Origin of the sequence: Afifella sp. H1R (genome assembly GCF_021462425.1) — a bacterium.
GTDB classification, from domain to species: Bacteria; Pseudomonadota; Alphaproteobacteria; order Rhizobiales; family Afifellaceae; genus Afifella; species Afifella aestuarii.
On the sequence record NZ_JAKEDY010000001.1, the window covers coordinates 1,019,314 to 1,075,692 of the forward strand.

The 56,379-nt window shown below is 63.3% G+C and carries 54 protein-coding genes, 3 tRNA genes and 1 riboswitch (2 of these 58 cut by a window edge); of the genes, 10 read left to right on the forward strand and 47 right to left on the reverse strand.

The features are described from left to right. The 5 genes from L0F51_RS04815 to L0F51_RS04835 form a co-directional block, all read right to left on the reverse strand. Positions 1-1,049, reverse strand: partial view of an AI-2E family transporter gene (locus L0F51_RS04815; RefSeq protein ID WP_234628178.1) — the 5' portion only. The gene continues 142 nt to the left of window position 1, outside the view; the window shows 1,049 of its 1,191 coding nt (coding positions 1-1,049); it begins with the start codon at positions 1,047-1,049; its stop codon lies off the left edge, out of view. 243 nt (positions 1,050-1,292) lie between these two features. Then, on the reverse strand, positions 1,293-2,042 hold the full coding sequence (locus tag L0F51_RS04820; protein ID WP_274605725.1) for an amino acid ABC transporter ATP-binding protein: 750 nt from the start codon (positions 2,040-2,042) through the stop codon (positions 1,293-1,295). Between the two features lie 69 nt (positions 2,043-2,111). Next, entirely contained in the window at positions 2,112-3,497 is a 1,386-nt protein-coding gene (locus tag L0F51_RS04825; protein WP_234628179.1) for an amino acid ABC transporter permease, read from the reverse strand. Positions 3,498-3,500: 3 nt separating this feature from the next. Then, on the reverse strand, positions 3,501-4,712 hold the full coding sequence (locus L0F51_RS04830; protein WP_234628180.1) for an amino acid ABC transporter permease: 1,212 nt from the start codon (positions 4,710-4,712) through the stop codon (positions 3,501-3,503). 99 nt (positions 4,713-4,811) lie between these two features. After that, positions 4,812-5,828 (reverse strand): amino acid ABC transporter substrate-binding protein, encoded by a 1,017-nt coding sequence (locus tag L0F51_RS04835; RefSeq protein WP_234628181.1) that lies wholly within the window; start codon positions 5,826-5,828, stop codon positions 4,812-4,814. Between the two features lie 255 nt (positions 5,829-6,083). Here L0F51_RS04835 and metC point away from each other — a divergent pair, with 255 nt between their 5' ends. Then, complete coding sequence (metC, locus tag L0F51_RS04840; protein WP_234628182.1) at positions 6,084-7,244, forward strand: cystathionine beta-lyase; 1,161 nt, start codon at positions 6,084-6,086, stop codon at positions 7,242-7,244. A gap of 49 nt (positions 7,245-7,293) precedes the next feature. On the opposite strand, the gene L0F51_RS04845 is transcribed toward metC, so the two are convergent. Genes L0F51_RS04845 through L0F51_RS04860 form a run of 4 tightly spaced genes read right to left on the reverse strand, consistent with a single transcriptional unit; the run spans position 7,294 to position 10,889 of the window. Further along, complete coding sequence (locus tag L0F51_RS04845) at positions 7,294-7,614, reverse strand: lipid-A-disaccharide synthase N-terminal domain-containing protein (protein ID WP_234628183.1); 321 nt, start codon at positions 7,612-7,614, stop codon at positions 7,294-7,296. Then, positions 7,607-8,350 (reverse strand): glycosyltransferase family 2 protein, encoded by a 744-nt coding sequence (locus L0F51_RS04850; RefSeq protein WP_234628184.1) that lies wholly within the window; start codon positions 8,348-8,350, stop codon positions 7,607-7,609. Before L0F51_RS04850 ends, L0F51_RS04845 begins: the two co-directional genes overlap by 8 nt. Further along, positions 8,347-9,168 (reverse strand): phosphatase PAP2 family protein, encoded by an 822-nt coding sequence (locus tag L0F51_RS04855; protein ID WP_234628185.1) that lies wholly within the window; start codon positions 9,166-9,168, stop codon positions 8,347-8,349. The genes L0F51_RS04850 and L0F51_RS04855 overlap by 4 nt, the downstream gene beginning before the upstream one ends. Further along, positions 9,165-10,889: a glycosyltransferase family 39 protein gene (locus L0F51_RS04860; RefSeq protein WP_234628186.1), complete on the reverse strand. Its 1,725-nt coding sequence runs from the start codon at positions 10,887-10,889 to the stop codon at positions 9,165-9,167. Before L0F51_RS04860 ends, L0F51_RS04855 begins: the two co-directional genes overlap by 4 nt. 156 nt (positions 10,890-11,045) lie before the next feature. Here L0F51_RS04860 and L0F51_RS04865 point away from each other — a divergent pair, with 156 nt between their 5' ends. Then, on the forward strand, positions 11,046-12,275 hold the full coding sequence (locus L0F51_RS04865; protein WP_234628187.1) for a glycerate kinase: 1,230 nt from the start codon (positions 11,046-11,048) through the stop codon (positions 12,273-12,275). A 71-nt stretch (positions 12,276-12,346) separates the two neighbouring features. Here L0F51_RS04865 and L0F51_RS04870 read toward each other — a convergent pair. Next, positions 12,347-12,422: transfer RNA gene (locus L0F51_RS04870), tRNA-Arg, on the reverse strand. 19 nt (positions 12,423-12,441) lie between these two features. After that, complete coding sequence (locus tag L0F51_RS04875; RefSeq protein WP_234628188.1) at positions 12,442-12,747, reverse strand: ETC complex I subunit; 306 nt, start codon at positions 12,745-12,747, stop codon at positions 12,442-12,444. A gap of 377 nt (positions 12,748-13,124) precedes the next feature. Here L0F51_RS04875 and L0F51_RS04880 point away from each other — a divergent pair, with 377 nt between their 5' ends. After that, the gene (locus L0F51_RS04880; protein WP_234628189.1) at positions 13,125-14,666 is read left to right on the forward strand and encodes a gamma-glutamyltransferase family protein; all 1,542 of its coding nucleotides are present in this window, start codon (positions 13,125-13,127) and stop codon (positions 14,664-14,666) included. Positions 14,667-14,721: 55 nt separating this feature from the next. Here the strand turns inward: L0F51_RS04880 and L0F51_RS04885 are convergent, their stop codons facing one another. The 22 genes from L0F51_RS04885 to L0F51_RS04990 all read right to left on the reverse strand — a co-directional run bounded on the left by L0F51_RS04885 (position 14,722) and on the right by L0F51_RS04990 (position 38,527). Continuing rightward, positions 14,722-15,153 (reverse strand): OsmC family protein, encoded by a 432-nt coding sequence (locus L0F51_RS04885; protein WP_234628190.1) that lies wholly within the window; start codon positions 15,151-15,153, stop codon positions 14,722-14,724. Between the two features lie 144 nt (positions 15,154-15,297). Continuing rightward, positions 15,298-16,047 carry a hypothetical protein gene (locus tag L0F51_RS04890; RefSeq protein WP_234628191.1) on the reverse strand — a complete coding sequence of 250 codons (750 nt, stop codon included), beginning with the start codon at positions 16,045-16,047 and terminating at the stop codon, positions 15,298-15,300. Between the two features lie 145 nt (positions 16,048-16,192). Beyond that, the gene (locus L0F51_RS04895) at positions 16,193-16,621 is read right to left on the reverse strand and encodes a pseudoazurin (RefSeq protein ID WP_234628192.1); all 429 of its coding nucleotides are present in this window, start codon (positions 16,619-16,621) and stop codon (positions 16,193-16,195) included. A 2-nt stretch (positions 16,622-16,623) separates the two neighbouring features. Beyond that, positions 16,624-17,409, reverse strand: coding sequence for an ABC transporter ATP-binding protein (locus L0F51_RS04900; RefSeq protein WP_234628193.1), 786 nt, complete (start codon positions 17,407-17,409; stop codon positions 16,624-16,626). Then, complete coding sequence (locus L0F51_RS04905) at positions 17,406-18,455, reverse strand: iron ABC transporter permease (protein WP_234628194.1); 1,050 nt, start codon at positions 18,453-18,455, stop codon at positions 17,406-17,408. Before L0F51_RS04905 ends, L0F51_RS04900 begins: the two co-directional genes overlap by 4 nt. A 12-nt stretch (positions 18,456-18,467) precedes the next feature. After that, a complete protein-coding gene (locus L0F51_RS04910) occupies positions 18,468-19,475 on the reverse strand; it encodes an ABC transporter substrate-binding protein (RefSeq protein ID WP_234628195.1) in 1,008 nt (335 codons plus the stop codon). Between the two features lie 129 nt (positions 19,476-19,604). Continuing rightward, positions 19,605-19,838: riboswitch (cobalamin riboswitch) on the reverse strand. Positions 19,839-20,002: 164 nt separating this feature from the next. After that, on the reverse strand, positions 20,003-21,520 hold the full coding sequence (locus L0F51_RS04915; protein ID WP_234628196.1) for a class I adenylate-forming enzyme family protein: 1,518 nt from the start codon (positions 21,518-21,520) through the stop codon (positions 20,003-20,005). A gap of 3 nt (positions 21,521-21,523) precedes the next feature. After that, entirely contained in the window at positions 21,524-22,684 is a 1,161-nt protein-coding gene (locus L0F51_RS04920) for a thiolase domain-containing protein (RefSeq protein ID WP_234629335.1), read from the reverse strand. A 46-nt stretch (positions 22,685-22,730) separates the two neighbouring features. Beyond that, on the reverse strand, positions 22,731-23,483 hold the full coding sequence (locus tag L0F51_RS04925) for an HpcH/HpaI aldolase/citrate lyase family protein (RefSeq protein WP_234628197.1): 753 nt from the start codon (positions 23,481-23,483) through the stop codon (positions 22,731-22,733). 8 nt (positions 23,484-23,491) lie between these two features. Next, the gene (locus L0F51_RS04930) at positions 23,492-25,036 is read right to left on the reverse strand and encodes a hydantoinase B/oxoprolinase family protein (protein ID WP_234628198.1); all 1,545 of its coding nucleotides are present in this window, start codon (positions 25,034-25,036) and stop codon (positions 23,492-23,494) included. Beyond that, entirely contained in the window at positions 25,036-27,114 is a 2,079-nt protein-coding gene (locus L0F51_RS04935) for a hydantoinase/oxoprolinase family protein (protein ID WP_234628199.1), read from the reverse strand. Before L0F51_RS04935 ends, L0F51_RS04930 begins: the two co-directional genes overlap by 1 nt. After that, the gene (locus tag L0F51_RS04940; RefSeq protein ID WP_234628200.1) at positions 27,111-27,893 is read right to left on the reverse strand and encodes an IclR family transcriptional regulator; all 783 of its coding nucleotides are present in this window, start codon (positions 27,891-27,893) and stop codon (positions 27,111-27,113) included. The genes L0F51_RS04935 and L0F51_RS04940 overlap by 4 nt, the downstream gene beginning before the upstream one ends. 3 nt (positions 27,894-27,896) lie before the next feature. Continuing rightward, complete coding sequence (locus tag L0F51_RS04945; RefSeq protein ID WP_128294216.1) at positions 27,897-29,174, reverse strand: TRAP transporter large permease; 1,278 nt, start codon at positions 29,172-29,174, stop codon at positions 27,897-27,899. After that, positions 29,171-29,740, reverse strand: a complete 570-nt coding sequence (locus L0F51_RS04950; protein WP_234628201.1) for a TRAP transporter small permease — start codon at positions 29,738-29,740, stop codon at positions 29,171-29,173. Before L0F51_RS04950 ends, L0F51_RS04945 begins: the two co-directional genes overlap by 4 nt. A 98-nt stretch (positions 29,741-29,838) precedes the next feature. Continuing rightward, complete coding sequence (locus L0F51_RS04955) at positions 29,839-30,216, reverse strand: cupin domain-containing protein (RefSeq protein WP_234628202.1); 378 nt, start codon at positions 30,214-30,216, stop codon at positions 29,839-29,841. Position 30,217: 1 nt separating this feature from the next. Further along, on the reverse strand, positions 30,218-31,198 hold the full coding sequence (locus L0F51_RS04960) for a TRAP transporter substrate-binding protein (protein ID WP_234628203.1): 981 nt from the start codon (positions 31,196-31,198) through the stop codon (positions 30,218-30,220). 498 nt (positions 31,199-31,696) lie between these two features. Further along, positions 31,697-33,121, reverse strand: coding sequence for a gamma-aminobutyraldehyde dehydrogenase (locus tag L0F51_RS04965; protein WP_234629336.1), 1,425 nt, complete (start codon positions 33,119-33,121; stop codon positions 31,697-31,699). Positions 33,122-33,167: 46 nt separating this feature from the next. Beyond that, positions 33,168-33,995: an ABC transporter permease gene (locus L0F51_RS04970; RefSeq protein WP_304504493.1), complete on the reverse strand. Its 828-nt coding sequence runs from the start codon at positions 33,993-33,995 to the stop codon at positions 33,168-33,170. After that, complete coding sequence (locus L0F51_RS04975) at positions 33,985-34,965, reverse strand: ABC transporter permease (RefSeq protein ID WP_234628204.1); 981 nt, start codon at positions 34,963-34,965, stop codon at positions 33,985-33,987. The genes L0F51_RS04970 and L0F51_RS04975 overlap by 11 nt, the downstream gene beginning before the upstream one ends. Further along, positions 34,962-35,963: an ABC transporter ATP-binding protein gene (locus L0F51_RS04980; protein WP_234628205.1), complete on the reverse strand. Its 1,002-nt coding sequence runs from the start codon at positions 35,961-35,963 to the stop codon at positions 34,962-34,964. The genes L0F51_RS04975 and L0F51_RS04980 overlap by 4 nt, the downstream gene beginning before the upstream one ends. Positions 35,964-36,046: 83 nt before the next feature. After that, positions 36,047-37,195 (reverse strand): ABC transporter substrate-binding protein, encoded by a 1,149-nt coding sequence (locus L0F51_RS04985; RefSeq protein ID WP_234629338.1) that lies wholly within the window; start codon positions 37,193-37,195, stop codon positions 36,047-36,049. A 180-nt stretch (positions 37,196-37,375) separates the two neighbouring features. After that, on the reverse strand, positions 37,376-38,527 hold the full coding sequence (locus tag L0F51_RS04990) for a LysR family transcriptional regulator (RefSeq protein ID WP_370642312.1): 1,152 nt from the start codon (positions 38,525-38,527) through the stop codon (positions 37,376-37,378). A 12-nt stretch (positions 38,528-38,539) separates the two neighbouring features. On the opposite strand from L0F51_RS04990, the gene L0F51_RS04995 reads away from it, so the two are divergent. Next, complete coding sequence (locus L0F51_RS04995; protein ID WP_234628206.1) at positions 38,540-39,847, forward strand: glycosyl hydrolase family 28-related protein; 1,308 nt, start codon at positions 38,540-38,542, stop codon at positions 39,845-39,847. Positions 39,848-39,871: 24 nt separating this feature from the next. On the opposite strand, the gene L0F51_RS05000 is transcribed toward L0F51_RS04995, so the two are convergent. The 8 genes from L0F51_RS05000 to L0F51_RS05035 are packed head-to-tail and all read right to left on the reverse strand — an operon-like array spanning position 39,872 to position 46,629. After that, positions 39,872-40,942, reverse strand: a complete 1,071-nt coding sequence (locus tag L0F51_RS05000; RefSeq protein WP_234628207.1) for a LacI family DNA-binding transcriptional regulator — start codon at positions 40,940-40,942, stop codon at positions 39,872-39,874. Between the two features lie 30 nt (positions 40,943-40,972). Then, on the reverse strand, positions 40,973-41,980 hold the full coding sequence (locus tag L0F51_RS05005; protein WP_234628208.1) for a succinylglutamate desuccinylase/aspartoacylase family protein: 1,008 nt from the start codon (positions 41,978-41,980) through the stop codon (positions 40,973-40,975). A gap of 60 nt (positions 41,981-42,040) precedes the next feature. Next, positions 42,041-42,388, reverse strand: coding sequence for a RidA family protein (locus L0F51_RS05010; RefSeq protein ID WP_234628209.1), 348 nt, complete (start codon positions 42,386-42,388; stop codon positions 42,041-42,043). 27 nt (positions 42,389-42,415) lie between these two features. Then, positions 42,416-43,201, reverse strand: a complete 786-nt coding sequence (locus L0F51_RS05015) for a transporter substrate-binding domain-containing protein (RefSeq protein WP_234628210.1) — start codon at positions 43,199-43,201, stop codon at positions 42,416-42,418. Between the two features lie 12 nt (positions 43,202-43,213). Then, positions 43,214-43,945, reverse strand: coding sequence for an amino acid ABC transporter ATP-binding protein (locus tag L0F51_RS05020; RefSeq protein WP_234628211.1), 732 nt, complete (start codon positions 43,943-43,945; stop codon positions 43,214-43,216). Beyond that, positions 43,932-44,582: an amino acid ABC transporter permease gene (locus tag L0F51_RS05025; RefSeq protein ID WP_234628212.1), complete on the reverse strand. Its 651-nt coding sequence runs from the start codon at positions 44,580-44,582 to the stop codon at positions 43,932-43,934. Before L0F51_RS05025 ends, L0F51_RS05020 begins: the two co-directional genes overlap by 14 nt. A 22-nt stretch (positions 44,583-44,604) precedes the next feature. Then, the gene (locus L0F51_RS05030; RefSeq protein ID WP_128294233.1) at positions 44,605-45,273 is read right to left on the reverse strand and encodes an amino acid ABC transporter permease; all 669 of its coding nucleotides are present in this window, start codon (positions 45,271-45,273) and stop codon (positions 44,605-44,607) included. Positions 45,274-45,279: 6 nt separating this feature from the next. Further along, entirely contained in the window at positions 45,280-46,629 is a 1,350-nt protein-coding gene (locus L0F51_RS05035) for an alanine racemase (protein ID WP_234628213.1), read from the reverse strand. Between the two features lie 134 nt (positions 46,630-46,763). Between L0F51_RS05035 and L0F51_RS05040 the strand changes: the two genes are divergently transcribed. Beyond that, a complete protein-coding gene (locus L0F51_RS05040) occupies positions 46,764-47,798 on the forward strand; it encodes a succinylglutamate desuccinylase/aspartoacylase family protein (RefSeq protein WP_234628214.1) in 1,035 nt (344 codons plus the stop codon). Continuing rightward, positions 47,795-48,730 carry a threonine/serine dehydratase gene (locus L0F51_RS05045; RefSeq protein ID WP_234628215.1) on the forward strand — a complete coding sequence of 312 codons (936 nt, stop codon included), beginning with the start codon at positions 47,795-47,797 and terminating at the stop codon, positions 48,728-48,730. Before L0F51_RS05040 ends, L0F51_RS05045 begins: the two co-directional genes overlap by 4 nt. A gap of 392 nt (positions 48,731-49,122) precedes the next feature. Here the strand turns inward: L0F51_RS05045 and L0F51_RS05050 are convergent. Next, positions 49,123-49,199: transfer RNA gene (locus tag L0F51_RS05050), tRNA-Pro, on the reverse strand. 253 nt (positions 49,200-49,452) lie between these two features. Between L0F51_RS05050 and L0F51_RS05055 the strand changes: the two genes are divergently transcribed. Continuing rightward, positions 49,453-49,785 (forward strand): hypothetical protein, encoded by a 333-nt coding sequence (locus L0F51_RS05055; protein WP_234628216.1) that lies wholly within the window; start codon positions 49,453-49,455, stop codon positions 49,783-49,785. A gap of 73 nt (positions 49,786-49,858) precedes the next feature. On the opposite strand, the gene L0F51_RS05060 is transcribed toward L0F51_RS05055, so the two are convergent. The 3 genes from L0F51_RS05060 to L0F51_RS05070 form a co-directional block, all read right to left on the reverse strand. Next, positions 49,859-50,308 (reverse strand): DUF192 domain-containing protein, encoded by a 450-nt coding sequence (locus tag L0F51_RS05060; RefSeq protein ID WP_234628217.1) that lies wholly within the window; start codon positions 50,306-50,308, stop codon positions 49,859-49,861. 97 nt (positions 50,309-50,405) lie between these two features. Beyond that, positions 50,406-50,981 (reverse strand): cold-shock protein, encoded by a 576-nt coding sequence (locus L0F51_RS05065; protein ID WP_128294349.1) that lies wholly within the window; start codon positions 50,979-50,981, stop codon positions 50,406-50,408. Positions 50,982-51,118: 137 nt separating this feature from the next. Then, entirely contained in the window at positions 51,119-51,910 is a 792-nt protein-coding gene (locus L0F51_RS05070) for a Sir2 family NAD-dependent protein deacetylase (protein ID WP_234628218.1), read from the reverse strand. A 35-nt stretch (positions 51,911-51,945) separates the two neighbouring features. Here L0F51_RS05070 and gloA point away from each other — a divergent pair, with 35 nt between their 5' ends. Both gloA and L0F51_RS05080 read left to right on the forward strand, forming a co-directional pair. Continuing rightward, positions 51,946-52,386 (forward strand): lactoylglutathione lyase, encoded by a 441-nt coding sequence (gene gloA / locus L0F51_RS05075; protein WP_234628219.1) that lies wholly within the window; start codon positions 51,946-51,948, stop codon positions 52,384-52,386. 137 nt (positions 52,387-52,523) lie between these two features. Then, positions 52,524-52,599, forward strand: a tRNA-Glu gene (locus L0F51_RS05080). A 190-nt stretch (positions 52,600-52,789) separates the two neighbouring features. On the opposite strand, the gene L0F51_RS05085 is transcribed toward L0F51_RS05080, so the two are convergent. Continuing rightward, positions 52,790-54,328: an acetolactate synthase large subunit gene (locus L0F51_RS05085; RefSeq protein WP_234628220.1), complete on the reverse strand. Its 1,539-nt coding sequence runs from the start codon at positions 54,326-54,328 to the stop codon at positions 52,790-52,792. A gap of 326 nt (positions 54,329-54,654) precedes the next feature. Beyond that, positions 54,655-55,926, reverse strand: coding sequence for a beta-ketoacyl-ACP synthase II (fabF, locus tag L0F51_RS05090; protein WP_234628221.1), 1,272 nt, complete (start codon positions 55,924-55,926; stop codon positions 54,655-54,657). Positions 55,927-56,351: 425 nt separating this feature from the next. On the opposite strand from fabF, the gene L0F51_RS05095 reads away from it, so the two are divergent. After that, positions 56,352-56,379, forward strand: partial view of an ABC transporter permease gene (locus L0F51_RS05095; protein WP_234628222.1) — the 5' end (the start) only. Its footprint extends 1,055 nt past the window's final position; only the first 28 of its 1,083 coding nucleotides appear in the window; it begins with the start codon at positions 56,352-56,354; its stop codon lies off the right edge, out of view.

Consider the following 56,379-nt stretch of genomic DNA (forward strand, 5'->3'; position numbering starts at 1 on the left):
ACGGCCATGAACATGCCGACGAAACCCCACAGCCAGCCCCAGAAGGCGATCGACAGAAAGACCGCCACCGGGTTCATTTCAAGCCGTCGGCCGACCACCATCGGAGTGATGAAATTGCCCTCCATGGCGGTGAAGAAGAGATAGATGAGCGGCGGGTAGAAAGCTTCGCCGAGTGTCGGAAACGTCACGATGCCGACCACGGCTGAAAGGCCGATGCCCATCATCGACCCGACATAGGGAATGAAATTCAGCAATGTCGCCAGGATGCCCCAAAGCACCGGGTTGGGCATGCCGATGACCCACATGCCGGAACCGATCGCGATCCCGAGCATCGTGTTGATGAAGGTGACGGTGAAGAGGTAGCGCGACAGCTCGCGCTCGATGTCGTGCGCAATCCGCAAGGCCCGCTTTTTATCACTGAGCGAGGGCATCGAACGAACGAGCTTGACGTAGAAGAGCTCCGAATACGCCAGCAGGAAGAAGAGCAGGACGAGACAGAGGAGAACGCGGGCCAGGATATCGGGCGTGCTGGTCGCGACATCCGACAAGAGCCCAGGCTCGCGCAGCACCACCTCCTGGGCGGCATCGGGCGCCGAACCGCCCTTTCCCGTCGTGATCTTGTCGACTTCCTTGGAAGCACGCTCGAGCTGGGCCACCGAACCGCGCAGATGCCCGACCTTGCGCTCCAGCTCTCGCGCAATGCTCGGCGCACGGTCGACCCACTCGCCGATCGGATCGCTCAGGATGTAGGAGCCGCCGACGAGCATGATGAAGGTGGATGAGACAAGAAGTGCCCCCGTCACCCACTCCGCGATCCCCCGCCGCGAAAAGAATCGCACCACGGGGCTCAGGACGAGCGCAAACAGGAACGCCAGCACGACCGGCAGGAAGAACCCCTTCGCCAGATAGAGCGAGCCGATAAGAGCGATCAGAAACAGGCCCGTCAGGGGCCAGGACGCGCGTTGGCGCTGAGGCTCAGGAGGCGCGTCGGCTTGCTGAGGCGTCGCGTCCGAGGGACGTGCAGTGGCGTCGGAATCGGTTGAAGTCATGGGCCTGGCGGGTGTCTGCTACCCGCTTCAAACGCCCTGCGAAGTCCGCAGTTCCGCCATAATCGCAAGCAGTTTGAATAGCTTCCTACCGGTCTCAGCGCCTGACGAAGCAACTCCCCGCCTTCTGCGCTTCCAACCCGCACAAGCGGCAGGCTGAAGACAACCGACAGCGGCTCAAGCGCCGAAGGCTTCGACGTGCTCGAGCCGCTGCCGGCCTGTCTGAAAACCCAGCCTGCCCGGCGATCAATGCAGAATCTGCGAGAGGAAGAGCTTGGTGCGGTCGTGCTGCGGGTTCGTGAAGAACTGCTCGGGTTCGTTCTGCTCCACGATCTGACCGGCATCCATGAAGATGACCCGGTTCGCCACCTGCCGCGCAAAGCCCATCTCGTGCGTGACGACGAGCATGGTCATGCCGGATTTGGCGAGATCCACCATCACGTCGAGCACCTCCTTGATCATCTCCGGATCGAGCGCGGAGGTCGGCTCGTCGAAGAGCATGATGCGCGGGTTCATGCACAAAGCGCGGGCGATCGCCACACGCTGCTGCTGGCCGCCAGAAAGCTGTCCCGGATATTTGTTGGCCTGCTCGGGGATTTTCACCCGCTCCAGATAATGCATAGCCGCCTCTTCGGCCTCGCGCTTGGGCATCTTGCGCACCCAAATCGGCGCCAGCGTGCAATTCTCCAGGATCGTGAGATGCGGGAAGAGATTGAAGTGCTGGAACACCATGCCGACTTCGCGACGAATCTCGTCGATCTTCTTCAGGTCGTTGGTGAGCTCGATCCCGTCGACGATGATGTCGCCCTTCTGATGCTCTTCGAGCCGATTGATGCAGCGGATCATCGTCGACTTGCCCGAGCCCGACGGTCCGCACACCACGATACGCTCGCCACGACGCACATTCAGATTGATGTCGCGCAAGACATGGAACTCGCCGAACCATTTGTTGACGCCGCGCATCTCCACGGCAGGACCGGCGTTCGGGTCCATCATGTCGGCCGCACCATTCTCGTCGGAAGAGATGTGGGCGCTTGTCTCGGTATCACTCATCAAAGGGGGCTCCTAACGCGCATGGCCGGTGCGAAGGCGGTTTTCGGTGAAGATCGAATACCGCGACATGGAAAAACAGAAAATCCAGTAGACGCAGGCTGCAAAGAAATAGGCGGTCGTCGCCTGAACCGGCGTCGACCAGCTGGGGTCGGTAAAGCTCGACTGGATCTGGCCGAGAAAATCGAACAGGCCGATGATCAAAACGAGCGTCGTGTCCTTGAAAAGGCCGATGAAGGTGTTGACGATGCCCGGGATCACGAGCGTCAGCGCCTGCGGCAGAATGATGAGCCGCATTTTTTGCCAATAGGCAAGGCCGACCGCGTCCGCGCCCTCGTATTGCCCCTTCGGGATCGCCTGCAGCCCGCCCCGGATGACCTCGGCCATATAGGCGGCGGAGAATAGGGCGACGCCGATCAGCGCGCGCAGGAGTTTGTCGAAGGAAACGCCTTCCGGCAAAAACAGCGGCAGCATCACCGAGGACATGAACAGGACGGTGATCAAGGGGACGCCGCGCCAGAATTCGATAAAGACGACGCAGACGAAGCGCACGATCGGCATGTCGGAGCGACGCCCGAGAGCAAGCACGACGCCAAGCGGCAAAGACGCGGCAATGCCGGTGATCGCAATGACCAGCGTCACAAGCAGTCCGCCCCAGATCGACGTCGGAACGAACTCAAGCCCGAGATCGAGGCTGAGCACGAAGATGACCGCTGCCAACGCAAGCATCATCGTCAGGACGAGCTTTAGCAGCCCACCCGCTGGAGCTCCTGTCCCCCGTGCCCACGCAAAAGCGATCCCGAGCACGACCAGGGTCAAAAGCGCATATTCGATCCAGAAATCGAGGCCGCTTCCGAGCGGTGCGAGCTCCCGCCCGATCCCGATCATGCTGTCGAACTCCATATGCCCGCCCGTCAAAAGCAGGAGCGCGGCCACAGGAAAGACCAAGGCCATGTAGATCAGATTGATGCCCTTGAAGGGTGCCGACGGGACGAGGAGCGGCACGACGCCGATGATGAAGAGAGCGAAGACGATGTTCACCCGCCAACGCTCCTCGACCGGATAGCGCCCATAGATGAACTGGGCAAAATAGTCCTTCACGTAGGGCCAGCACGCCCCGAACCAGCCGTTCGGCTGGATGCCGCCCTGGTTGATCGTGGTGCAGACGTCGCGGCTTTCGCCGGACCACACCGCCTGAACCAACGCAAAATCGACAAGCGGCGGCACGACGATCCAGATCACGTAAAGCGCGATCAGCGTCAGAAGCGCGTTCGACCAGCTCGAAAAGAGATTCTTGCGCAGCCAGCCCAGGGGTCCGCTCTCGCGGTGCGGCGGCGGAGACTGAGACAGCATCTCGTCGCGGACATAAACGAGATCGGTTTCGGATTGGATATCGGACATGGCTCAGCGCTCCACCAGCGCGACGCTGCGGTTGTACCAGTTCATGAAGAGCGAGGTGACAAGCGAGATCGTCAGATAGGTGGCCATGGTGATGAGGATGAACTCCACCGCGCGTCCCGTCTGGTTGAGCGCGGTCCCCGCGAAAACCGAAACGAGGTCGGGATAGGCGATCGCGACCGCAAGCGAGGAGTTCTTCGTCAGATTGAGATACTGGCTCGTCAGCGGTGGTATGATCACGCGCATGGCTTGCGGGATGACCACCAGCCGCAAAGTGTGACCGGGCCGCAATCCGAGGGAGTAAGATGCCTCTGTCTGGCCATTCGGCACCGCGAGAATCCCCGCCCGCACGATCTCCGCGATAAAGGAGGCCGTGTAGAAGCTGAGCGCCATCAAAAGCCCGATGAATTCAGGGAAGACACGCAAGCCACCGCGCGGGCCGAAATTGCCCGGCGTCGGATACTCCAAAGAGAACGGAGGATTGGCGAACGCAAAGCCGGCGACGAAATAGGCAACGAGCGGCAGCCCGATGATGAGCGCGAGCGCCACGCGGAAGAGCGGAAAGATCTGACCGGTCGCCATCTGCCGCCGTCTCGCCCAGGCGCGAAGAACAAAAGTTGCGACGATGCCTATTATGAAAGCAACCACCACGAGCGCGAAGCCCCGCCCGAGGACCGGATTGGGCGCGTACCAGCCCGCAATGTTCAGAAGCCCGAACGGTCCGAGGTCGATCGCATCGCGCTTGGCCGGCAGGAGCCGCAGAACCGCAAAATACCAGATGAAGATCTGCAAGAGCAGCGGGATGTTCCGCAGAACCTCGATGTAGACATAGGCCGCCTTCGCGACGACCCAGTTCCTGGAAAGCCTGGAGATCCCGACGATGAAGCCGATGATCGTGGCGAGGAGCACGCCAATGAAGGACACAAGCAGCGTGTTGAGCAGCCCGACGAAGTAGACGCGGACGTAGGACGAGGTTTCCTGGTAGTCGATCAATGTCTGATTGATCTGGAAACCGGCCGAATCCCGCAGAATGCCGAAGCCGAAACCGATGCCTTGTGCCCGCAAATTGGCGGCGGTGTTGTGAATGATCCACCAGGCGAAACTGACAATGGCGACGATCAGGAGAACCTGAAAGATCACGCCACGTACGCGCTGGTCGTTGAGTGCAGAAAATCCACTCGAGCCTTTTCGGCTCGGCAATACGTCCTGAACAGCCATGTCCCCTCGGCTAGCAGGTTCCATGCCATCCCGGATCGTGAGCGCCCGGTTTGATGGCAAGGGGCCCGGCCGATCGCTCGGCCGGGCCCATGTTTATTCTTAGCGAACCGGCGGCGCGTATTGCAGACCGCCGTCGCTCCACAGCTTGTTCAGCCCTCGGTCGATGCCGAGCTCCGTATCGGGGCCGACATTGCGGTTGAACATCTCGCCGTAATTGCCGACGGCCTTGATCGCGTTCACCGCCCACTCTTTGTCGAGACCAATCGACTCGCCGAACGAGCCTTCAGTCCCGAGAAGGCGCTTGATCGAGGGATTGTCGGAGTTCTTCATCTCGTCGACGTTGTCCTGCGTGACGCCGAGCTCTTCGGCGTTGATGAGCGCAAACAGCGTCCACTTGACGACGTTGAACCACTGATCGTCACCCTGGCGAACGGCCGGGCCGAGCGGCTCTTTGGAGATGATCTCCGGCAGGATGACATGGTCGTCGGGATTGGTGAGCTTCAGCTTCTGGGCGTAAAGGCCCGACTGATCGGTCGTGTAGACATCGCAGCGGCCGGCATCGTAGGCGGCCACGACCTCGTCGGCCTTCTCAAAGGCGACCACTTCGTAATCCATGTCGTGGCTGCGGAAATAATCCGCGACATTGAGCTCGGTCGTGGTGCCGGTGTTCGTGCAAACGCTGGCGCCCGAAAGCTCCAGAGCCGATGAGACGCCGAGATCCTTCGGCACCATGAAGCCCTGGCCGTCGTAATAGTTCACGCCCGTGAAGTTCAGCCCGAGATCGGTATCGCGCGACATCGTCCAGGTGGTGTTGCGCGTGAGAACGTCGACTTCGCCCGATTGCAGCGCGGTAAAGCGCTCCTTCGCCGAAAGAGGTGTGAACTTTGCGGCATCACCATTGCCGAAAATGGCGGCGGCGATCGCCTTGCACGTGTCCACGTCGAGGCCGGACCAATTGCCTTGCGCATCGGGGTTCGAGAAGCCTGGAAGACCCTGGCTCACGCCGCATTGCACGGAGCCTTTGGCCTTCACGTCGTCAAGCGTCGCCGCAGACGCGGAGACGGCCGTCACAGCGAGGGCCGCTCCGGCTACGAGCGGTACGATGGATTTCTTCATATGACGATTCCTGTTCACCGGTTTGGTTCTTAGAACGATGATTTGCAGTCATGCGTCCAAAGCGAAGCAGCCCCGCCTCGCTCTTCCCTGCCAGACGCCGCTTGACGCAACCCCGTCCATGCGGCCATCGAAAGCTATCTACTGGCCCCGGTCAAGCCTGCGGCCCTGAGGTCGTCTGAGGCAAACAGAGGCAATTTCGAGAGGCGATCAAATGACGCGGAGATCCGCATGAGTAAAAACAAGGACGAAACAAGCATGTCCAGCACCCCCCGCAAAGCGGCAACTCTCGTCACCCACGGCGGGCGCCACCCGAAGGAATTTCACGGCTTCATCAATCCGCCTCTGGTCCGGGCATCGACCGTTCTCTTCAACGATGTGGACGAGATGAAAGGGCGACGCGAGAGCCGCTACGCCTATGGTCTCATGAACACGCCGACAATCGAGGCGTTCAACGAGGTCTGGACCGAGCTCGAAGAAGCCTCTGGAACGGTCCTCGTTCCTTCGGGCCTTGCCGCGGTCACGGTCGCGATCTTGTCGGCGCTCTCGGCCGGTGAAGAAATTCTCGTGCCCGACAACGTCTATGGGCCGACGCGGCGCTTCTGCAACCAGACATTGAAGCGCTGGGGAATGAGGACGAGCTATTACGATCCAATGGATCTCGAGGCTCTGAAGTCAGCCCTCAATGGCGGTGCAAGCGCGGTCTTCGTCGAAGCCCCCGGCTCGCTGACCTTCGAAGTCCCCGATATCGGAGCGACACTCGAACTCGCCAAGGCCGCCGGTGCGATCACGATGATCGACAACACATGGGCGACGCCGCTTCTCTACAAGCCGATCGTCGAAGGTTTCGACCTCTCCATTCAGGCGGGCACCAAATATGTCGGCGGTCATGCCGACGTGCTCATCGGCTCGATCAGCGCCAATGAGCGGATGTGGCCAAAACTCTCCGCCACACACGCCAATCTTGGCATCCAGGCGGGCCCCGACGAGATCTATCTCGCCATGCGCGGCCTGCGCACCATGAAGCTGCGTATGGATCAGCACGAAGGTCAGGCCCTTGAGGTGGCGAAATGGCTTAGAGACCAGCCGAAGGTCGCCCGACTTCTTCATCCGGCGATGGAAAGCTGCCCAGGGCATGACAATTGGAAGCGCTATTTCGGTCGCTCGAGCGGGCTCTTCGCCTTTGAGCTGGCCGGCACCGAAGACGAAGCCGCGACCTTCCTGAACGCCCTGCGTCTTTTCGGCCTCGGCTTTTCCTGGGGCGGCTTTGAGAGCCTGGCCACTCTGGCGGAGCTGCGGGAAACGCGAAGCGTCACGACATGGCAGGCGGGCCCGGTGATCCGTCTTCAGATCGGCCTGGAGGCCGTCGAAGACCAGATCGCAGACCTTGAGCAGGCTCTTGCAGCGATCGCAGCCTGATCGACATCAGGCCGCCGAATGAATGCATGGCAGGCCGGCTGAGAGCCTCTCAGCCGGCGCTTTTCATGGGCGATTTGTCCTCACGGAAAATCAGCCACAAGTTGCGGAAATAAATGAAAAGGCCGAGACCCTGGCCGAGGATGAAGACGGGGTCTTGCCGATGCAGTGCATAGATAAAAAGCAGGAACCCGCCAAAGACCGAGAAGAACCAGAAGGCCACAGGAACGACGGACCTCCCTGCCCTCTCGCTCGCCAGCCATTGGATGACGAAGCGCATCATGAACATGAACTGGGCGACGAAGCCGAGCGCAATCCACAGACTGAACTGCTCGACAAAGACCTCGTGGATCCAGTTCCACACGTCACTCATCCAGATTCTCCTCGCTCAGCTGCGGACGTACCTTGCGCCGGCTGGCCAACCACCACACCCCGAAAAGATCGGCAATGCCAACCCAAAGGCGATCGAAGATGCCATACTTCGAGGTGCCGTGCCGCCGTTCCCGGTCCGCCACGTCGACGAGTGCGATCTCGTAGCCTTCCCGCCGCACCAGCGCGGGCAGAAAGCGGTGCCAACCATCAAAATAAGGCAGGCGCAAGAACAACGTGCGGCGGACGGCCTTGAGGCCGCAACCGGTGTCTCGCACCTGGTCATCGAGGAGTGCCCGCCGCACCCGGTTGGCGATACGCGACCCGTAGCGCTTGGCAAAGCTCGCCTTGCGCCCGATCCGCTGCCCGGCTGCCAGGCCGACCTGATCGCCACCCGCGGAGAGTGCATCGAGAAGTGCTGGAATATAGGCCGGGTCGTTCTGCCCGTCTCCGTCGATGGTGACGACGGCATCGCCCTTGGCCGCTTCGAGAGCACTGCGAATCGCAGCGCTTTGGCCGGCGCTCGTCTCATGCCGCAACAGCCGCACCTGCGGGTGCTGGCGCGCGCTGGCGCGGACGGTTTCACCGGTCCCGTCACGGGATCCATCATCGACGACGAGGATTTCGAAGGACCGCCCGGAAAGCGCCGTTGCGATTTCGTCGATCAGGAACCCGATATTGCCGGCCTCGTCCTTGCACGGGACGATGACGGAGACTTCCGGCGAGAGGGGCGAAGTCATGACGTGCCTTTCTGGTGCACATGGCGCCTTTCAATGCGGCCAGCCGCGTCCAGGCGGAAGACGAGACGGCGTTCTGCGAATATGCGTGCGGTGAGCCAGGCCACGGCCCCACCGAGAAGAAAACCGGCAACAACGTCGGTCGGATAATGCGAGCGCGTCGCAAGACGGCTGACGGCGATCCAGAAGGCCCCGGTCAGGATGACGATTCGCGCCCGCGGAAACAGCAGCGCCAGTGCCACGCCGAGCGCGGCGACATTCGTCGCATGGCCCGAGGGAAAACTCGCCCAGCTCGGATCGAACGAAAACGGATGGAAGGCGGCCAGACCTTCCGTGTCGAAAAGCTTCGGGCGCGCCCGCCCGATCACGTATTTCAGGACGACGACGATGAGACCGGCCGCCAGCACGGAGACGAACAGGTAGGTCGCCGTCGCGGAGGCCCGCACGACAGCGGCGCGCCGCCTGATGCCGTGCACCGAGATATCCCGAAAAATCTGGTAGATCAGAAAACCGCCGGTGGCGATCAGCATCCAGTCGGACTTGCCGATATCGGTGACGAATTCGAGGAAGTCGCGCACCTCCGGCTGCATCGTCGCCTGAAACAGCGTCAGATAGGGATCCGCCAGAATGAAAAGAACGACGAGCAGGCTCCCGACGAGAACAAAGCCGTTGAGAACGCCGATCGGGGTGGGGCGATACGGCGGATGACGGCGATCGCGCTGCCTCTCGTTCAGAAGACGCGAAAAAGCGAGCGCCCGCTCGCGTCCCCGCACGAGATGCTGCCGCGCGGTCAGGCTCCAGCGGTCCTTAAAATCACTCATTGGGCAGCCGGAGCCGTTTCGTAGATGCCGACCGTGACCGGCCGCCCGCGCGAATAATTGTATCCAGAGACCTCGCCCCGACGCACGACCGTCAGCCCGTCGGCAGCGACCGATGCGTGGAACTCAGCGTCACGCCGCGCCTCGACCAGACCGACGCGGCATCCGGGCTCTTCCAGGAATTTCGCGACGTCCTCGGAGGATCCGAGAACCACATCCGTGCCGCCGAAGAAGACGAGGCTCGGCTCGGTGTAGCCGGTCGCCGCCAGCTCCGGATTGGGGCACGACGACACCGTCTCAGCTTCAGCGACCGCGCGTTCCGAGACGCGAATCGCATCGAGCCCCGGGAAGGCCAGCTGGAAGGCACCGACATAAAGGAGTGCCGCGGAAAGGACCGAGGCGGCGACGGCCCGCTCGTCGCGTCCCCTCATCAACGCTCGGGCGGCGAGAAGTCCCATGACTGCGGCGGCCACCGCCGCCACATCCGCACCGGCGGGAAGACGCTTCTCCAGATAGAGCGGCAGGACCACGATGCCGATGGCGACGAAGACGGGAACGGCCGCGGCCAAGAGCCCGATGATGATCCGCAGCGAGGCCCGGGTGACCACCGCCCCGCGAACCATGGCTGCGCCGGCGAGGAGCGCGAAAGCGGGATAAAGCGGCAAGACGTAATGGGGAAGCTTGGTCGGCACCGCCTCGAAGACGAGCCAGGCGGGCACGATCCAGACCAGACAGAAGAAAATGTCAGGATGGCGCCATTGCCGGATCATCATCGGCAGAGCAAGGAGCGCGAAGGGGGTGAGCGGCCAGGCCGTCGCGAAGAAAAGTCCAAGATAGGTGCCCGGAGGCGCGCCGTGGCTCTCCTGCCCGCTCGCCACCTTGGCCATCAAATCATGCCCGACCGAATCCCCGAAAAAGGCCCCGTCGGAGAGAAGCGTAATCGCCACGAACCAGGGCAGCGTCACGATGAGCATCGCGACGAGCCCGGGCAATGGCCGGAGACGCAAGAGCGGGACGAACGAGCGCGAGCCGATCATCAGGGAAATCAGCGTCAGGCCGCAGACCATGACGATGACCGGGCCCTTGACCAGGATCCCGGCGCCAAGCGCAATCCAGAACGCGAGTGCGAGCGGCCAGGAAAGTGGCTCGCGCGACGGCGGCGCTGTCAGTCCGGCGCTCTCTTCTGCCTCGCCCCGCCCGCTCATCCAGGCGCGCGCCATGATCGCCTGCGCAAAAACAGTGAGCGCCAGCAGCACCGCATCGGTCTTGGCAAGCCGCGCTTCGACCCCGAGAAGGATCGTGGCGGACATGAGCAGCGAGCCGATGAAGGCCGCGCGCCGGCCGAAAAGCGACAGCCCGGCGAGATAGGTGGCAAGGACCGCGAGCACGGCGCCAACCGCCGACGGGATCCTGTAGGCCCAGATCGGAGCCTCGGCTCCACCGAAAGGCGCGGTCGCAGCCGCCTGCAGCCAGTAGATGCCGACGGGCTTCTTGTAGCGCGTTTCGGATTGGAAATGGATGTCGACGAAATCGCCGCTCTCATGCATCTGCTTCGTCGCCTGGACGAAACGCGCCTCGTCCCGATCGATCGGTGGCAGCGCCGTCAGACCGGGCAGAAACAGGATGATCGCGACGAGGATCGTGATCAGTCCCGCAAGGGGCGCAAAGCGGCTTGGCCAGCCGATAAGCCGCGAGCGTCGCGCATCCAACGGAGCCTCAGACATCGAAGTCTCGCCTTTTGAACATTCGCGGCTGGTGCTAAGCCGGCAAGGGCCGGCACGCAAGCGCCGCGCGCGGCGGTGCTAACGACAAGGGCCAGCGACGATGCGATCTCAATGTTGAGCGCTCCCAATCTTTCCCAGCCAAAGGCTTTCCTGCGAATGCTTTTTGCCGCGGCAGTTCGGGCTGCCGACCCGGCGACCTGCCTGCCGCCCCACCTGCCCTCGCCGCCGGCCGGCCGCACCATCGTCATCGGGGCAGGCAAGGCTTCGGCGGCCATGGCCAAAACCCTGGAAGACAATTGGAAGGGACCTCTCGAAGGCCTGGTCGTGACACGTTACGGCCACGCGGTGCCGTGCCGATCGATCGAGATCGTGGAAGCCGCCCATCCGGTCCCTGACGCGGCAGGTGAAAAGGCGGCGCGGCGCATGCTCGATCTTCTCCGGGATCTCACCGAGGACGATCTCGTCATCGCGCTGATCTCGGGTGGCGGTTCGGCGCTTTTGAGTGCTCCGGCCGATGGCCTGACCCTTGCCGACAAGCAGGAGATCAATCGGGCACTCCTCACCTCCGGAGCCCCGATCGGCGCCATGAACTGCGTGCGCAAGCATCTCTCCGCCGTCAAAGGCGGTCGCCTGGCGGCCGCGGCCTGGCCAGCTCCGGTTTTGACCCTCGCCATCTCGGATGTTCCAGGCGACGATCCCGCGGCGATCGCTTCTGGACCGACGGTCGCCGATCCGACATCGCTCGCCGACGCACGCAATGTCCTTGCGCGTTTCCGCATTGAGCTCCCCGCCGCGGCCGAGGCATGGCTTGCGAGCCCTGAAGCCGAAACGCCGAAGCCGGGTGCCTTGCGCCTTTCCCGCAGCACCTTCCGTCTCATCGCGGCCCCGCACCGTTCTTTGGAAGAGGCGGCCAAGATCGCCCGCGATTGTGGCGTTGCTCCGCTCATTCTCGGTGACGACCTCGAAGGCGAAGCACGGCAGCTGGGGGCAGAGCATGGTCGTCTGGCCCGCACCAAGCTTGCCCGGGGCGAACTGGCGCGGCCCTTCGTGCTTCTGTCCGGCGGAGAAACCACCGTCACCTTGCGCGGTAACGGGCGCGGCGGCCGCAACGCGGAGTATCTTCTGGCACTCGCGATCGCGCTCGATTCCGCCGAGGGGATTTATGCGCTCTCCTGCGACACGGATGGGATCGACGGCTCCGAGGACAATGCCGGCGCGCTTTGTGCACCCGACACGCTCGCACGCGCCAAAGACCTAGGTCTCGACGCGCACGACGCTCTGGCGCGCAACGACGCCTACAGCTTCTTCGAAGCGCTCGGCGATCTCGTCATCAGCGGTCCGACGCTGACGAACGTCAACGACTTTCGCGCGATCCTGGCTCTTTGAGGGGCACACTGACGCGCCCCAAACAAGGCCAGATCAGGAAGTTAGAGCCACTTTTCGATTCAAAAAATCAATGGCGACCCCGGCAGGATTCGAACCTGCGACCATCGGCTTAGAAGGCCGGTGCTCTATCCACTGAGCTACGGGGCCGGAAGGCGCAAAGGTGCGCCTAATGGGTCCACGGCACCTGCCGATTGAATTTGAAATTGTCGGAGTAAGAGATCGTCGCCCGCTTCTTTTCCTTCGGCTCATAGACGCGATAGGCGATCTTGTTGCGCTGGGCGTAGGCCACGGCCTCCTCCTTCGAGGGGAAGCGCAGACGCACCTGCGAGCGCATGTCGCTTGAAGCTGTATAGCCCATCAAAGGCTCGATCGAGCGCGGTGTTTCCGGCTCGAATTCCAAAATCCATTCATGCGTCTTGGCCTGGCCCGAGCTCATCGCCGTGCGAGCCGGTTTGTAGATGCGCGCCTGCATACGTCTCTGCCGTCCTTTGCCTTGCCGAAACCTTTCGCAGCGATTCCAGCCTTGCTTCAACAGAAGACTAGCAGGAATGCCGACGAATTCCATGCCATCGCGGCCGGCTCGGTCGTCGTCTCTATAGGATCTGGTCGGGGCCACGAAAAGTCCCGTCGGCGAGCAAACGCTTTCTGCGCACGCGGAGTTTCGTCTCCGCCATCTCAGACATCGACAGGGAAGCGAGAATCTCAGGCGCCGGCTTGCCGATGCGTGGCCGCTGTAACAAGCTCACGAGACTGCCTGTCCCGCAAGCGCCCGCCGCTTCCCCGCCATGGAGAACGACCATCTCGGCCCTTTCTTACGACAATCCCTATGTCAGCGTGCGCACCCCGATCATGGCACGCAACATGGTCTCGACCTCGCAGCCTCTGGCGGCGCAAGCGGGTCTCCGCATGCTGCTTGCCGACGGAAACGCGATCGATGCAGCACTTGCGGCGGCAATCACTTTGACGGTGGTCGAACCGACCGGCAACGGGCTTGGCTCCGACGCTTTTGCCATCGTCTGGGACGGGAACGAGCTCCATGGCCTCAACGCGTCCGGGCGTTCGCCACGCGCCTGGTCGTCGGAACGCTTCCGCGGTCTTTCCGAAATGCCGCAGCAAGGATGGGAGAGCGTCACCGTCCCGGGGGCCGTCTCGGGCTGGGTCGCTCTGTCGGAACGTTTCGGCGCCCTTCCCTTCGCGACCTTATTCGAGCCCGCGATCGCCTATGCCGAAGAGGGATTTGCGGTTTCACCTTCGATTGCGCTGCAATGGTCACGAGGCGCCGACAGATTGCGCCACGAACCTGGCTTCGCGCCCCACTTTCTCATCGAAGGCCGCGTTCCCCGGCCCGGCGAGACCTTTCGCAATCCGCACCTTGCCCGATCCCTCAAAAAGATCGCCGACAGTCGTGGCGAGGATTTCTATCGCGGCGAGCTCGCCCGCAAAATCGCGGATTTCGCCCGGCAACATGATGCTGTTCTCGACGAAGAGGATCTCGCGGCCCATGCCTGCGATTGGTGCGGGACAATCAGCCAGCGGTTTCGCGGGACCGAACTCCACGAGATTCCGCCGAACGGACAAGGCATCGCCGCACTGATCGCGCTCGGCATTCTGGACAGGCTCGATCTTGAAAGCCTCGATCCCGACGGCGCCGAGGCCCTTCATCTTGAAATCGAGGCAATGAAGCTGGCGCTCGCCGACGCGCATCGTTTCGTCGCGGACCCGGCCAACATGGAGATCTCGCCCGACGCTCTTCTCGACGATGATTACCTTGCTTCACGCGCCGCGCTGGTCGACCGCAATCACGCGTCAGACGCCACCGCCGGCGCACCGAGGCGCGGCGGAACGGTCTATGTCACGGCCGCAGATGCCGCCGGCCGCATGGTTTCCTTCATTCAGTCGAATTATGCGGGTTTCGGTTCCGGCATAGTGGTGCCCGAAACCGGCATCCACCTGCAGAACCGGGGCTCCGGTTTCGTGCTCGCGCAAGGCCACCCAAACGAGGTCGCAGGCGGCAAGCGCCCCTTCCATACGATCATTCCGGGCTTTCTCATGGGGGACGGCATCCCCCTAATGAGCTTCGGCGTCATGGGCGGCGCGATGCAGGCGCAGGGTCACGTGCAGATGGTCCTGCGGACGCAGCTTTGGCGGCAGAACCCGCAAGCGGCGAGCGACGCGCCGCGCTGGCGCTTTATCGCCGGGCGCCGCGTTGCCCTCGAAACGGGCATCGACGCTGATGTCGCGGCAGAGTTGGCACGGATGGGCCATCAGATCGAGCGCGTCGCACCAGACATGGATTTCAGCTTCGGCGGCGCGCAGATCATTCATCGCCTCGCCGACGGCTATATTGCCGGCAGCGACCACCGCAAGGACGGTCAGGCGGTGGGCTTTTAGGCACGCGCCGCAGCCATCGCCTCGGGGAGAAGGCTGCGGCGCCAGGTCTGCCGGGTCAGCCCACGAGGCTTGCCTCGAGTGTCACCTCGGCATTCAAGAGCTTGGAGACCGGGCAGCCTTCTTTGGCCTTGCCGGCGATCTCCTGGAATTTCGCTTCGTCGATGCCGGGCACTTTGGCTTTCAGCGTCAGGCGGCTGGAGGTGATGGTGAACCCCTCACCCTGCTGCTCGATGGTCACGGCCGCGGAGGTGTCGAGCTCTTCCGGCGCCATCCCTTCCTGGGTCAACATCAGCGAAAGTGCCATCGAAAAGCAGGCGGCATGTGCGGCTGCGATGAGCTCCTCGGGGTTGCTGCCCTTGCCGCTCTCAAAACGGCTCGCAAAGCCGTACGGATGCGCGTCGAGCGCTCCGGTCTCCGTGGAGATCGTGCCGCTTCCGTCCTTGATACCGCCCTTCCAGACAGCTGATCCGTGTTTGGTGATCGCCATTGTCGGTTGCTCCTTTGCCTGGGCTCCGCCGCCTTATCGAGCACCGCGGAGCCGGTTGCTTCGACACGATAGATGGGCCAGCGTGACCACTTGCAAAGGCGTGGATGGCGGCATGGCCTGCGCGACGCCTGTCGGAGGCGATGCCTAGGACGCGATAGAGAGCGCTTGCGGCTGTCGAAGACGATCTGAAGCGACAAGCATCGCAAGCCCCGGATATCGATCGACGTCGCCCTCGATCGCCTCGATCTCGAAGCGGGCGAAAAGCGATTCCGGCAGCCAGTCTTCGCCCCGCGCTTTCCGGATCGCCGTCGGATGCTGCCCGTCACGATAGGCGAAGGCACCCATCGCATCCATGTTTTCCCAGATGCTGAAAGTCGCGAGCTGCAACAAGGGATGGGAGCCGAAACCGACATGCCAGAGGCACCCTGCAGCCTCGCTGAGCGAGCGGTCGACCTCCGGCACCTGTCGCCAGAAGGACCGGACCCGCTTCGCAGCGACGCTCGCCAGGGTCAGAACCGCAAAAGGATGCCCGCCGACGTCATGTCCCGAATAATCGAAGAGTGGCTCACCGTCCCAGCTGCCATGGCCGCGCGCCGGACGGACGGTGAAATGAAGCTGCTCGATGCTTGGCCCCGCGACGCTGCGGTAAAGCCTGGTTTGGCGCAGCCCCGCCAAATCCTCCTGCCGCTCCGGAACGCCCATGAGACAGTAGCGCGTGAAGTCCGGGAGAATGGAGAAGCCGCTGCCGCTTCCACAACCCAGCAGGCGCAATTGACCGGAACGCTGCGTCGGGCGGTCGATCACCCCCGGAAATCCCATGCGCAGAAAAGCGCCCCACGCCTGCCTGCGCGGGTAGCGGAAGAAGCTGAGAGTGACGAGTTTCGCAGGCACCATGGACGATCTCAGGTCGCAGCAATCGAAGAAAACGTTCAAGGATTGAGGAACGATCCCCCGGCTCGGATCGACGATGCTTTGCGGCGACGGCTTGGCGCGCCGCCGGAATCTGGGTGCCCGTGAGCCCGCTCGCGCGACCATAGCCTCACTTGCGATTTTCGGTGATGATCTCTTCCAACCTTTGTCGCGCCCGCCTGGGCAGGTCGTCTGGAAGCACAAGTTCTCCAGGGTCGGCCTCTTCTCCGACGGCGATCATCATCACCATGCCCATGGCATAGTGGGGGCTGCATTTGAGGCCATAGATGCCCGGCGTCTCGGCCACCACATCCGCCGTTTCGCCGAGAGGCGTCTTGATTTCCTCCGCGCCTTCGGGCGCCAGTCCGGCGATGGTCCGGGCGTTGTGACCCGGTGTCGTCGCAAGGAAACGGATCGTGTCGCCCGGCGCCACACGCAGGAAATCCGGCTCATAGATCATCGCGCCCTTCTCTCCCCGGTTCAGCATCTTCACCTCGAAGGTCTCGGCATGCGCGAAGCTGCTCACAAGCACTAGCGCCAGAACCAGAAACCCTTTCATGATCAAACTCCTACAGGATTATTTTCTTGTGATAGCGCAAAGCGCAGGATGGGCTCGCCGTTCGCCGGGTCGCCGATTGAGCGCGAGCAGACGTCGAAAACCCGTTCGATCCGAGTGGCGGTCAGAATGTCTTTCGGGGTGCCGACCGCCTCCAATTGGCCTTTCGCCATCAACCCCAGCCGGTCGCACACCATCGCCTGATTGAGATCGTGCAGAGCGACGACCACCGTGATCGGCAGGCGCCGGACGAGCGCGAGAATCGAAAGCTGGTGGTGGATATCGAGATGGTTCGTGGGTTCATCCAGGATCAGGATGTCGGCCTTTTGGGCCAGAGCGCGGGCAATATGGGCGCGCTGACGTTCGCCACCTGAAAGCGTCTGCCACCGACGCTCGGCGAGATGCGCGATGCCGGTTTCGGCGAGAGCCTTCTCCACGATTTCGTCGTCGTCCGCGCTAAAGGGAGTGAGAGGTCCGAGCCATGGCGTGCGCCCGAGCTCGACCGTCTCGCGGACGGTAAGCCGGTCGGAGGTATCGAGTTGTTGGGCGACGATAGCGATCCGCCGTGCGACCTCGCACCGCGTGATTTTTTGAATATCGACATCACCGACCATCACCTGGCCGCGGGATGGTTTCCGCAATCCCGAGAGCAGCAGCAACAATGTCGACTTGCCGGAGCCGTTTGGTCCGACAAGACCGAAAAACTCGCCGGGCTCGATCGTCAGATCGATGTCCGACACGATCGGAGTGCGGCCGGCGGACCAGCCGAGAGCATGCGCCGTCAGCGTCATCGCGCCCCTCCGCGACCGCGCACCAGGATCAGCGCGAATGCCGGCGCACCGACGAGCGCCGTCACGACACCGATCGGCAGAACCTGGCCCGGAATGATGATTCGCGACACGATGTCGGCGAAGATGAGAAAAACGGCGCCGGTGATCGCCGTCATCGGGATGAGCCGGCCATGGCGCGGACCGACCAGAAGCCTTGCCGCATGCGGGACAACCAGTCCGACGAAGCCGATTGCACCCACGATGCTGACCATAACGGCCGTCACCAGAGCGGCCGCCCCGATCAGGATCGCCTGTGTCTTCAATACGTTGATGCCCAGAGAGGCAGCCGCATCCGATCCGAAGGCGAACGCATCGAGCGCCCGCGCATGGACCGTAATGATGACAAACACCAGGAGCGCGACGGGTGCGGCGAGCCATACATCAGGCCAGCGCACACCGGACAGATTTCCGAGCAGCCAGAAGATGATGCCGCGCGCCTGTTCGGCATTGGCCGAGTGCGCGATGATCAGCGACGTGAGCGCATTGAAAAGCTGGGCCCCGGCCACGCCGGCAAGGATCACTTGACCGGTCGATGTTCCCGCAAAGCCACCGGCGGCCCGCGCCAGAGCGATGACGAGCGCGAACGCCACGAGGGCGCCGACGAAAGCGCCGGCCGAGAGCGACACGAGACCACCGCCGATGCCGGCGATGGTGACAGCCACGGCTCCGGTCGATGCACCGGCAGAGATCCCTAAAATGTAAGGGTCAGCGAGCACATTGCGCAGCAGCGTCTGAAGCACCAGCCCCGAGACGGCCAGGCCTGCGCCACAGGAGGCCGCGACGATTGCCCGGCTGAAGCGGTAATTCCAGACGATGCCCTGATCGATCGGATCGACAGGATAGCTTCCCCCGAACACCTTCATGGCAAGCACCTGCCCGACCGTTTCCAGCGGGATTCGCGTCTCTCCGATCGCGGCCCCGAGGATCAGAGCGGCCCCCAGAATTGCGAGTTTCGACGACAACGATGTCAGAAGACCCGGCCAGCGGCCGGGTCGTTGAGTGGCCATAATCGGGCTCTGCTATTTCAGCTTGGGAAGTTCATCGGCGAGCATCTCGAGTGCCGAGATGTTGCGGATGGAGGGATCCATGGAATGGGCGTCCATAACGAGAATCCGCCCCGCCTTGACGGCTTCCATTTCCTTGGCGACCGGATCCGTCTTGAGGAATTCGAGCTTCTTTTCGACGTCGTCGGCAGGAAAGCGGCGGCGGGTCATCTTGGCGACGACGATGATGTCGGGATTGGCCTTGGCGATCGTCTCCCAGCCAACGGTCGGCCATTCCTCGTCGCTTTCCACGACGTTGCGGACGCCGAGCTTTTCCATCATCCAGCCCGGAACGCCCTTGCGCCCGGCGACGTAGGGATCGACGTCCATTTCGGCAGACGAAAACCAGAAGACCGCGGAAACGTCGCCCGCCTTCGCTTCTTTCGCTTTCTCCACCGCAGCGGCTTCGCGCTCCGAAAGATCGCTGATGAGCGCCTCACCCTCCGCCTTGACGTCGTGGATCTCCGCAAGTTCGCGGATCGCACGATACAGGGCGTCGGTGCTGTACATCTCGAGCCTGGTGCCATCGACGCCAGCGGAATTGTCTTTCACGCAATCGGTCGGAAGGATGTAGGTCGGGATGCCGACGTCATGGAACTGCTCGCGGGTCCCGACGATGCCCTGCGGTCCGATATGCCACTCATAGGAAACCGCAACGAGGCCCGGCTTCTTGGCGACGACGCTTTCAAAGCTCGGATCGTTGTCGGCGAGCCGCTCGATGCCGCTGTTGAGTTCGGCAAACTCCGGCAACACATCGCTGAACCAGACTGAGGTCCCGACGACCTTGTCGCCGAGGCCGAGCGAGTAGAGAATCTCAGTCGCAGACTGGCCGACCGTGACATCGCGCTCAGGCGCGGCCTCGAACGTGATGGTTTGTCCGCAATTGTCGATGCTCAGCGGGTAGCTGGTTTCGTTCGCATGCGCGGCGTCGATGAGCGAAAGACTGGCCAGTGCTGCAAGGCCGATCGCGACGTTTCGGTGCATTGTGTCTGCTATCCTGGTTCCGAGAGAGAACCGCGGGGGCAGGCGGAATGGATTGCCCGAAAAGAGACTCGCGCATTGTCGTCGACGACAAGATTGTCATCTCGATCCTTCCCCCGACATCCCCGCCGGGTCTGGTTGCATGATGATGGCAGGTCTCTTGACTTGCGGGTCTCTGCTTCCCCGAGCCTTCCCAGGCGCTAGACGGTGTCCGTCGCACGCCCAGTGGCATTGTTCGGGGTCGCTCTCCGCTCACAATTGCGGGGGCAGTCACGGATTTGGCGCCTACTGGCTACACCGCACCGTATTCCCTTTTCACCCAGCGAAGTCTTCGTTTCGCTGGAAACCATCGACTGAGATAAAGGCTGGATGGTGTCGGAGTGTCAAGCCGGATGCGCGCCACATTCTGTCCCGGTTGCGCAGGCTCAAACAAGCAAGCGCGCCACGCCCGCGATCTTTCAGACACGCATACGTCGGACTTCGGTCATGTGGAGCCAGACGCACCGCGTTCGCGGCCCCGTCCGATTCGCTTATGCTTGGCTGAGCAGCCTGCGAAGCTCGATTTTGAGCACCTTGCCGTAATTGTTCTTCGGAAGCTCATTCAGAAAGACGTAGTCCTTCGGGCGCTTGAAGCGGGCGATTTCCTCGCGGCAGAGCGCATCGAGTTCTTCGACATTCGGCGCGTTCTCCGGTGCGACGACGAACGCGACGACGTCCTCACCCCATTCGGGGCTCGGCCGGCCGACGACAGACACCTCCTGAACGGCGGGATGCCGCAAGAGCACCTCTTCGACCTCGCGCGGATAGATGTTGGTGCCGCCGGAGATGATGACGTCTTTGGAGCGATCCATCAGCGTCAGGAAACCGTCCTCGTCCATCGCACCGACATCACCGGTCCAGAGCCAGCCGTCGCGCAGAGATTCCGCGCTCGCCTTCTCGTTTTGCCAGTAGCCGGCCATGACGCTCGGACCGCGAACCAAAATCTCGCCGCTCTCGCCCGGGGCGAGCGTATGACCGTCGCCGTCCGCCACCCGCACATCGACGCAGGATTGCGCGGTGCCGACGGAGCCGAGGCGTTCCTTCCAGCGCGGGTGGGTCCTGTCGGCCACGAGATCGCGAGAGAGAGCCGTGATCGTCATCGGGCTTTCGCCCTGGCCGTAGATCTGCACGAAGCGCGGCCCGAAGAGCGAAACCGCCTCTTCGATATCGGCGACATACATCGGCCCGCCTCCATAGACGATGGTCCGGATCCCCTCGCCGTCATAGCCGGTCGTCTTCGCGTGCTGGACGAGGCGGCGGACCATGGTCGGCGCGGCGAAGAAGGACAGACCGCCGAGCGAGCGGGCAAGCGAAACGATCTCCGCCGCATCAAATCCACCTGATTTTGGAACGACATGGCGGGCACCGCGGAGAACGTGCATGAAGTTGTAGAGCCCCGCCCCATGCGACATCGGCGCGGCATAGAGCGCGGCATCCTCGGTGTGCACCTCGTCGACATCGACAAAATAGGCAAAGCTCATCGCCTGCAGATTGGCGACCGAGAGCATGACGCCTTTCGGATTGCCGGTCGTTCCGGAGGTGTAGAAAAGCCAGGCGAGCACATCCGACGACATCGCATGTGGCGCGGCAAGCGGTTCGGCGGCAAGAAGCTCCTGGTACGCCTTGCCCGGCGCGGTGATCAGACGCACGCCCTCATCGAGCCGCTGCGCCAGCACCTCGTCTCCCTCGGAGATGAAGACGAGACCCGCTCCTGAATCCTTGACGATGTAGGCCGCCTCGCGCGGATGGAGCTTGTGGTTGATCGGCACGGCGGCCGCGCCGACCCACCAGATCCCATACATGATCTCCAGATACTCGGTCGAATTGGCCATGAAGATCGCGACCCGGTCTCCCGGTGAAACGCCATGCACCTCTTTGAGCGCGCGCCCGAGCCGTGCGGCCCGTTCGGCAAACTCTCCGTAGGTCGCCACAAGTTCATCACCACGCAAAAGCGCCGGTGCTTCGGGCATGCGCCGCGCCGTGCGAAGAAGCCAGTCCGCGAGGTTCATGGGTCAGACCTCCAAAGGCTCGAGGATCGAAACGTAGCTTGCGACGGCGCCTCCGCCCATGTTGAAGCAGAGGCCGAGTGTCGGATCGGCGAGCTGCATGTCCGCCGCTTCCCCAGTGAGCTGACGGGCGGCCATGACGTGCATGGAAACGCCCGTCGCGCCAACGGGATGGCCCTTGGCCTTCAGGCCGCCGGAACGGTTGATCGGCAGCCTGCCGTCCTTGTGCGTGACGCCGTCCGCAACAAGGGCACCCGCCTCGCCGGGGCGAGCCACCCCCATCGCCTCCATCGTCATCAGCTCGGCTATGGTGAAACAGTCATGCACCTCCGCGAAGGAGATGTCGTCGACGGAGACACCGGCGGCAGCATAAGCCTGCCGAAACGCTTCGGCCGGCCCTTCGAGCCGCGTCAGATCTTTGGCTGACAGCGGCAGATAGTCGTTCACCTGCACGCGGGCGCGGAAGCCGACGGCCTTCTTGAACTCGCCGGCGCGGTCGGCACGGCAGACGACGATCGCCGCCGCCCCGTCGGAGACGAGCGAGCAATCCGTCTTCTTCAGCGGCTCCGCGATCATCGGGTTCTTTTCGGAAACCTCGCTGCAGAAGGCGAAGTCGAGCGGCCTTCTGAGCTGAGCGAGCGGATTGTCGACGGCGTTTGCATGGTTCTTCACGGCAATCCGCGCCATCGCTTCGCTCGGGTCGCCGAAACGCTCGCGATAGGCTCGGGCGAAGCGGGCGAAAATCTCTGGGAAGGAGACGCCCGCCTCCTCCTTCTGGTAGCTCGCCGCGCCGAGGGAGGCCGTCACTTGCGCACCCGGCAGATGGGTCATCTTCTCCGCCCCGACGACGAGAGCGACATCGATCCGCCCGGCCTCGATCGCGTCGATTGCCGCATAAATCGCGGCCGATCCCGAGGCGCAGGCATTTTCGAGCCGCGTCGCGGGCTTGAAGCGCATGCCCTCGCCCGCCCCGAGCACCATGGAGGATGCAAAGCCGTCCGCCACCATGCCGGCGTTGAAATGGCCGAGATAGGTCGCGTCGACGTCCTCGCCGCCGATGCCCGCATCAGCGAGTGCCTCCGAGGCCGCAGCCCGGACGAGCCCTTCGAAGGACAGCTCGGATTTTCCGAAAGGCGTGTGGCCCCAGCCGACGATCGCAACATTCATTGTCATGCCCTCATTCGAGACGTCTGTTCGGCAAAGATGCCGGCTCTCAATCGGTCGCGAGCGCCGCGGCGGCACCGGCCCTCAGAAACCCCTGGTCGGTCTTGACAAGGAAGAAGCTCGCACCCGCCTCCTCCCAGTCCGGAATCTCTTTGGCGCTGCCGACAAACATGCCCGTGCGCGCCCCATCCGCGCTAGCGACCGCAACGATCCCCCGGCAGAGCGCGCGAAGCTCATCCGAGCCCGCCTCCAGACCAGAGGCGACGCCGAGATCGACCGGGCCGACGAAGAGACCGTCGACGCCAGGAACGGCAGCAATCTCGGCGGCTGCAGCAGCGCCGTCCGGATCCTCGATCTGGCAGATGAGCACGCTCTCCCTGGTCGAAAGCTCAAAATGTTCGGCGACGCTGCGCTGCCCATAGCCGGCCGCTGGCGTCGACGGCGAGAAGCCGCGTCCGTCCTGCCCGAAACGCATCGCGGCCGCGATCGCCGTCGCTTGCTTCGGCGAGTGCACATGCGGCGCCATCACGCCGGCAGCGCCGCAATCGAGCGCGGTCATCGTCCATTCGGGGCTCGCGACCGGCACGCGCACGACCACCGGAATGCGGGCGGCCCGCGCCGCCAGCAGACAGAGGTCGATCGCCTCGCGCCCGAGCGCGGCGTGTTCGGCATCGAGCACCAGGAAGTCGAGCCCGACCGAGCCGAGAATCTCGATCACCGCCGGGCTCGGCGTCTTGACAAACGTGCCGACGAGCCGCTCGCCGGCTTTCAGACGGGTGGCGAAGTCCGCATTGACCGTCATCCCGGCGCTCAGGCTCCGAAGCCGCCGCCGCCGGGCGTCACCATGAAGACCTCGTCATCCGGCTGCATCTCCATCTTGCGCGTGTCGAGAACCGATCTGCCGTTGATCTCGAAGCGGCCGGGCGCACCGTCGCTGCCGCCCTTCAGGCCTTCCGGCGCAGACTTCAGTCGGCTCGGAATGGTGTTGAGGAGCCACGGCGTCTTGGTGCGCATGCGATAGCCGATGCGCTGGCCGTCACCGCCCGGCTGGGCGCCCTTGCCGCCCGTGCCACGTTCCAGTTCCTTGCAGGTGAAGGCGATCGGATAGGAGGCTTCCAGCACCTCGACCGGCACCGCCGCGACGCCCGTCGGATAGCATATGGCCGAGAGACCAGGCTTCGTCGCCCGCGCGCCCATGCCGCCCGAATAATTGAACATGGAGCTGGTGAAGGGCCGCCCGTTCGCATCGCGGCCCTGGATCTGCACGGTCCAGACGGCGCCGGAGCCTTCCGCCACCACCCGGTCGGGAGCGACTTCGGAGAGAGCCTTCAGGATCGGGAACGGCACATACATGCCGACGACGTGGCGCGCATTCACCGGCGAGGGATAGCGCGCATTGACGATGCATTCCTCCGGCAGCGCGAGCTTGATCGGCGCCAGGCTGCCGGCGTTGTTCGGCAGGTCCGGATTGAGCGTGGAGCGCACCGCGAAGGTCGCGTAGGCATGCGTATAGGCCGGCACGACGTTGATGCCCGACGATGCGGGCCCCGAAGAGCCGGCAAAATCGATGGTGATCTCGCCCGCCTCGGCGTCGACCGTGACGGCGGTTTTCAACTCGACCGTCTGCCCCCCCGGCACGTCGAAACTCGAAGCGCCGTGATAGGTGCCGCCCGGAAGCTCGCGGATCGCCTCGCGCATCGCCGTCTCGGAACGGGAGATGATTTCTTCCGAGAGGTCGGAGATGTCGTCGAGGCCGTAGCGGTCGCAGAGCGCGTTGAGGCGTTCCGACGCGATCATGCCGCTCGAAACCTGCGCGCCGAGATCGCCGAGAAGTGCGTCCGGCGTGCGGACGTTGCGCTTGATCATCTGGAAGAGCGTCTCGTTCGGCTTGCCGGCCTCGTAGAGCTTCATGACTGGGATCCACAGCCCCTCCTCGTGGATGTCGCGCGCGCCGGAGCCGATGCCGTAGCCGCCGATATCCGTGTGATGGATGGTGGAGCCGGCATAGGCGATGATCCGGTCGCCGCGGAAGATCGGCGACAGCACGGTAATGTCGAAGAAGTGGCCGGCCGACATCCACGGATCGTTGGTGATGAGGACGTCGCCCGGCTTGAGGCTGTCGACGTCGATCTCGCTCAGAAGATTGCGGGCCGCCGCCGCGAGCGAATTGATGTGGCCCGGCGTTCCGGTCACCGCCTGGGCGACCATGCGTGCCTTCTCGTCGAAGAGGCCATTGGCGAGATCGCCCGCCTCGCGCACGATCGGGCTGAAGGCGATGCGCTGGAGCGCGCGCGCCTGCTCGGAAACGATCCCGATGAGATTGCTCCAGAGGATTTGCAGTTCGACACCGTCCATCACTCGCTGTCCTTCTTCTTCTCGGCAACCAGGCTGCCGGTCTCGTGCACGCCGAGGGTCCAGCCCTCGAGGATGAAGATCGTGGTTTCCCGTTCTTCGATGATCGCGGGGCCGACGACTTCGTCTTCCCGAGTGAGCTGGCGGCGCTGATAGATCGGCACGTCGCGGGGCTCGCCATGGAGCCAGACGGTACGGGTCGGGGCGGCCTCGGCGGATGAGCCGGCGCCGGCGGTCGCGGTCTTGCGTTCCGGCTTCAGGCCGCTGCCGGTCACGCGCCAGTTGACGACCTCAATGGCGATGTCGTCGAGCTTGAGGCCATACTGGGCCTCGTATTCCGTCTCGAAAAGGTCGCGGATCGCGCCGGCATCGCGCGCGGCGCGCGGATCACCCGGCAGATCGATCCTGAGCTCGGACTGCTGGCCGAGGTAACGCATGTCGACGGAGAAGGTGAAGTTGAGGTCCTCCTCGCGGATGCCGGCCTCCTTCAGAGCTTCGCGGCTCTCATCGACCATCGCCTGAAGCGTCGCGTCGACCGCCTCCCAGTCGAGCGCGTCGAGGAGAGAGACGAGGCTTTTCACGAGATCGATCTGCGCCGGCGTGACGAGCGTGCCAAAGGCGGAAAGCACACTCGCGAGCGGCGGGTAGATGATCTTCTCGCCGTCGACGAGCTCGGCGACCATGCAGGCATGGACCGGACCGGCGCCGCCGAAAGCGAGAAGCGGCAGGCCGCGATAATCGATGCCACGATCGGTGGCGTGCGTGCGGGTCGCCGCCGCCATCTGCTCGCAGACGACTTCGAAGACACCCCAAGCCGCCTTCTCGGCGGAGAGGCCGAGCTTCTCGCCGAGCGCGCCGAGCGCCTTGCGGGCGCCGGCAGCATCGAGCTTCATATCGCCCCCGAGGAAGCGATCCGGATCGATGATGCCGAGGACGACGTCGGCGTCGGTGACGCAGGGATTCTCGCCGCCGCGGCCGTAGCAGACCGGGCCCGGAATGGAACCGGCGCTTTCGGGTCCCGTCTTGAGAAGACCGAGCGCATCGATGGAGGCGATCGAGCCGCCGCCGGCGCCGATCTCGATCATGTCGATCGACGGCACCGTGATCGGCATGCCGGAGCCTGGCTTGAAGCGGTAGCGCCGATCGACCTCGAAGGTCCCGGTGACGAGCGGCTCGTGGCCCTGGATGAGGCAGGCCTTCGCCGTCGTACCGCCCATGTCGAAGGAGATGAGGTCGGGGATACCGAAAAGGCGCGAGAAGTAGCAGGCGACGAGCGCGCCGGCAGCCGGGCCGGACTCGATCATCCGTACGGGGAAGCGCCCTGCCCGCTCGGCCCCGATGACACCCCCGTTCGACAGCATGATCAGCGGCTGCTGGGAGAAGCCGCGCGTGTCGAGCTCCTCGATGAGCGCGGTCAGATAAGGACGCGTGATCGGCACCGTGTAGGCATTGATGGCAACTGTCGAGGCGCGCAGATATTCGCGCATCTGCGGGGCGATCTCGCTGGACACCGAAACGTAGATCTCCGGCGCCTCTGCGGCGAAGACCTTTCGCACCGCCTCTTCGTTCTCGCCGTTGCGGTAGGCATTGAGGAGGCAGACGGCGACGGAAACGATGCCCGCCTTGCGGCATTCGGCGATGATCTTGCGAACCTCATCCGCATCGACCGCCTTCTCCACCGTACCGTCGGCGAAGATGCGCTCGTTGAGCGTGAAGGTCCGCTCCGACGGGATCAGCGGCTCGGCGAACTCGATCTGCGGATCGTACATGTCGTAGCGGTGCTCTTCGCGGATATAGAGGATGTCGCGAAAGCCCTCGGTGAGAACGAGACCGACCGGCGGCCCCTTGCGCTCGATCAGCGCGTTGGTGACGACGGTCGTGGCATGCACCACGACGTCGTCGATGTCCTTCGGGCCGACACCGGCGCGGCCGCAAACGAGGTCCACGCCTCGAAAGAACCCTTCCAGAAGATCTCCATGCGTCGTCAGCGTCTTATCGACGAAGCTTCGTCCGTCGGAGGCAAGCAGGACCGCATCGGTGAACGTGCCGCCGATGTCGATCGCCAGCGAAAATCGCGTCATCCAAAATACTCCGTGCAACCGAGATTGATGGAGATCGAGCGGGCGGCTTCGCGCACGGCGTCGATCTGTGAAGGGTCGGGATCCGGCAGGATCGTTTGAACCGAACCGACGATGTTGAGAGAGCCGATCATGGCGTTGGAGACGTCGCAGATCGGCGCCGACACCGCGTTGACGCCAGGCAGAGATTCACCGGGTGCTGCCGCCCAGCCGCGCCGGCGGACCTCGGCGACCTCCGCCTCGAGGCGTGTGATGTCGGTGTTGGTTTCTTCCGTCAGGCGGGCAAGCGGACGCGCGCGCACCTGCGCCCAAAGTTCCGGCTTGCCGAAGGCGAGCGCCAGCTTGCCTTGAGCAGACGCGTGAAAATCCATGAGCGCACCCGGCTTCGTCACGATCTGCACCGGCGTCTCTACGCGCACGATGTCGATGACGCGCATGCCGTCGTCTTCGAGCAGCGAAAGCGTGGTCGTCAGATGCAGGGAATCGCGCAGGCGGATCATCACCGGCCGCGCCACGGTCAGAAGCTGGGTGCCGTCGGCGATCGCCTGACCGAGATGGAAGAGCTTCAGCGTCAGCCGATATCTCTCCGTCTCCGGGTCCTGGTCGACATAGCCAATGCTCATCAGCGTCTGCAGGAAGCGGTAGATGCGCGGCTTCGGCATTCCGAGCCGGCGGGCGAGATCGGTGAGGCGAATGCCCTCGCCGAGCGGCGCCATCTCCTCGATGATGCGAAAGGCGACCTGGGTCGACTGGTTTGAGGTCTTGTCGAGCTGTTCGCCCATTTCTCAGTCTCCGAACATGGCGGGCAGCATCAGCGAGAGCTGCGGCACGGTGGCGATAAGGGCGAGCACGAAAACGCAGATGCCGATCATGGGAAGGGCCGCACGGCTCACCCTGTCGAGCGGTTCGCGCCCGATGACGCTGACGATGAAGAGGCAGAGCCCGACCGGCGGCGTGATCATGCCGATCATCAGGTTGAAGACGATCATGACGCCGAATTGCACCGGATCGAGCCCGAGCATCGGGGTGATCTGGTTGAGGATCGGCATGGCGAGAACGAGCGCGGCCAGCGGCTCCAGAAAGAAGCCCAGAACGAGCAGGACGACGTTCAAAAGGATGATGAGAAGTGCCGGCGATTCTGTCAGAGATAACATCGCCTGCGCAATGGCTTGTGGGATGTTCTCGATACCGAGGATGAAGGAGGTCATCGAGGCCATGGCGACGACGAGCATGACACCGGCCGACATCGTCGCCGTCTCATAGAAGCATTCCGCAACGCGTCGCGGCGACAGCGTCCGATAAAAGACCATGCCGACGATAAGCGCGTAGACGGCGGCGACGGCGGCCGTCTCGGTCGGGGTAAAGACACCGCTCCTGATGCCGCCGACGATGATGACCGGCAGAAAGAGCGCCGGCAGGGCCCGAGCGATGATGCCGCGGCGTTCATCGGCCGGTACGGGCGTCGGCAGAGGATGTCCCTCGCGTTGCGCCTTGATGAGCGCGTAGCCGACGAGAAGAGCACAGAGCAGAAAGGCGGGCACGATACCGGCCAGGAAGAGGTCGGCGATCGAGGTTCCGGTCAGAACGCCGTAGAGAATGAGCGACAGCGAGGGCGGCACGAGCGGCCCGAGAAGCGAACCGGTTGCCGTCAACGCGGCGGCATAGGCCGGCGGATAGCCATCGCGGCGCATGGCCGGGATCATGACGGAGCCGAGTGCGGCCGCCTCGGCCGTCGCCGCGCCCGAAACGCCTGAGAACATCATCGAGGCGACCACATTCACGGCCGCCAGCCCTCCCCGCACCCGCCCGACGAGAATCTGAGAGAAGCGGACGATCTCCTGCGTCAGGTTCGCCGCATTCATCAGATTACCCGCGAGAATGAAGAACGGGATCGTCAGGAGAACGAAATTGTCGATGCCGGCGAGCATCTTCTGCGGGAAGGCCATGAGCAGCATGACATTGCCGGTCAGCACCAGATAGGCGAGCGATGCGAGCCCCAGAGAGAAGGCGATCGGTACGCCGATGATGAGAAAGAAAAAGAAGGCCGCGAGATAGAGGGTCATTCGGCGACCCCTTCCGGGCCGATCGGACGGAGATCGCCAACGCTGCCGCCGCTCGCCATCAGGCGGACGTAGTGCACGATGTCGACGAGGAGGCGCACGGCCATGAAGGCCATGCCGAGTGGCAGAGAAAAATAGACCCAGAAGACCGTCGGGACGTAGCTCTGCGGCCAGCCGAACGTGTCCTCGAACAGGAAACGCAATGCCGGGATCGGCTGCGAGCCGACCATCTCCGCATAGCGCCACCCGTAATAGACGAGCGCCAGGCACAGGATGGCGGCGGCAAGGTTGCAGAAGATGGCGAGCCCCAGGCCAATCCGCCTCGGCAGAGCATCCCGCAGCAGCGTCATGGCTGCGATCTCGCCCTTCTCATAGGCGAAGATGCCGGCAATCAGCGACACCCAAATCAGGAGATAGCGACAGACCTCCTCCGCCCAGATCAGCGAGGCGCTGAAGCTGTAGCGCATGACGATCTGCAGCGTCATCACGGCGAGGAGAACGCCGATCAGAAGGACGAGCAGCGCCTTCATCACCATCTGGAAAAGCCTGTAGAACGTGCCGATAGCCATGGTTTCTTGAACCGCTTGCTGACGCTTCGAGGGTGAGCTTCCCTGTCCCGCCCGGCGGGTACCGGACGGCTGTCGTCAAAATCGAGGGGGCTTCTGCCTCAGTCGGCGGAGGCGAAATCGCCTTCCTGATAGGCGGTCAGATGCCGGTAATCGTCGCGAACGGGCGCGAAGACATCGAGGTTGACCGCCACTTCCTCGCCCACCGGCTCACCGCAATGGAGGACGTCCGGCGGAATGCGGACGACCTGCCCCGCTCCGACTTCCACCACGTCATCGCCAATGGTGAAGCGCACACGCCCGGCGAGAATGTAGGCGAGCTGCTCGAAGGGATGCGAATGGGGCTTCACCTCCATTCCTGGCTCCAGCCAGTTCATCACCATCAAGGCGTTGTCGCCTCGAAAGGCTGTGCGGGTGACGCCCTTGCGCACTTCCTCGCGCGGCAGTTCCGTCCAGGTATAAACGTTCGCCTTCGTCATCTCAGCGCTCCGCCTCGACTGCGTCGTAGAATTTCTGGATGAGCGGATCCTTGCCGAGCCATTCCTCGACGACCGGCTTTGTCTTCGCCCGCATGGCATCGAGATCCTCGAGCTTTCCGATCGTCACGCCGTTCTCTTTCAGAAACGCCGTCGTCTCGTCTTCCTGCTCGGCTGCGCGCGTGTAAGCGGCTTCCGTCGCCTCGTGACCGGCCTCGATCATGGCCTCTTTGACGTCATCAGGCAGGCGCGACCAGGTGATGTTCGAGACCATGATGACGCCCGGCCAAAAGTAATGTCCGGTGAGCGTGACGTGTTTGGCCGCCTCGTAGAGGCTCTCGGTGCGAACGGAGGAAAGATTGATCTCGACGGCGTCGATCGTGCCGGTCTCGAGCGCCGAATAAACCTCGCCATACGCCATGCCGACCGTGTTGACGCCGATCGCTTCCCACGTCGCCTTGTGCAGCGGGATCGGGACGATGCGCGTCTTCTGGCCGGCGAAATCGGCAAGCGTCGCGACCTGTTTCGCGCGAGACAGGAAATGACGCTGACCGGCCTCGATGTAGCCGAGACCTTTGATCTGCTTCGCCTCGAGAGAATCGAGAAGCTCCTGCCCCACCGGCGATTCCAGCACCGAGGCAAGCTCCTCGTAGGACGAGACGACGAAAGGCAGCTGAAGCGCATCGAATGCGGTCGCGCCGATCACGAGCGGCAGCGTCGGGGAGGAAACGAGCGCGCCGTCGATCGTGCCGATCTGCAGACCTTCCAGAAGCTGCTTGTCGTCACCGAGTTGACGGTCGCCATAAACCTCGACCTTGACGCGCCCATCGGTCTTTTCCGCAACCCGCGCGGCAAAGTCTTCCAGACCCGTCTGAAACAGGTGCTTGGACGATGCTGCGTGGCCGAACTTCAGCGTGAATTCCTGCGCATGCGCTGTGCCGAGCATCAGCAGGCACGCACCCGCCAGCGCGATCATTCGTCTCATCTGCGTCCCTCCGAGTTGTTTTATTATTCGAAACTCGATATTGAAATATGAAACGATGTCGAGAAAACTGTCAAGAGGTCGCAGGGCGCCCGTCGCAGGGCTTTGTCTGCGAAGGTCTCGGCGCGAAGGAATTTGGGCCCCGAGAAACGGTGTCCGTGCCGGATTGCCGGCATGCGATGAGTGCAGACGGACGGCTACAGGGCCGGCTCGACAACACGATCCGGCCAGGCCACACCACGACAAGCCGCCGGACACCATCGGCGCCTTGGCTTTGCAGATCCGACTGAGGATTCCTGGGAGCGCGCCCGCACGGCGGATGCCGACCTGGCCGAGCAATTGGACCCTTGCACGTATTTGGAGCGCGCCGTCCGGCTCACCATCGAGCAGAAGACGCTCCCCGAAAGAGAAGGGGAAATCAAAGGCGCGGAGGCCGATTCGTCCTCCCGGCAGGACAGGCGCCGCGTGAAGCGACGCCTGTCCTGCCGGCCGCAGAGAGGCCTACCACTTCGCCATGACGTGGCGCACGACGGTGTAATCCTCGAGCGCGTAGAGGCTCATATCCTTGCCGTAGCCGGAGCTCTTCATGCCGCCATGGGGCATTTCATTGCACAGCATGAAATGCGTGTTGATCCAGGTGCACCCATATTGAAGCTGCGCAGCCGCCGCCATGGCGCGGCCGACATCCTTCGTCCAGACGGATGATGCGAGACCATATTCGCTGTCGTTGGCCCAGGCGACCGCCTCATCGACTTCCGAAAAGCGCGTCACGGAAACGACGGGACCAAAGACCTCGCGCTGCACTATCTCGTCCTTCTGCAAGGCACCGGCGATCACCGTCGGCCTGTAGAAGAACCCCGGCCCTTCGGCCGCGCTGCCGCCCGTGACCGCCTCCATATGCCCGTGCGACAACGCCCTCTCGACGAAACTCGCCACACGCGAACGCTGCCTTTCGGAAATCAGCGGGCCGATCTCGACGCCCTCGTCCTCCGGAGCACCGAATTTGAGCGTCGAGACCGCGTCGGCGAGATCGGCGACGAGCCGGTCATGGATTTTCGGGCCGGCATAGACGCGGCAGGCCGCCGTGCAATCCTGGCCGGCGTTGAAATAGCCGAAGGTTCGTATGCCTTCGATCACCGCTTCGAGATCGGCATCGTCGAAGACGATGACCGGCGCCTTGCCGCCGAGTTCCAGATGTGTGCGCTTCATGGCACGGCTTGCCGCCTGCAGCACCTTCTGCCCGGTCGCCACATCGCCCGTCAAAGACACCATCCGCACCCGCGGATGCTCCACGAGCGGTGCCCCCACCGTCTCGCCTCGTCCGGTGACGATGTTGAGGACACCTTTCGGGAAGAGATCGGCGACGAGTTCGGCGAGGAACAAGGTCGTCAGGGGCGTCTGCTCCGATGGCTTCAGGACAGCGGTGTTGCCCGCGGCAAGCGCCGGGGCGAGCTTCCATGCCGCCATCATCAGAGGATAGTTCCAGGGCGCGATCGAGCCCACGACGCCGACGGGATCGCGACGGATCATACTCGTATATCCCGGCAGGTATTCGCCGGCCGCCATTCCCGGCAGGCAGCGTGCCGCGCCGGCAAAAAAGCGGAAGCAATCGACGATCGCCGGCACTTCGTCAGCAAGTGCCGAGGCATAGGGCTTGCCGCAATTGAGGCTTTCAAGGCTCGCGATCGCCTCCGCCTCCTTCTCGATCCGGTTCGCCAGCTCCAAAAGGAGAGCCGAGCGCTCGGCCGGCGTCGTACGAGCCCAGGCCGGAAAAGCTTCCTCGGCGGCGGCGACCGCCGCGTCGACCTGTTCGGAGGAGGCTTCCGGGATGACACAGATCGCCTCGCCCGTGGCCGGGTTGAGGATCGTCTCATCGGCGCCCGCACCGGCAACGAACTCCCCTCCGATGAGGAGTTTTGCAGGCAGTCTCGACGGTAACTTCATGGTCTCACTCCTCCCTTGGAATGGAAACTCACTTGCCTCCCCCTTCCGCAAAGGCGCTCGATCGCGTCGCCCAGTAAGCGGTCAGGATCGGAATGAAGGTGACGGCAATGACGAAAACGGCGACGACATTGGTGACGGGGCGCTGACGCGGACGCACCAGCTCCGACAGCATCCAAATCGGCAAAGTCGTCTGCTGGCCCGCGGTGAAGGTGGTGACGATGACCTCGTCGAAGGACAGCGCGAAGGCGAGCATGCCGCCGGCAAGAAGCGCCGTCGCGAGGTTCGGCAGAACGACATAGCGGAACGTCTGAAAACCGTTGGCGCCAAGGTCCATCGACACTTCGATGAGGCTGCCTGAGGTACGCCGCAGGCGGGCGACGGCGTTGTTGTAGACAACGACGACGCAGAAGGTCGCGTGGCCGACAACGATCGTCCAGAACGAGAAGGGAATGTCGGCGAGGCCGAAAGCGGAGCGCAAGGCGATACCGGTGACGACACCCGGCAGAGCAATCGGCAAAATGACGAGAAGGCTCACGGCCTCGCGACCGAAAAATCGAGCCCGACTGACCGCGGCCGCCGCGAGCGTCCCCAGAATGAGCGCCATCGCCGTCGCGGTCAGGGCGACCTGCACGGACAGCGTCAGCGCATCCCACACATCCTGCCGCCCCCAGGCGACGGCGAACCATTTGAGCGTCAGGCCCGGCGGGGGAAACACATAGGATTTGTCCTCCGTCGTGAAGGCATAGAGGATGATGAAGGCCATCGGCACATGCAGGAACAGGACGCAAAAGACCGTTCCGAGCTTCAACAGAAAGCTCGCCCGCGGCCTTGCGCTGGCATGACGTCTAGAGCGCATTGAAGGCCCCCAGACGCTTGGCGATCATCAGATAGGCCGCCATGATGACGATGGGCACGGTGGAGAAAGCCGCCGCCAGAGGCAGGTTGCCGGCCGTTCCCTGATGCAGATAGACCGCCTGGCCAATGAAGAGCCGCGACGAGCCGACGACGCCCGGGATGATGTAATCGCCGAGCGTCAGCGAGAAGGTGAAGATCGAGCCCGCGACGACGCCCGGAAAGGCGAGCGGCAGGATCACCTTGCGAAAGGTCGTCCCCGGCCGCGCCCCGAGATCGGCAGACGCATCCGTCACCGTGCGCGGCACACGTTCCAGAGCCGCCTCGATCGGCAGGATCATGAACGGCAGCCAGATATAGAGAAACACCAGGAACATGCCGATATAGCTGACGGAGAGGCTCGGGCCGCCGATCACCGGCAACGCCAAGAGGGCATCGAGAAGCCAGCTCAGCCCGGTATGGGCCGCGATCCAGCTGATGATGCCTTCCTTGGCCAGAATGAGTTTCCAGGCATAGAGGCGGACGAGATAGCTCGACCACAGCGGCAGCATCACCGCGAGATAGAGAAGCCCCTTGATGCGAGGGCCGGCATAGCGCGCCATGTAATGCGCCAGCGGAAAACCGATGATCGCTGCACCCACCGTCACGCAGGCCGCCATCGTCACGGTGCGCATGATGATGTCGAGATTGGCGAGGGTGAAGAGCTGCTTCCAGGTCGCCAGCGTCAGCTCGTATTTCACCATCCCGGTGAACGGGTCGATGGCGAAGAACGAGTTGAGCAGAAGAGCAAACAGCGAGCCGACATAGACGATGCCGAGCCAGAGAAGCGGCGGCAGAAGAAGCAGCAGGAGAAAGATGCCCGGCCGGCCATAAAACCAGCGCGAGACGCGACGGCCGATTCCAACAGGCGACCCGCCGGCATCGCCGGACGGTGCCGTCAATGTGTCAGTCGGAGAGACGGACGGGTCGGTCATTTCAACGCCTGCGTCGTGCCCTCCGCCCAGGCGAGGCGGACTGGTGTACCGACGGCGAAGGCGGTGTCGCCGGTGAGAACATTGGGCGAGGTGACGAGAAGTGCGGCCTCTTCCACACCTTCGACGGCGATGCGGTAGCGCGTGGCAGCCCCGATGAAGTTGACCTCTCGAATGGTGGCGGCAATCCCCTCCCCGTCGCGCGACAGGACGATCTTTTCCGGTCGGATCGAGACCGGCTCAGAACTGCCGAAAAGCCGTTCGGCGAGACGCCCCTCGACGATATTGGAGGCCCCGACGAAAGAGGCGACAAAGCGGGTCAGCGGGCGGTCATAGACCTCCTGCGGCGTGCCGATCTGTTCCACGCGCCCCTTGTTGAAGACGGCGAGACGGTCCGACATCGACAGCGCCTCCGTCTGATCGTGCGTGACGAAGACGAAGGTGATGCCGACCTCGCGCTGCAGCTCCTTCAGTTCCACCTGCATCTCTTCGCGCAGTTTCTGGTCAAGCGCGCCGAGAGGCTCATCGAGAAGGAGAACACGCGGACGATTGATGAGGGCTCGGGCGAGCGCCACACGCTGGCGCTGGCCGCCCGAAAGTTCGATCGGACGGCGGTGCCCGTAGCCTCCAAGGCGGACGAGTTCGAGCATCTCGTCCGCCTGTTTGCGCCGCGCTTTCTTGCCGACGCCGCGCACCATCAGCCCATAGGCCACGTTGTCGGAGACGCTCATATGCGGGAACAGGGCATAGTCCTGAAACACCGTGTTGACGTCGCGCTCGAACGGCGGCAGCCGGGTGTCGTCTTTCCCATGAATGTAGACGTGGCCGGACGTCGGATATTGAAAGCCGGCGACCATCCTGAGGCAGGTCGTCTTGCCGGAGCCGGACGGCCCCAGAAGGGTGAAGAACTCTCCCTCGGCGATGTCGAAGGTCACGTCGTCGACGGCGATCACGGAGCCGAACATGCAGGTCACGTGATCGAAGCGCACCTCGGCTTGCATCTTCTATCCCTGGCGCGAAATGACGGAGGACGACTGGCGCGCCGCCTCACTAGGCGGAGCGGCGCGCCGGCCATGCGGGTCGTTCAACGGCCGCCGAGAACGGCGATGTAATCGGAGACCCAGCGATAGTAGGGGACGCAGCTCTCCTGGCTGTCGCACTCGGCCCTGGGCGTCCGCCAGAAATGGATCTCGTCGAACTTGCCGAAACCGTTCGTCTCGCAACCTTTGTCGCCGAGGAGCTCGTTGCCCTCGCAGGCCGCGGGAACGGACGGATTGGCGCCGAACCAGGCGGCGACGTCACCCTGCACCTTCTTGTCGATGGAATGCTCCAGCCACTTATAGGCGCAGGTCGGATGCGCAGCTCCGGAATGCATCATCGTCGTATCGGCCCAGCCCGTCGCCCCCTCTTTCGGAATGACGCTCTCGATCGGCTGGTTCTCCGACTTCAGGAGGTTGACCTGGAACGGCCAGGAACTGGACGCGGCCACCCCTTCATTGGTGAAATCGTCGATCTGCACGAAGGCGTCGTGCCAGTAACGGTTCACCAGCTTGCGCTGCTCGCGGAGAAGCTCGAGCGCCGCCTTGTACTGGTCTTCGTTGAGCTCGTACGGGTCCTTGATGCCGAGTTCGGGTTTGGTACTCATCAGATAGAGCGCGGCATCGGCGATATAGATCGGCCCGTCGAATGCCTGGACGCGCCCTTTGTTGGTTTTGCCGTCCGGCAGATCCTGCTCCTCGAAGACGACATTCCAGGAATCGGGCGGTGAATCCTTGAACACATCGGTGTTGTACGCGAGCACGTTCGGGCCCCATTGATAGGGCACGCCGTAATGCTTGCCCTCGACGGTGTGCCAGGGCGCATCCTTCAGCCGATCGTCGAGGCTGTCCCAGGAGGGAATGAGTGCGGTGTTGATTTCCTGGACGCGGCCGCCGGCGATCAAACGAAGCGAGGCATCGCCCGAGGCGGTGACGAGGTCGAAGCCGCCCTCGTTCATCAGCGCCACCATTTCATCGGAGGTGCCGGCGGTCTTCACATTGACCTTGCAACCCGTCTCCTTCTCGAAGGCGGTCACCCAGTCATAGGCGGCATCGCTTTCGCCGCGTTCGATGTAGCCCGGCCAGGCGACGATATCGACCTCGCCTTCCGCCTCGCCGAGCTCTTGCAGCGGCTCGGCAAAGGCCGGACCGGCGGCCAGGACAAGTGCAGTGGTCGCTGCCACCACCCGACGGATTCTCTTCTCGCGCATGACGTTGCTCTCCCCTCTTTGAGCCGCGCCGCTATCGGCGAGAGGAAGCTAATCGGAAATCTTTCGCGGTGAGAAATATGAAAAACTGAGCACGCCTATGAATAAAATCGAACGGCCTGTCGCTCTGCGCATCGCGCTCATTTTTAAGGCAGCACGGTCGAGCTTCTACCGGCCCGGGCGAGACTGGCGGGCGCGCAGCTTCGCCTGCTCGCGGGCAAGTTCGATGAAAGCCCGCGCCGGCTCCGGCAGAAGGCTTCCCTTCCGCCAGATAAGGCCGATATCGATCGTCGGAAAAACTTCTTTCAATGGGCGGACCTCGACACGGTCGCCCTCGAGCGACCACGGGCGGTAGGTCATGTCGGGGAGAACGGCGAGGCCGATGCCGGTCCCGACGAGCGAGCGGATCGCCTCCACCGAACTCGTCCGCAAGACCGTGCGCGGCTTGATGCCCGCCTCGCGCCAATGCCGCTGCGTAATCGCGTGCATGTCGTCGGTGGTGAGCTGCACCAGCGGCTGGTCCGCAAGATCGCTGAGCGAGGGCTCATCGAGTGCCAAAAGCCGATGATTGGCCGGCAGCCAGACGAGATAGGGCGAGCGCAGCAAGGTATCGCTGGCGAGCGCATCCCGATTTGACAATGCAGAGGAGATCAGCAGGCCGACATCGATCTCGCCACCGATCAAGAGATGCTCGAGGAAACGCTGCTGGTCTTCCACGACCTTGACGTCGACCTCCGGATAGACGCGCTGATAGCGTGCCAGAAGATCGGCGAGATAATAGCCTGCGACGAGCGCCGTCACCCCGATCGTGAGGGTTCCGCCCCCGGTTGGCTCGCGAACCTTGAGCGCGCGGCCGGCATCGGCCACGACCGCCATGATGCGCTCCGAGTGGCGCAGGAATTGGTGACCCTCCTGGGTCAGCACCATGCCGCGCGGGGTGCGCAGGAAGAGCGCCGCCCCCACTTCCTGCTCCAGCTGCTTCAATGCGACGGTGATCGCCGATTGCGAGATGTGCAGATCTCGCGCCGCGAGCGAAACCGACTGGCTGCTGGCGACAGCTATGAAATAGCGCACCTGCTTCAGCGTGATGTTCATGCGGGCTTGCCATGCTCGAAGGCGGGGCTGAAAGACTAGCGCAACTGCCGCAACGAAAGCGAGGCGCGGCGAAAGCGAGATGGGCGCCGCGCCCTTCCTGGAGATCGTGACGTCCTCCGCCGATCTGCGGCCGCTGACATCAACGCCGGTCAGGTCGTAGAAGTCTTCGGGAACGCTCACCTCGGAGATGACGCCCTCCCCCGATCGGGATGGCGAGCTCGCCATGGACGGATCAAAATGCACAACACCCGCAGATATCTCGGTGCAATTCTCCTTGTTTGCACAGGCTTTATCTCCGCCGCGAGAGGCGCCGACGTCGTTCCTTTCGACACGTCCTCACCCGCACAGATCGGAACGGGAGCGCCGACCGGTCGGGCACAGGCAGCAAAAGCCGGTCAGGTTGTGACCCTGACGGACTTCGGCGCATCGACCAGCGGCACCCAGGCGCAGAACACGTCCGCGGCGCAGAATGCTATCGAGGCCCTGTCGTCAAAGGGCGGCGGCACACTTTACATACCGCCCGGCACCTACCCGGTCTGCGGCCTGATCCTCAGATCGAAAATCCACATAACGGGTGCCGGCCGAAACGTCACAATATTGGACGGCAGCTCGTGCAATTCGGCCGACGCCATCGTCTACGGTCCGTCGAATGCTTATTCATTATTCAAAACAAAGGCCTCAGCCGGGATCTTTGATTGGGCGTTGAAAGACATCACGATCAAAGGAAATCTGTCGCACAGGCATGTCGATTGCCTCGGCACCTACGGATATAGATTTACAGTCGATCAAGTCGAATTGACTGAGTGCGGACGCAATGGATGGCACACAGAAGGAGGTAATGCCACGCGCGGTCCGATGGAATCGTACGTGAACAACCTTCTCGTAGATACCGTGAACGCTGCCGGCATATTCAATAACGGCCCGCACGATTCCAACTTCGACAATGTCATCATCGTCGATGCCGGACAGGGAGCCCACGACACCTATGCAGGAATGTATCTCGGCAGGCATACCAACGTCCGCGCCAAAGGATTTCACGCCTGGCACAGGTCGACGGCAACAAACCGGATGCGCAACGCCCTGGATGTCGAAGGATGGGGATCGACGTTCACCTCATCCAATTTCGAAGGAAGTTTCGGCCCACCCGTCCTGTTGAACACGGGCGCGTCCATGAACCAGTTTGCCTGTGACAATGCCTATTACAACAGGTTTTCAGCCGGCCCCCTCATTCTGATCAGAGGCCCGTCGAACTACATATGCGGATCCGCGATGAACAACGATCCGGGAACGCTGCCGACCAGCGTCGGCATTCAGCTCGGCGACCATACGCGTGGGGAGAATGTCAGCAACAACATGATTTCTCTCCAGCAGGAGAGCAACAATGGCGGCTCCGTCGACTTCTCGAATGACGGCGGCGGCAACATGATCAGAATCGTGGGATACCAATCGTCAGGTCCGAAATATCTGGGGAGACCACACCCCTCGGACGACATCGACCTCATCGTCACCGGCGTCGAAGGATCGAACCTCCACCAACATCCCTGACGCAGAGTCTCGCGCCCCCGCGCCTTACGTCGACCCGCGCTCGATCAGACGCAGCGGGATGTTCCGGATCGCATGTCCTGCCTGCGTTTCCTCCGGCTGCGTTTCCTGCAGCCGGTCGAGAAGCATCTGCCCGGCCACCGCGCAGAGCCTCCGTGTATCCGCGGCGATGGTCGTCAGGCCGGGCATGATTTCTTCTGCCAACGTCGAATCGCCGAAACCGGCAATGGCGATGTCGCCAGGGACGTCCAGACCTCTCCCACGGGCCTCGAGCAGGGCACCGATCGCGAGAAGATCGCTGGCGCAGAAGACGGCGTCGACGTCGGAGCCTTCGCCGATCAGGTCCTGCATGGCCTGACGCCCCTCGGGAATGCCGGAAACCGTGTCGCGGCTGATGCACCGACAAAGCTTAAGGCCGAGCCGCTCGCAGCTTTTCGCGAAACTGTTGAGACGAAGCATGCCACGCCCGCCGCTGCGGCCAATGAAAGCGACCTTGCGATAGCCCTTGGCGGCAAAGTGCTCCGCCACCATGCGCGCACCATCGGCGTTGGAGAATCCAACCAGCATGTCGATCGGATCGCGTGCCAATGCCCAGCTCTCGACGATGGGAATGCCCATGTTGCGGAGGAAGGTGCGGTTCGATTCCAGCTCCATCACGCCGGTGATGAAGACGGCAGCCGGGCGGATCGCCGTAAGCGAACGGATCAGCGTCGTCTCTCGTCCGTAAGAGTAGGAGGTGCGGCCGAGCGCGACCTGAAAACCGGCCGCCTCCAAGACGTCGGACAGGCCTTCGATGGCGAGGCTGAACTGCTCGCTCAGGATATTGGAGACGAAGGCGGCGACGATGTCGGAGCGGCCGCTCTTCAGTGCCTTGGCGTGGGGATTTGAGGAATATCCGGTCTCCTCCACCGCCTTCATGATGCGTTCGCGGCGCACCGCGGACACCATCTGCGGCCGACGCAGAGCACGCGACACGGTGATCGGAGAGACCTGGGCGAGGCGCGCCACCTCCTCGATGCGGACCGGCCCGTGTTCGGCCTGGCTGTCCGCCTCGGGGGAAGCGATTCGCAAGACATCGTCGAATGTCGCGTCGCTCATCGCTTTCTGTTCCGGCCCGTCAGCACGCACCTAGCCTTCGATTTCGGCGGCCGCCTGCACAAGGCAATCGCCAGCCTGGCAATCGGCGTGCAAGCGTCGCGAGATGACGATCCCGCCACGGCGGAACCGCAGGATTTCCGGGTCGCGATCAAGGCGCTCCAGGTCGTGGTAATAGCCGGCGACATCGCTGGCTTCGACGGATTGCCCGAGGGTGACGACCGGTTCGAACCAGCCGCGGCGCGTCGCGTAAATCGCCTGTTCGTGACTTTCCAGCGCCAGCACGGTCGTCGCCACCGGCGCCCTCGCCTCGCTGATCAGCGGGGTCTCGGTGATGCCAAGCCGCAGAAGCAGATTGTCGATCGCGCGCTTGGTGTTCTGCATGGTCTTTGGCGTGACGGTGGCGCCGCCACCAAATTCGCCGCTGACACCGATCGCGCCGGCGCGGGCGACAGCGCCCATTGAGGTCGGGGAATCGTAGCCATTCTGCGCGACAAAAGCGTAGTCCTGGCCGAGATGCTCCAAGAGATCGCGCGCCTTTGCCATCATTTCCGGCGTCGGCTGCCGTTCGATCAGCGCCGTGGTCAGATGCTCCATCGACGTGCCACCGGAATGGATGTCGAAAACCACGTCATGCTGGGGAAACAACTGGTGTTCAAGATAGTACGCCAGACGTTCCGTTGGCGTGCCGGTCGGGTTGCCTGGGAAAGCGCGGTTCAGATTGCCGTCGTCGAGGGGAGATCGGCGCCGCCCGGCCATGACGGCGAGGACGTTGCTCATCGGCAGGATGGTGACGGCGCCGTGGATGCGGTCGGGATCGAGGGCGTGCAGGACATGGCCGAGGGCGAAAACGCCTTCATATTCGTCACCATGATTTCCGGCCATCAATAGGAGCCGCGGGCCGTCGCCGTTCTTGAAGCGGAAGATGGGAATCTTGACCTGGAAATAAGGCGAGCGGTCGATGGAATAAGGAATGCTGAGATAGGTCGAGGAGCGACCCTCGGCATCGAGGTCGAGATCCGTCAGAATACCGGTGTGCACGTGAGTTTTTCCAAATGTTATCGGACGGGACCGCAACTGGCCCCGCCCTGTTCTTAAGGCTCAGAGAGCCGCGACCGCCGTCATCTCCACACGCAGATCGGGATCTGCCAGGCGGGCCTCGACACAGGCGCGCGCTGGCGGATTGGCGGGGTCGATCCATTTGTCGTAAACGCTGTTCATCGCGTCGAAATCGATGATGTGCGGCAGGAACACATTGACCGCCACGATCTTCGACTTGTCTGATCCGGCGCCCTCGACAAGGGCCAGGATTTTCGCAAGGACTTCCTCGGTCTGTTGCTCGATGGAGGCCTTGCGGTTGTCGGCCACCTGGCCGGCGACATGGACGAAGCCGTTGGCCGCAACGGCCTGGCTCATGCGCGGACCGCTTTCGTAACGCGTGATGGTCATGTCTTTCCGTCTACTCTCTTTTTTCGATCAGATGTGAGGCAGGTTATCCTGCTTCACGTTGAACCACTTCTCCTGCAGCTCCGGCAGCTTGCCGTTCATGCGATTGGAGAAGAGGAAGGTGTCCAGCCAGCGCAGCAAGTCCGGCTCGCCATGACGGATGCCGATATGCGCCGGCGACTGGCGGATGAGGAACTTGAGGTCCATCTCCACGTCCGGATTGTTCTTGGCCGCTTCGGCGACGATGGCGCTGTTTTCGGCAAACGAGCTCGCCTGACCGGCCATATAGGCGGAGAGCACCGAGGGAACGTCTTCGAAGCGGATGAGATTGGCGTCGGGCGCATTATCGCTCAGCCACAGATCGAGCGTCGTGCCCTTGGCGACGGCGATGCTCTGGCCGGCGAGCTGGTCGGGCGTTTCGGCCTTTTCCATATCGGCCGGGCCGTAGACACCAAGCTGGACGGCGGCATAGGGCTGCGAGAAAGAGACCTGCTGGGCGCGTTCCGGCGTGGCGCCGAGCGCTGCCACGAGAACGTCGACCTTGTCGGCGAGCAGGCTCGGAATGCGGTTCGGACCGGTCACCTGAACGAGCTTCAGGTCGACGCCGAGATCATCTGCCAGGAGATTGGCAACATCGACGTCGAGCCCGGCGGGATCGCCGTTTTCGTCCTTGAAGCCCCAGGGGGCGACATCGAGCAGCACGCCGACGCGGATTTCGCCGGCGGACAGGATGTCCTGAAGCTTGTCGGCCTTGGCGGGGATGGTTGAAGCAATCGCGATGCCGACGGCGATCGCAAACGCTTTCAGCTTGAACATGGCTGTCTTCCTCTAGTGACGGTGTGAGCCGATGAAGCTCTGGAGCTCCGGCGTCTTGGGATTTGCGAACAATTCCGCGGGTGGTCCTTCTTCCCAGACCTTGCCCTGATGCATGAAGACGAGCTTGGTCGCCACGTTGCGGGCAAAGCCCATTTCGTGGGTGACCAGGATCATCGTCATGCCCCTCCTGGCCATGTCCTCCATGACCTTGAGAACTTCCCCGACGAGTTCGGGATCGAGCGCCGACGTGACCTCATCGAAGAGCATGAGATTGGGCGACATCGCGAGACAGCGCGCAATCGCCACGCGCTGCTGCTGGCCACCCGAAAGCTGTTCGGGGTAGGCGTCGATCTTCTCCGCCAGCCCGACTTGCGTGAGCACCTTCTCGGCGAGGGCGCGCGCGCCCGCCTTGTCGACCTTTTTCGTGCGGATCGGCGCCAGCGTGATGTTGCGCTCTACCGTCAGATGCGGAAACAGATTGAAGGCCTGGAAAACGATGCCAACCTTCTGGCGCAGTTCGCGCAGGCCCTTCATCTTCGGAGAGACGCTCTGTCCCTCGACCCGGATCTCGCCGGCCTGAATGGCTTCGAGCGCGTTAATGCAACGCAAGAGAGTGCTCTTGCCCGAGCCACTGCGCCCGATGATCGTGACGATCTCGCCTTCCTCGATATTGAGCGAGACGTCCTTCAGCACCTCCAGATCTCCGAAGGATTTGCGGACGTTCTTGATTTCAACCAGTGCCATTGAGACGCGCCTCGAGTGAACGGGACCAGGTGGTGAGCGGGAAGCAGATCGCGAAGTAGACCGCCGCAACGATGGAGTAGACGAGGATCTGCTGGAACGTCGCCGCGGCGGCGATCTGGCCGGCCCGCGTCAGCTCCACGAAGCCGACGACGGCCGCAAGCGACGTGCCCTTGATGAGCTGGACAAGGAAGCCGACCGTCGCCGGCAGCGAGATCTTCAGCGCCTGCGGCGCGATGATGAAGCGGAATTGCTCGTAGCGGCTGAGCCCGAGCGAGGCCCCCGCCTCCCATTGGGTGAATTTGACCGCCTGGATGCCGCCCCGCCAGATTTCGCCCAGGAAGACGCCGGAATAGATGGAGAAGGCAACCGTCACCGCGGCCAGCGACGGCACCTCGACGCCCAGGAACACCGGCATGCCGAAATAGAAGAACATCAGGAGCGCCAGCAGCGGCACACCCTGCACGATTTGCAGGATGAGCGCGGCAAACAGGCGGAGCGGCAGGAACGGGCTTGTGCGCAGAAGCGCCAGAACGAGACCGAGCAGGCCGCCGAAGAAGAAGGAGAGCGCGACCAGCACCAGCGTCCATTGGAAGCCGTGCAAAAAGGCGATGAGGTCGACAGTCGAAAGGCTGCGCATCTTGGACGTATCTCCGGAAGGCCTAGCGGCGCACAGGCCAGCGGAAGGCAAGCGCTCCGATGGCGGCGAACATGACCCGGCTTGAGACGACAACGACGACGTAGATTGCGGAAATCAGCGCATAGACCTCAAAGGAGCGGAAGGTGCGCGATTCCACGAAGGTCGCCGTGTGGAAGAGCTCCGTCGCCGCGATCTGCGAGGCGACCGACGTGCCGAGAAGCAGCAGGACGAGCTGGCTGGTGAGCGAGGGATAGATGTTGCGCAGCGCCGGCGGAAGAATGACGAAGCGGAACACCTCAAAGGACGTCAGGCCGAGGCATTCGCCCGCCTCAATCTGGCTCTTCGGGATCGAATTGAGGCCGGAGCGGATGATCTCGATGGCATAGGCGCCGAAATAGATGCTGAGCGCGACGCAGGCAGCGGGGAACGGCGACAGGCGCACCCCAATGCTCGGAAAGATGAAGAAGATGATGAAGAGCTGGATCAGCGGCGGCGTATTGCGGATGATCTCGATGTAGCTCTTCAGGAGGATGCGAACCGGCTTCGGCCCGCGGGTGAGGAGAACCGCACCCAAGACACCGATGAGAAGCCCAAAAAAGGCGGAAATGCCGGTCATCTGCAATGTTGCCAGCAGGCCGTCGATGAATTCCTCGCGATATCGCAAGACCTGCTGGAAATTGAGATTCTGCATGAAACCTCAGCCGAAGAAGGTTTGATGGACCGACGTGACTCGATGCGCGTCGTCGATCACGAAGAAGGCACGCCAGCGGTCAAAGCAGGTGCAAGGATGCGAAATGCCGAATTCGACGATGTCGCCCACCGACAGCGAAACCTCTTCGCCGATACGCAGAAAACCGTGCTGGTCGTTGAGCTTCTCGATCGCCGCAACGCCTCGAAGGTTCTCTCCCTTCTCCCCTCCCCGCCATGCGGCAAGCGCGATCGGGAAACCCTGATCGAAAGAGACATCGCGCATGCCGAGGCCGCAGATCGCGAGACTGGGCTCAGGCCGCGAAAGCACTTCGGCCCATAGCCGCATCGCCGGCTTGAAAACGTCGGACGCCGCCACGATTTCGCCGTCGCGCACAAAGCCGCGACGGGCATCCATCCGCTGAAAAGCGCGCGCGTAGACGCCGTGATCGTGAAAGAAGATCGCGCCGCTCCGCAGCATCAGATCCGCATTGCCGTCGGCGTCGACGACCGCCTTCAGTTTCTCGACGACGAGATCGAAGAACTGCGAGCCGCCGGCCGACAGGAAGAGGCGGCGTTTCGGTTCGGCCTTGCGCACGCTGGCAAACACATCGGCCGCCAGGTGGCTGAGCGCCGCGATAGCCTTCTGCGTCGCCGCTTCGTCCTCGCTTGCAACAGCACCTTCATAGGCGGCCACACCGGCAAGCGCGATTTTCGGCATGTCGCAAGCGATATCGATGAGGCGCTGAGCTGCCTCCGCCGTCCGGCATCCGGCACGCGCGAGCCCCACCTCGATCATCACAGACTGCGGCCGTTCGGCCACCTCGCCTGCGCGCGCGGCCGCTGCCAATGCGGTCGGGGAATCGACAAAAAGCACGATCTCCGCCTCCGGATAGCGTGCAAGCAGACGCCCCAGACGTTCGCCATTCGCCTCACCGCCGATCTGGTTGGCGAGAAGCAGACGTTTTACGCCCGCCTTGAGCAGCACGCTCGCCTGCTGGAGATTGGCGGCAGAAAGCCCCCATGCGCCATGGGCGACGAGATCGCGTGCGATCGCCGGCGACATCGGGGTCTTGGCATGCGGGGCGAGAAGCGCGCCCGCCTCACGGGCATAAGCGAAAATTGCGTCCCTGTTCGAGCGATAGGCACTTTCCTGCAACGTGAGCACGGGACAGGCGAGCTCGCCCGCCGTCGGGGACCAGGCACGCGCGCCAATCTCCGAACCCGGGAAGGGGTCCGTCCCCGCCGGAATGCCGCGAAGCGTGTCGTCGACGATAAAATCATGCGCCATCTCGGCGGCCAGCGATCCGTCGCCACTGCCAGCGCTCGTGCCGCCCGACGCGGCTGCCGATGCATCCATCACCATGAAATCCCGCTCGCCCCCTGCAGACGCTTCGTGCCCCAAATGACAAGGTTGACGTTGTGGACACGGAGTAATGACAACGTTATCATTTTTGTTATGGATGACAACCCCTGGGCCGCAGGCAAGTGCAATTGACCGATTTCAATGAGAAGAGACCCCGCAAAAGCACGGCTTTTGCGACGATCGATTTCGAGCATGAAGGCCGCCAGACTGGCCATATTCACATTCCGCATTCGCCGCATGACGACGCCTGGGGGGCGATGCGAATCCCCATCGCGGTCATCAAGAACGGCAATGGGCCGACGGTGCTCCTCACCGGCGGCAATCACGGTGACGAGCACGAGGGACCGATCGTGCTTGGCGAGCTCTTCCGCGAATTGAAGCCGGAGGACATTTCGGGCCGCGTCATCATCGTGCCGGCGCTCAACCTGCCGGCCGTGCGGGCTGCGCATCGCACCTCGCCCGTCGATGGGCTCAACCTCAACCGCACCTATCCGGGCGATCCGGCCGGCACCATCTCGCAGCAGATTTCGGCCTTCGTCTGCGACCGCCTCTATCCGATCGCCGATGCCTTCATCGATCTGCATTCCGGCGGTTCTTCGCTCGACATTCTGCCGAGCGCCATCGTCGAGCCGACAAGGGACCCCGAGCATCTGAAGCGCAACATCGAGGCCGTGCTCGCCTTTGACGCGCCGCTGACCGTCGTCATCAGCAATCTCGGCGAGGAGCGGACCTCCACCGCGGCCGCCGTCCATGCGGGGCTGACCACGGTCGGCACGGAGATGGCCGGCGCGGGCACCGTTTCGCTCGAAGCGCTGTCGATTGCCAGACGCGGCGTGCGCAATGTGCTACGCCATCTCGGCGTCATCGCCGGAGAGCCAAACAAAGCGCAGGAAGAACGGAACGTCCTGGAGATACCTGGCGAGCGCGGTTACGTCTTCGCGCCGGAGGCCGGCGTCTTCGAGCCCTTCCATGCCAATGGAACCTGGGTGAAAAAGGACCAGCCGGCGGGACGCATTCATTTCGTCGACAATCCGACACGCGCCCCGCTCGATCTTGCCTACGGCCAGGACGGCATTCTCTATGGCCGGCGACATCCCGGGCGGGTCGATCCCGGCAATTGCTGTCTTGTCGTCGCCGCGCCCTACCAGAAGGATCTCACATGATCGATCTCGACGACGTTCGCGCCGCAGCCCGACGGATCGACGGCTATGTCCGGCGCACGCCCCTCTTGCCGGCAACGCAGTTTCGCAATCCCGTCTGCCCGGGCAGCCTCCATCTGAAGCTCGAATGCCTGCAGCCTTCCGGCTCGTTCAAAGCGCGCGGGGCCGCCAACAAGCTCCTCGCCTCCGATCCAAAGGATGTCGAGCGCGGCCTGGTGGCGGCGTCGGGCGGCAATCACGGCCTCGCCGTCGCCCGCAGCGCGAGCCTCAAGAACGTCCCGGCCACCATCTTCCTGCCGGAAAACGTTCAGGCCGAGAAAGTCGACAAGATGCGCCGCTGGGGCGCCGAGACGGTGATTGGCGGCGCCAATTTCGACGAGGCCAATGCCGGCGCACACGCTCATGTGGAGAAGACCGGCGCACTTTACTTCCACTCCTTCGCCGACCCCCTGATCGTCGCCGGCCAGGGAACCGTCGGCCTGGAGATTTTCGAAGATCTTCCAGATGTCGAGACGGTGGTCATTGCCGTCGGCGGCGGCGGGTTCATCACCGGGGCCGCCGTGGCGCTCAAGGCATTGAAGCCCTCGATCCGGATCATCGGCGTGGAGCCGGTCGGATCACCGACGCTCCATGCCTCGCTCAAGGCCGGGCATGTCGTCACGCTGGATCAAGTCACCAGCAACGTGCCGACGATGGCATGCCAGCGGACCGACGAGCGGCTGTTTGCGCTGACGCGGCAGGTCGTCGACGAAGTGGTCCTGATCGAAGATGCCGCCATGGAAGCGGCGGCAAAGCAGCTCTGGTTCGAGTTCGGTCTCGCTGCGGATTCGAGCGGGGCGGCCGCGATGGCGGCGCTTGCGACCGGCTCCATTCCGACGCGGGACGACGAGATTGTCTGCGCGCCGGTTTGTGGCGCCGGCCTGCCGCCTCTGTGACCGGAGCGATTCGCCACCGGCGTGGCCACATGATCTGGCCGAGCTAGTCTCCGAATCGCATCTGGCGGATACGCCTGACGCTTTGCGGACACCTCCTGGCTTGCCTTTCGGATGGAAAGATGAGCCGTCAGGTACCGACTGATGAGATCGGCGACGCAAGCGCGGTCGAGCGCCGTTTCGCGGATGCGCCGCGGCGGCTCCGTCCGTATCGCTTGCGGCCGTGCGGCACCGCACTCGACCTTTGAGTTTGAATGGCTGGCGGACGGAGATTTGCGCGAGGGCTCCAACGTTGGCGGCTTCAACGCCAACTGCGCAGAACATCAAGACCTTGCACACGTCGTTGTCAGACGACATGAGAAGCCCGAAAACCTCTTGATTATCAGAAGCTTAAATGGTCGGGGCAGCAGGATTCGAACCTGCGACCCCCTGCTCCCAAAGCAGGTGCGCTACCAGACTGCGCTATGCCCCGACGCCGCAATTGCGCGGAAACTAGGAGGCTGAGGCCGCTGGCGCAAGCAAGAATGTGCGGGCGACGGTCAAAGCCCAAATTCCGGAAACTCCTGCCATCTCACCTTCGAAACGAGCCGACGTCAGCCTCGGGCCGCCGCAAGCACCCTCCCGACTTTCCTCCAGACATTGTTCAAGAGGCCAGCCCTTTGCTAAGTCCGCAGCAACATTGGAGAAAGAGAATGATGACCGACGCGCCCGCAACCGAACAGCCAATGTCCGCATCATCGCCTGCGGCGAACTCCCCCTCCCCCGCAATCGCCCCGGAAGACGGGATCCTGTGGCGAGGGCGCCAATGGGCGGTGACCGATTTCGGGCTGGAACGCCTGGGTGGCGGACAATCCGTCCCGACCGACCACCTGTTTGAAGACATCTCTGTCTATTCCTGGATCCGTCGTATGGGCGACAGGCCCGATGTCGATCTCGACGATTTCACCACCGCGTTCATGGTGGCGCTCGTCCTCCACGGCTTCGTCACCAATCTGCCCGGCGCCAAGGTTTTGGAGGACTATCAGAAGGCTGAACGAAAGCGGGCCCGATCAGCCTGAAGGCAGGCGCGAAACAGCCGATCGAACGCGGCCTGTCTGCTTCGCATCTTGCGACGGGCGAACAGACGGCCGATCAGTTTCGCTCGATCGCTTTGCCGGAAACCTGGTCGCCCGGCCGGATATGAAGCCGGTCCGCCGTCCCACCAGCGACCTCGAGCACGAAACGCACCGGCCGCTCAGAGGCGATCGTCGTCTCCGACAAGGGCGTGGTCTCCTTGGCGATGCTCTGCACTTTGTGGTCGGAGCCGATGAACACCATGTCGAGCGGCACATAGGTGTTTTTCATCCACATGGTGATCGGGCGATCAGAGCCGAAATCGAAGAGCATGCCAGTCCCACGGGGCACCTCCCGGCGGTACATGAGACCGCGCGACCGCTCCTGTTGGGTAAGAGCGAGCTCCACCTCGAAGGTGTGCATTCCCTTGGCGCTCTTGATGGTGAGCTGCTCTGTCGCACCTTGCGCGACGGCGCCTGCCGCAAGCAAAACGAGACTGACGAAGAAAGAGACCAGCCGGACGGCCATCACACCAAGCCTTCAGTTCAAGATGAGAAATAGGGTCCCGATCGCCTGAGACATCGTGGAACCCAAGATATCGTCGCCCCCCGAGACCTCGTGGCCCTCAGTGCGACACGGGAATATGGCCGCCCGAATGTGGCCGGATCTCGGCGGCCATGAGGCCCTTTTCGCCTTCGCCGTAGCGCACGAGAACGAGCTGCCCTGGGCGAAGCTCGGCCATTCCGAAGCGTCGCAAGGTTTCCATGTGGACGAAAATATCCGGAGCGTCTTCGCCTTCCGTGACGAAGCCGTAGCCCTTCAAACGGTTGAACCATTTGACCGTCGCCGTGACGAGTGGGCTCGTCGGCGTCACCGTGCTGCGCTGGCTCGTCGGCGGCAATGTGGATGGATGCGGCGCCTCGCTCTCGTCCATGGCAAGAACGCGCATCGCCTGCAGCCCCTTCGCGCCCGGAAGCACTTCGCACACCACACGCGCGCCCTCATAGGCGGCCTGGAACCCATCACGTCTGAGACAGGTGACATGCAACAGCACGTCCGGCATGCCGTTGTCGGGCACGATGAAGCCATACCCTTTGGCGACATCGAACCATTTGATATGGCCCGAAACTTCGATCACCTCAGACGCGGCCTCGTCGCGAACAGCGTCTTCGCGGACATCCGCTTGCGGCTTGAAGCCCATACGAGACCACTCCATCGAGGACCCTCAAGCCTGCCAACGGCAGCGCTTCCAAAATCGGTCCATTGATTCGTGCAAAAAAGCATAACATCGGTGCGGCCAGAGGCCACAAGACCTTTAAGAAGTTTTCACGGCTTTCCTTACCCACCACCGCTCAGCTCGGGAAATAAAGCGCTAAGAAGCGCACCGATCTCGCCCGAAAAACAGCTGTCGGCGACGTCATCGAGGGGCGTCTCCTCCCGGTTCAAGATCACGAGCCGCGCCCCGGATTGCTTGGCGACGAGCGGTATTGTGGCCGCCGGATGGACCACCAGCGACGAGCCCAGGACGATCATCAGATCGCATTCGTTGGCAAGCTCGAACGCCCGCCGCATCTCATGCTCGGGCATCGCCTCGCCGAAGGAAATGATCGCGCTCTTGATGAAGCCGCCACAATCCGGGCAGCGCGGACTTTCGCCTTTCGCTTCGATCATTTTGCGGACTTCGCCGAGCGTGAAAGGCTCGCGACAGTCGAGACAATGCGCGTAGGTGGCATTGCCGTGAAGCTCTACGAGATATTCGGGCGGGAGACCGGCCCGCTGGTGCAATCCGTCGACATTCTGGGTGACGACGCCCGGCGAGCGCCCTTCCGCCACCAGATGCGCAAGGACACGGTGCGCGATGTTCGGCTCGGCCTTCGAGTAGATTTCATCGAGCATGAAACGCCGCCGCCAGTCCTCGAGCCGAACCTCCTCGCTCGCCATGAACTCCTGGTAGGTGATCGGCTGCATCTTCGACCAGATGCCGCCCGGCGAACGAAAATCGGGAATCCCCGATTCGGTCGAGATGCCGGCTCCGCAGAAGGCGACGATCGCCTTCGCGTCATCGACCAGCCGGTGGAGATGCGCGACCTCATCCGAGAGCGTGTCATTGTCAGTTTGGATCTGTGCCATAAGCTTTCCCGCCAACCCACTCACGGAGGCATGCAATGAAATATCTGCACACTATGGTGCGCATCAAAGACGTCGACCAGTCGCTCGACTTCTACTGCAACAAGCTCGGGATGGAAGAGGTCCGCCGCAGCGAGAGCGAGAAAGGCCGCTTCACCCTGATCTTCCTCGCAGCGTCGGATGACAAGGCCCGTGCGGAGACCGAACGCGCGCCGCTCCTGGAACTCACCTACAATTGGGATCCGGAAGAGTACGACGGCGGCCGGAATTTCGGCCATCTCGCCTTCGCCACCGACAACATCTACGACACCTGCCAGAAGCTGATGGATGGCGGTGTGACGATCAACCGCCCTCCGCGCGACGGCCATATGGCGTTCGTGCGTTCGCCGGACGGGATCTCGATCGAGCTTCTGCAAAAGGGCGACGCTCTTCCGCCGGCCGAGCCCTGGGCCTCGATGCAGAACACCGGCTCCTGGTAAGAGCGCTTTTGTGCAGGCGCGCGGCCCGCGCCGACCGCCTGCACGAGAGGATTGGCAAGGGCGATCAAATTTCCCACATATGATTTTCCTTGCATGACTTGTTTGCGGCGCCGTGCCCGACTATAAGGCGCCGCGACGCGCCCATCGTCTAGCGGTCTAGGACGCCGCCCTTTCACGGCGGAAACAGGGGTTCGATTCCCCTTGGGCGTACCATTCTCCCGGCGTCGCACATGCGGCTCGCCAGGAGAATCCGGCGCAAGGCGCCTCTTGTCTCGCACATCACCAGCAAATCGGCTCCCGGGACCGCGCGCGCCTTTCGAGATTCGCGACCGGGCCGCATCCCGTGCGCGGCAGCGAGGCGACCCGGCACGCCGAACGAATCGGGCGTGCCGGAAACGTCGGATCAGATCATCAATTCGATCAGAAACGGCCCGTCGCGTTCGAAGCTCGCCTGCATCAGGTCTGCGAGCTCATCGAGCGTCTCGGCACGCGCGGCCTCCACGCCCATGCCGTTGGCGAGTTTGATCCAGCCGAGATCGGGATTGCCGAGATCGAGCATCTGCATCGCCGTCTCTCCCGGCGTCGCACCGACATTGGCGTATTCGCCGAGCAGGATCGCATATTGGCGGTTGTTCAAGATGACGGTCGTGACCGGCAGTCGCTCACGCGCCTGCGTCCACAGCGACTGGATCGTGTACATCGCCGAACCATCGGCCTGGAGATTGATCACCCGTCGCCCTGCGCCTGCAACGGCCGCCCCGGTCGCGACGGGCATGCCGTCGCCGATCGCTCCCCCTGCGAGGTGCAGCATGTCGTGCGCCGGCGCGGCATAGGTTTCATCGTACAAGCCACGGCTATAGGAGATCGCCTCTTCGCAGAGGATGGTATTCTCCGGCATCAGGGCCGCGACGGTGCGGGCCAGACCTTCAGGCGTCGGCGCGCCGTGCGCCACTTCCGGCCGCGGTCCCGGATCCGGCATCGCCACCTGAGGCGCGCCGAGCGCGTCGACGAGCGCCTGGAGCGCGACCACAACATCCTGATCGCCGCGCGCCAATGTCTGGAGCTCTGCCTCCGCACGATATTCGATCGAAGGCTGGCCGGGATACGCAAAGAAGGAGACTGGCGGCTTTGCGGCGACGAGGATGATCTGCTCGAATCGCTCAAGTGCGGCCCGCGCGGCTTCGGCGACATAGGGGACCCGGGCGAGCGGCACACGCCCCCGCCCCCGCGCCACCTGCCCGCAGACGAAATCCGCCATGAGCGTGGCACCCGTCGCCTGCGCCACGCGCCAGGCGAGTTCCTGGGCCGGCTGCAGAAGCCCGGCGCCTCCGAGAAGAATAAGCGTCTCCCGGCCGTTCCGTAGCATCCGCGCGGCCGTCTCGACGGCATGGGGATCGAGAGGTGCCCCGGGCAGCGCCGGCAGCGCATCGGCGACGATCCCGCCCTCGTTCCAGCATGTGTCGGACGGCAGGATCAGGGTTGCGACCTGACCCGGCAGCGCACGCGCGGCCTGCGTCGCGGTCGCAGCATCCCGACCGACATCCGCCGCGCAAGCCGATGCACGCACGAAGCCGGAAACCGTATGGGCAAGGCTGCTCGTATCCATCGTCAGTGGCGCGTCGTGCGGGCGATGATACGTCGCCTGGTCACCGACGATGTTGACGATCGCGGCTCTTGCCCGGCGCGCATTGTGAAGATTGGCAAGGCCGTTCGCGAGGCCCGGCCCACAATGCAGGAGGGTGCAGGCGGGCTTGCCCGCGATCCGCGCATAACCATCGGCCATCCCCGTGACGACGTTCTCCTGCAGTCCAAGGACACAGCGCATGCCGTCGATCTGGTCGAGCGCCGCAACGAAGTGCATCTCGCTCGTGCCGGGATTGGCGAAACAGGTGTCGACGCCTTGATTGAGGAGGGTTCTGACGAGGCTATGTGCGCCGTTCATCGCATTGTCCTTCTTGGAGGGTCCTTTTCGGAGACTTCTCTTCTGTGCCCCCAACCCAGGAACGAGGTTCCGGTTGAAGTGCAGAATGGGGCCGTGCTCCGCCCTGGTCGGTCGCTTCCAGGGGCGACGGACGCCTCCCACCCGCCCCGTCCTATGGGACGGCACGTGTGGCGACAATGAGTTTTACGAGATGAAAAAGCCGCGGCCAAAAAATCCGCAAGCCGCGCCGGCCGGGCTGCTTATCCGCCGTCCGGCCGATGACGCTGACACGGACGAAGGGCGGCTCACCACATGAGCCGCCCTTCCTGAAAAATTGATCTGCGCCGTCAGTTCCAGCGCTTCAGAACGACGCTGGCGTTCACGCCGCCAAAGCCGAAGCCGTTCGACATGGCGACATCGATCTTCTGCTCACGGGCTTCCGGCCCGATGAGATCGAGCCCTTCCGCACCCTCCATCGGATTTTCCAGGTTGAGGGTCGGCGGCAGAATGCCATCGCGCAGCGCGAGAATGGTGAAGACCGCCTCCAGTCCGCCGGCCGCACCGAGAAGGTGGCCTGTCGCCGACTTGGTCGACGAAATCGCCACCTTGTGGTCGCCGAAGACGGACCTGACACCGGCAAGCTCACCGGCATCGCCGACGGGCGTCGACGTCGCATGCGCGTTGAGATAGCCGACGGCAGAAGGTTGAATACCGGCCTGCCGAAGCGCGATGGCCATGGCGCGGCGGTTGCCAGCCCCGTCTTCCGGACCCGCCGTCAGATGATAGGCGTCGGCAGTGGTCCCGTATCCGAGGACTTCCGCGATCGGCGTCGCGCCGCGTGCCTCGGCATGTTCCAGGGTCTCCAGCACCAGCATGGCGGCCCCCTCGCCCATCACGAAGCCGTCGTGATCGCGATCGAACGGCCTTGAGGCCTTTTCGGGCGTCTCGTTGAAATGCGTGGAAAGGGCCCGCGCCGCCGCGAAGCCGCCAAGGCTGACGCGGTCGATGCAGGCCTCCGCGCCACCTGCCAGAATCACATCCGCTTCGCCGTCCCGGATCAGCCGCGCGGCATCGCCGATCGCCTGCACGCTGGCCGCGCAGGCCGTGACCGGCGCGCCAATCGGCCCGCGAAAGTGATGACGGATCGAAACCTGGCCGGCCGCGAGATTGACCAGGAACGACGGCACGAGAAACGGCGACAGACGCCGTGCACCGCGGGCCGTGGTCAGGTCGGCGGCGGCACGCATCGCCGGAAATCCACCGACGCCAGAGCCGATCACCGTGCCGGTGCGCTCGCGCTCGCCTTCATCCTCGGGATGCCAGTCGGCCTGCCCGAGCGCCTCTTCGGCCGCCACCATCGCCATCTGGATGAAGCGGTCCATCTTCTTGAGGTCTTTTTCGGGCACCACGCGCGTGGGCTCGAAGCCGCCTTCCGCATCATCCGAAACGGCGGGAACAACCCCGCCGATCTTGGAAGGGATATCCGGGACGACGTCTTCGGGGAGTGCGCGGATACCGGAGCGGGCTTCGACCAACCGGCTCCAGACGAGGTCCACACCGCAGCCGAGCGGCGAGACGACGCCGAGCCCTGTCACGACCACACGCTTGTTCGGGTTCATGGAAACATCCTGACGTTCACATTCTCAGAAAGACGATTCGGCGCAACCTGCACTCCGAAGCCGCATGTGCAAGGCGGCATGACGCGCATTGCGACATTGCACGGATCGACTCAAGCCTTCCGGCGGTCGGCCGGGTGTCGATGCCGACCTCGGTTACTCACCGTCCTGTGCAGATCAAATAGCCCGACCTCACGCAGCCGACCGCCCTAATCTGATGTCATTCACAAGACGCTACAAGCGCTACGCTACGAGGGGGCTCTCCACCAACGGGGACGCCGCGCATCACAGGCGCGTGGGCAACGAGCCACATGGTTCTTCCGTCACATAGTCGTACAAACTTGACCGTGATCAGCGAGCCATGCAATCGGACGCTGAGTGTCGGCGCTGCCTGACGCCAACAATGAGAACGAGTTCTGGGGGAGTGGATGACGACGAGGTCCACCTTTGAGCCGA

Coding starts and splice junctions, on each gene's coding strand:
- L0F51_RS04820 (WP_274605725.1), bottom strand. CDS start 2,042: ATGATGGACCCGAACGCCGGTCCTGCCGTGGAGATGCGCGGCGTCAAC.
- L0F51_RS04825 (WP_234628179.1), bottom strand. CDS start 3,497: ATGTCCGATATCCAATCCGAAACCGATCTCGTTTATGTCCGCGACGAG.
- L0F51_RS04830 (WP_234628180.1), bottom strand. CDS start 4,712: ATGGCTGTTCAGGACGTATTGCCGAGCCGAAAAGGCTCGAGTGGATTT.
- L0F51_RS04835 (WP_234628181.1), bottom strand. CDS start 5,828: ATGAAGAAATCCATCGTACCGCTCGTAGCCGGAGCGGCCCTCGCTGTG.
- metC (WP_234628182.1), top strand. CDS start 6,084: ATGTCCAGCACCCCCCGCAAAGCGGCAACTCTCGTCACCCACGGCGGG.
- L0F51_RS04845 (WP_234628183.1), bottom strand. CDS start 7,614: ATGAGTGACGTGTGGAACTGGATCCACGAGGTCTTTGTCGAGCAGTTC.
- L0F51_RS04850 (WP_234628184.1), bottom strand. CDS start 8,350: ATGACTTCGCCCCTCTCGCCGGAAGTCTCCGTCATCGTCCCGTGCAAG.
- L0F51_RS04855 (WP_234628185.1), bottom strand. CDS start 9,168: ATGAGTGATTTTAAGGACCGCTGGAGCCTGACCGCGCGGCAGCATCTC.
- L0F51_RS04860 (WP_234628186.1), bottom strand. CDS start 10,889: ATGTCTGAGGCTCCGTTGGATGCGCGACGCTCGCGGCTTATCGGCTGG.
- L0F51_RS04865 (WP_234628187.1), top strand. CDS start 11,046: ATGCTTTTTGCCGCGGCAGTTCGGGCTGCCGACCCGGCGACCTGCCTG.
- L0F51_RS04875 (WP_234628188.1), bottom strand. CDS start 12,747: ATGCAGGCGCGCATCTACAAACCGGCTCGCACGGCGATGAGCTCGGGC.
- L0F51_RS04880 (WP_234628189.1), top strand. CDS start 13,125: ATGGCACGCAACATGGTCTCGACCTCGCAGCCTCTGGCGGCGCAAGCG.
- L0F51_RS04885 (WP_234628190.1), bottom strand. CDS start 15,153: ATGGCGATCACCAAACACGGATCAGCTGTCTGGAAGGGCGGTATCAAG.
- L0F51_RS04890 (WP_234628191.1), bottom strand. CDS start 16,047: ATGGTGCCTGCGAAACTCGTCACTCTCAGCTTCTTCCGCTACCCGCGC.
- L0F51_RS04895 (WP_234628192.1), bottom strand. CDS start 16,621: ATGAAAGGGTTTCTGGTTCTGGCGCTAGTGCTTGTGAGCAGCTTCGCG.
- L0F51_RS04900 (WP_234628193.1), bottom strand. CDS start 17,409: ATGACGCTGACGGCGCATGCTCTCGGCTGGTCCGCCGGCCGCACTCCG.
- L0F51_RS04905 (WP_234628194.1), bottom strand. CDS start 18,455: ATGGCCACTCAACGACCCGGCCGCTGGCCGGGTCTTCTGACATCGTTG.
- L0F51_RS04910 (WP_234628195.1), bottom strand. CDS start 19,475: ATGCACCGAAACGTCGCGATCGGCCTTGCAGCACTGGCCAGTCTTTCG.
- L0F51_RS04915 (WP_234628196.1), bottom strand. CDS start 21,520: ATGAACCTCGCGGACTGGCTTCTTCGCACGGCGCGGCGCATGCCCGAA.
- L0F51_RS04920 (WP_234629335.1), bottom strand. CDS start 22,684: ATGAATGTTGCGATCGTCGGCTGGGGCCACACGCCTTTCGGAAAATCC.
- L0F51_RS04925 (WP_234628197.1), bottom strand. CDS start 23,483: ATGACGGTCAATGCGGACTTCGCCACCCGTCTGAAAGCCGGCGAGCGG.
- L0F51_RS04930 (WP_234628198.1), bottom strand. CDS start 25,036: ATGGACGGTGTCGAACTGCAAATCCTCTGGAGCAATCTCATCGGGATC.
- L0F51_RS04935 (WP_234628199.1), bottom strand. CDS start 27,114: ATGACGCGATTTTCGCTGGCGATCGACATCGGCGGCACGTTCACCGAT.
- L0F51_RS04940 (WP_234628200.1), bottom strand. CDS start 27,893: ATGGGCGAACAGCTCGACAAGACCTCAAACCAGTCGACCCAGGTCGCC.
- L0F51_RS04945 (WP_128294216.1), bottom strand. CDS start 29,174: ATGACCCTCTATCTCGCGGCCTTCTTTTTCTTTCTCATCATCGGCGTA.
- L0F51_RS04950 (WP_234628201.1), bottom strand. CDS start 29,740: ATGGCTATCGGCACGTTCTACAGGCTTTTCCAGATGGTGATGAAGGCG.
- L0F51_RS04955 (WP_234628202.1), bottom strand. CDS start 30,216: ATGACGAAGGCGAACGTTTATACCTGGACGGAACTGCCGCGCGAGGAA.
- L0F51_RS04960 (WP_234628203.1), bottom strand. CDS start 31,198: ATGAGACGAATGATCGCGCTGGCGGGTGCGTGCCTGCTGATGCTCGGC.
- L0F51_RS04970 (WP_304504493.1), bottom strand. CDS start 33,995: ATGCGCTCTAGACGTCATGCCAGCGCAAGGCCGCGGGCGAGCTTTCTG.
- L0F51_RS04975 (WP_234628204.1), bottom strand. CDS start 34,965: ATGACCGACCCGTCCGTCTCTCCGACTGACACATTGACGGCACCGTCC.
- L0F51_RS04980 (WP_234628205.1), bottom strand. CDS start 35,963: ATGCAAGCCGAGGTGCGCTTCGATCACGTGACCTGCATGTTCGGCTCC.
- L0F51_RS04990 (WP_370642312.1), bottom strand. CDS start 38,527: ATGGCGAGCTCGCCATCCCGATCGGGGGAGGGCGTCATCTCCGAGGTG.
- L0F51_RS04995 (WP_234628206.1), top strand. CDS start 38,540: ATGCACAACACCCGCAGATATCTCGGTGCAATTCTCCTTGTTTGCACA.
- L0F51_RS05000 (WP_234628207.1), bottom strand. CDS start 40,942: ATGAGCGACGCGACATTCGACGATGTCTTGCGAATCGCTTCCCCCGAG.
- L0F51_RS05010 (WP_234628209.1), bottom strand. CDS start 42,388: ATGACCATCACGCGTTACGAAAGCGGTCCGCGCATGAGCCAGGCCGTT.
- L0F51_RS05015 (WP_234628210.1), bottom strand. CDS start 43,201: ATGTTCAAGCTGAAAGCGTTTGCGATCGCCGTCGGCATCGCGATTGCT.
- L0F51_RS05020 (WP_234628211.1), bottom strand. CDS start 43,945: ATGGCACTGGTTGAAATCAAGAACGTCCGCAAATCCTTCGGAGATCTG.
- L0F51_RS05025 (WP_234628212.1), bottom strand. CDS start 44,582: ATGCGCAGCCTTTCGACTGTCGACCTCATCGCCTTTTTGCACGGCTTC.
- L0F51_RS05030 (WP_128294233.1), bottom strand. CDS start 45,273: ATGCAGAATCTCAATTTCCAGCAGGTCTTGCGATATCGCGAGGAATTC.
- L0F51_RS05035 (WP_234628213.1), bottom strand. CDS start 46,629: ATGGATGCATCGGCAGCCGCGTCGGGCGGCACGAGCGCTGGCAGTGGC.
- L0F51_RS05045 (WP_234628215.1), top strand. CDS start 47,795: ATGATCGATCTCGACGACGTTCGCGCCGCAGCCCGACGGATCGACGGC.
- L0F51_RS05055 (WP_234628216.1), top strand. CDS start 49,453: ATGTCCGCATCATCGCCTGCGGCGAACTCCCCCTCCCCCGCAATCGCC.
- L0F51_RS05060 (WP_234628217.1), bottom strand. CDS start 50,308: ATGGCCGTCCGGCTGGTCTCTTTCTTCGTCAGTCTCGTTTTGCTTGCG.
- L0F51_RS05065 (WP_128294349.1), bottom strand. CDS start 50,981: ATGGGCTTCAAGCCGCAAGCGGATGTCCGCGAAGACGCTGTTCGCGAC.
- L0F51_RS05070 (WP_234628218.1), bottom strand. CDS start 51,910: ATGGCACAGATCCAAACTGACAATGACACGCTCTCGGATGAGGTCGCG.
- gloA (WP_234628219.1), top strand. CDS start 51,946: ATGAAATATCTGCACACTATGGTGCGCATCAAAGACGTCGACCAGTCG.
- L0F51_RS05085 (WP_234628220.1), bottom strand. CDS start 54,328: ATGAACGGCGCACATAGCCTCGTCAGAACCCTCCTCAATCAAGGCGTC.
- fabF (WP_234628221.1), bottom strand. CDS start 55,926: ATGAACCCGAACAAGCGTGTGGTCGTGACAGGGCTCGGCGTCGTCTCG.